At 44.4% G+C, this 57,671-nt stretch carries 55 protein-coding genes (1 of these 55 running past the window's edge); 39 read left to right on the top strand and 16 right to left on the bottom strand.

Annotated features, from left to right (window positions below; all coding sequences use genetic code 11):
- The first annotated feature begins 343 nt into the window (after positions 1–343).
- From RTR76_RS09910 to RTR76_RS09955, 10 genes are all read left to right on the top strand, one after another.
- The gene (locus tag RTR76_RS09910) at positions 344–1,036 is read left to right on the top strand and encodes a hypothetical protein (protein ID WP_312519985.1); all 693 of its coding nucleotides are present in this window, start codon (positions 344–346) and stop codon (positions 1,034–1,036) included.
- 3 nt (positions 1,037–1,039) lie between these two features.
- Entirely contained in the window at positions 1,040–1,240 is a 201-nt protein-coding gene (locus RTR76_RS09915) for a 4Fe-4S dicluster domain-containing protein (RefSeq protein ID WP_312519987.1), read from the top strand.
- A 98-nt stretch (positions 1,241–1,338) separates the two neighbouring features.
- Complete coding sequence (locus RTR76_RS09920) at positions 1,339–2,529, top strand: HAMP domain-containing sensor histidine kinase (protein WP_312519990.1); 1,191 nt, start codon at positions 1,339–1,341, stop codon at positions 2,527–2,529.
- A complete protein-coding gene (locus RTR76_RS09925; RefSeq protein WP_312519993.1) occupies positions 2,507–3,196 on the top strand; it encodes a response regulator transcription factor in 690 nt (229 codons plus the stop codon). The genes RTR76_RS09920 and RTR76_RS09925 overlap by 23 nt, the downstream gene beginning before the upstream one ends.
- 175 nt (positions 3,197–3,371) lie before the next feature.
- Positions 3,372–3,605 (top strand): KTSC domain-containing protein, encoded by a 234-nt coding sequence (locus tag RTR76_RS09930; protein WP_312519998.1) that lies wholly within the window; start codon positions 3,372–3,374, stop codon positions 3,603–3,605.
- A 90-nt stretch (positions 3,606–3,695) separates the two neighbouring features.
- A complete protein-coding gene (locus RTR76_RS09935) occupies positions 3,696–5,201 on the top strand; it encodes a sensor domain-containing diguanylate cyclase (protein WP_312520000.1) in 1,506 nt (501 codons plus the stop codon).
- 85 nt (positions 5,202–5,286) lie between these two features.
- A complete protein-coding gene (locus tag RTR76_RS09940; protein WP_312520332.1) occupies positions 5,287–6,435 on the top strand; it encodes an aldo/keto reductase in 1,149 nt (382 codons plus the stop codon).
- Between the two features lie 87 nt (positions 6,436–6,522).
- Positions 6,523–6,993, top strand: coding sequence for a methylated-DNA--[protein]-cysteine S-methyltransferase (locus RTR76_RS09945; protein ID WP_312520002.1), 471 nt, complete (start codon positions 6,523–6,525; stop codon positions 6,991–6,993).
- Positions 6,994–7,014: 21 nt separating this feature from the next.
- Positions 7,015–7,617 carry a DNA-3-methyladenine glycosylase 2 family protein gene (locus RTR76_RS09950; protein WP_312520005.1) on the top strand — a complete coding sequence of 201 codons (603 nt, stop codon included), beginning with the start codon at positions 7,015–7,017 and terminating at the stop codon, positions 7,615–7,617.
- A gap of 159 nt (positions 7,618–7,776) precedes the next feature.
- On the top strand, positions 7,777–8,775 hold the full coding sequence (locus tag RTR76_RS09955; RefSeq protein WP_312520008.1) for an aldo/keto reductase: 999 nt from the start codon (positions 7,777–7,779) through the stop codon (positions 8,773–8,775).
- Between the two features lie 51 nt (positions 8,776–8,826).
- On the opposite strand, the gene clpB is transcribed toward RTR76_RS09955, so the two are convergent.
- The 4 genes from clpB to RTR76_RS09975 form a co-directional block, all read right to left on the bottom strand.
- Positions 8,827–11,424 carry an ATP-dependent chaperone ClpB gene (gene clpB, locus RTR76_RS09960; protein ID WP_312520011.1) on the bottom strand — a complete coding sequence of 866 codons (2,598 nt, stop codon included), beginning with the start codon at positions 11,422–11,424 and terminating at the stop codon, positions 8,827–8,829.
- A gap of 11 nt (positions 11,425–11,435) precedes the next feature.
- A complete protein-coding gene (locus RTR76_RS09965) occupies positions 11,436–12,449 on the bottom strand; it encodes a DnaJ C-terminal domain-containing protein (protein ID WP_312520014.1) in 1,014 nt (337 codons plus the stop codon).
- A 38-nt stretch (positions 12,450–12,487) separates the two neighbouring features.
- A complete protein-coding gene (gene dnaK, locus RTR76_RS09970; protein WP_312520017.1) occupies positions 12,488–14,356 on the bottom strand; it encodes a molecular chaperone DnaK in 1,869 nt (622 codons plus the stop codon).
- Between the two features lie 336 nt (positions 14,357–14,692).
- On the bottom strand, positions 14,693–15,589 hold the full coding sequence (locus RTR76_RS09975; protein ID WP_312520018.1) for a LysR family transcriptional regulator: 897 nt from the start codon (positions 15,587–15,589) through the stop codon (positions 14,693–14,695).
- 214 nt (positions 15,590–15,803) lie between these two features.
- On the opposite strand from RTR76_RS09975, the gene RTR76_RS09980 reads away from it, so the two are divergent.
- The 12 genes from RTR76_RS09980 (at position 15,804) to megL (ending at position 28,976) form a co-directional block, all read left to right on the top strand.
- The gene (locus RTR76_RS09980) at positions 15,804–16,736 is read left to right on the top strand and encodes a phosphate acyltransferase (protein WP_312520021.1); all 933 of its coding nucleotides are present in this window, start codon (positions 15,804–15,806) and stop codon (positions 16,734–16,736) included.
- Positions 16,729–16,932, top strand: a complete 204-nt coding sequence (locus tag RTR76_RS09985; RefSeq protein ID WP_312520024.1) for a 4Fe-4S dicluster domain-containing protein — start codon at positions 16,729–16,731, stop codon at positions 16,930–16,932. The genes RTR76_RS09980 and RTR76_RS09985 overlap by 8 nt, the downstream gene beginning before the upstream one ends.
- Before the next feature lie 22 nt (positions 16,933–16,954).
- On the top strand, positions 16,955–18,016 hold the full coding sequence (gene vorB, locus RTR76_RS09990) for a 3-methyl-2-oxobutanoate dehydrogenase subunit VorB (RefSeq protein WP_312520027.1): 1,062 nt from the start codon (positions 16,955–16,957) through the stop codon (positions 18,014–18,016).
- On the top strand, positions 18,016–18,768 hold the full coding sequence (locus tag RTR76_RS09995) for a thiamine pyrophosphate-dependent enzyme (RefSeq protein WP_312520032.1): 753 nt from the start codon (positions 18,016–18,018) through the stop codon (positions 18,766–18,768). The genes vorB and RTR76_RS09995 overlap by 1 nt, the downstream gene beginning before the upstream one ends.
- A complete protein-coding gene (locus tag RTR76_RS10000; RefSeq protein WP_312520035.1) occupies positions 18,765–19,295 on the top strand; it encodes a 2-oxoacid:acceptor oxidoreductase family protein in 531 nt (176 codons plus the stop codon). Before RTR76_RS09995 ends, RTR76_RS10000 begins: the two co-directional genes overlap by 4 nt.
- Before the next feature lie 240 nt (positions 19,296–19,535).
- On the top strand, positions 19,536–20,447 hold the full coding sequence (rocF, locus tag RTR76_RS10005) for an arginase (protein ID WP_312520037.1): 912 nt from the start codon (positions 19,536–19,538) through the stop codon (positions 20,445–20,447).
- A 20-nt stretch (positions 20,448–20,467) separates the two neighbouring features.
- Complete coding sequence (locus RTR76_RS10010; RefSeq protein ID WP_312520040.1) at positions 20,468–21,262, top strand: hypothetical protein; 795 nt, start codon at positions 20,468–20,470, stop codon at positions 21,260–21,262.
- Positions 21,263–21,945: 683 nt separating this feature from the next.
- Positions 21,946–23,232 carry an aminotransferase class I/II-fold pyridoxal phosphate-dependent enzyme gene (locus RTR76_RS10015; protein ID WP_312520042.1) on the top strand — a complete coding sequence of 429 codons (1,287 nt, stop codon included), beginning with the start codon at positions 21,946–21,948 and terminating at the stop codon, positions 23,230–23,232.
- A 131-nt stretch (positions 23,233–23,363) separates the two neighbouring features.
- Positions 23,364–23,768, top strand: coding sequence for a c-type cytochrome (locus RTR76_RS10020; RefSeq protein ID WP_312520044.1), 405 nt, complete (start codon positions 23,364–23,366; stop codon positions 23,766–23,768).
- A gap of 35 nt (positions 23,769–23,803) precedes the next feature.
- Complete coding sequence (locus tag RTR76_RS10025) at positions 23,804–25,300, top strand: cbb3-type cytochrome c oxidase subunit I (RefSeq protein ID WP_312520046.1); 1,497 nt, start codon at positions 23,804–23,806, stop codon at positions 25,298–25,300.
- 249 nt (positions 25,301–25,549) lie between these two features.
- A complete protein-coding gene (locus tag RTR76_RS10030) occupies positions 25,550–27,580 on the top strand; it encodes a methyl-accepting chemotaxis protein (RefSeq protein ID WP_312520050.1) in 2,031 nt (676 codons plus the stop codon).
- A gap of 199 nt (positions 27,581–27,779) precedes the next feature.
- Positions 27,780–28,976, top strand: coding sequence for a methionine gamma-lyase (megL, locus tag RTR76_RS10035; RefSeq protein ID WP_312520052.1), 1,197 nt, complete (start codon positions 27,780–27,782; stop codon positions 28,974–28,976).
- 9 nt (positions 28,977–28,985) lie between these two features.
- Here the strand turns inward: megL and RTR76_RS10040 are convergent, their stop codons facing one another.
- The 3 genes from RTR76_RS10040 to rpsD all read right to left on the bottom strand — a co-directional run bounded on the left by RTR76_RS10040 (position 28,986) and on the right by rpsD (position 31,965).
- Entirely contained in the window at positions 28,986–30,566 is a 1,581-nt protein-coding gene (locus RTR76_RS10040) for a sigma 54-interacting transcriptional regulator (RefSeq protein ID WP_312520053.1), read from the bottom strand.
- A 130-nt stretch (positions 30,567–30,696) separates the two neighbouring features.
- Positions 30,697–31,347 carry a hypothetical protein gene (locus RTR76_RS10045; RefSeq protein ID WP_312520055.1) on the bottom strand — a complete coding sequence of 217 codons (651 nt, stop codon included), beginning with the start codon at positions 31,345–31,347 and terminating at the stop codon, positions 30,697–30,699.
- A gap of 24 nt (positions 31,348–31,371) precedes the next feature.
- On the bottom strand, positions 31,372–31,965 hold the full coding sequence (gene rpsD, locus RTR76_RS10050; RefSeq protein WP_312520057.1) for a 30S ribosomal protein S4: 594 nt from the start codon (positions 31,963–31,965) through the stop codon (positions 31,372–31,374).
- Positions 31,966–32,166: 201 nt separating this feature from the next.
- On the opposite strand from rpsD, the gene RTR76_RS10055 reads away from it, so the two are divergent.
- Together RTR76_RS10055 and RTR76_RS10060 are read left to right on the top strand one after the other, a co-directional pair.
- Complete coding sequence (locus RTR76_RS10055; RefSeq protein ID WP_312520059.1) at positions 32,167–32,877, top strand: cytochrome c biogenesis protein CcdA; 711 nt, start codon at positions 32,167–32,169, stop codon at positions 32,875–32,877.
- Between the two features lie 99 nt (positions 32,878–32,976).
- A complete protein-coding gene (locus RTR76_RS10060; RefSeq protein WP_312520062.1) occupies positions 32,977–34,050 on the top strand; it encodes an aromatic acid exporter family protein in 1,074 nt (357 codons plus the stop codon).
- A 34-nt stretch (positions 34,051–34,084) separates the two neighbouring features.
- Here the strand turns inward: RTR76_RS10060 and RTR76_RS10065 are convergent, their stop codons facing one another.
- The 3 genes from RTR76_RS10065 to RTR76_RS10075 all read right to left on the bottom strand — a co-directional run bounded on the left by RTR76_RS10065 (position 34,085) and on the right by RTR76_RS10075 (position 37,592).
- Entirely contained in the window at positions 34,085–34,828 is a 744-nt protein-coding gene (locus tag RTR76_RS10065) for an FCD domain-containing protein (protein WP_312520064.1), read from the bottom strand.
- 62 nt (positions 34,829–34,890) lie between these two features.
- Positions 34,891–36,273 carry a hypothetical protein gene (locus RTR76_RS10070; RefSeq protein ID WP_312520067.1) on the bottom strand — a complete coding sequence of 461 codons (1,383 nt, stop codon included), beginning with the start codon at positions 36,271–36,273 and terminating at the stop codon, positions 34,891–34,893.
- The gene (locus tag RTR76_RS10075; RefSeq protein ID WP_312520069.1) at positions 36,270–37,592 is read right to left on the bottom strand and encodes an FAD-dependent oxidoreductase; all 1,323 of its coding nucleotides are present in this window, start codon (positions 37,590–37,592) and stop codon (positions 36,270–36,272) included. The genes RTR76_RS10070 and RTR76_RS10075 overlap by 4 nt, the downstream gene beginning before the upstream one ends.
- A gap of 438 nt (positions 37,593–38,030) precedes the next feature.
- On the opposite strand from RTR76_RS10075, the gene RTR76_RS10080 reads away from it, so the two are divergent.
- The 4 genes from RTR76_RS10080 to yfbR all read left to right on the top strand — a co-directional run bounded on the left by RTR76_RS10080 (position 38,031) and on the right by yfbR (position 41,904).
- Positions 38,031–39,221 (top strand): pyridoxal phosphate-dependent aminotransferase, encoded by a 1,191-nt coding sequence (locus RTR76_RS10080; protein WP_312520072.1) that lies wholly within the window; start codon positions 38,031–38,033, stop codon positions 39,219–39,221.
- A 44-nt stretch (positions 39,222–39,265) separates the two neighbouring features.
- Positions 39,266–40,252 carry a 2-hydroxyacid dehydrogenase gene (locus RTR76_RS10085; protein WP_312520074.1) on the top strand — a complete coding sequence of 329 codons (987 nt, stop codon included), beginning with the start codon at positions 39,266–39,268 and terminating at the stop codon, positions 40,250–40,252.
- A 27-nt stretch (positions 40,253–40,279) separates the two neighbouring features.
- Entirely contained in the window at positions 40,280–41,239 is a 960-nt protein-coding gene (locus RTR76_RS10090) for a phosphoglycerate dehydrogenase (RefSeq protein ID WP_312520077.1), read from the top strand.
- An 80-nt stretch (positions 41,240–41,319) separates the two neighbouring features.
- Positions 41,320–41,904 (top strand): 5'-deoxynucleotidase, encoded by a 585-nt coding sequence (gene yfbR, locus RTR76_RS10095; protein WP_312520080.1) that lies wholly within the window; start codon positions 41,320–41,322, stop codon positions 41,902–41,904.
- A 53-nt stretch (positions 41,905–41,957) separates the two neighbouring features.
- On the opposite strand, the gene RTR76_RS10100 is transcribed toward yfbR, so the two are convergent.
- Positions 41,958–42,707, bottom strand: a complete 750-nt coding sequence (locus tag RTR76_RS10100) for an AraC family transcriptional regulator (RefSeq protein ID WP_312520083.1) — start codon at positions 42,705–42,707, stop codon at positions 41,958–41,960.
- A 229-nt stretch (positions 42,708–42,936) separates the two neighbouring features.
- On the opposite strand from RTR76_RS10100, the gene RTR76_RS10105 reads away from it, so the two are divergent.
- Genes RTR76_RS10105 through RTR76_RS10125 form a run of 5 tightly spaced genes read left to right on the top strand, consistent with a single transcriptional unit; the run spans position 42,937 to position 47,464 of the window.
- Positions 42,937–43,878 carry an ABC transporter substrate-binding protein gene (locus RTR76_RS10105; protein ID WP_312520085.1) on the top strand — a complete coding sequence of 314 codons (942 nt, stop codon included), beginning with the start codon at positions 42,937–42,939 and terminating at the stop codon, positions 43,876–43,878.
- A 14-nt stretch (positions 43,879–43,892) separates the two neighbouring features.
- Positions 43,893–44,879, top strand: coding sequence for an iron ABC transporter permease (locus RTR76_RS10110; protein WP_312520088.1), 987 nt, complete (start codon positions 43,893–43,895; stop codon positions 44,877–44,879).
- Positions 44,872–45,894, top strand: coding sequence for an iron ABC transporter permease (locus RTR76_RS10115; protein WP_312520090.1), 1,023 nt, complete (start codon positions 44,872–44,874; stop codon positions 45,892–45,894). Before RTR76_RS10110 ends, RTR76_RS10115 begins: the two co-directional genes overlap by 8 nt.
- Positions 45,895–45,912: 18 nt before the next feature.
- Positions 45,913–46,698 carry an ABC transporter ATP-binding protein gene (locus RTR76_RS10120; RefSeq protein WP_312520092.1) on the top strand — a complete coding sequence of 262 codons (786 nt, stop codon included), beginning with the start codon at positions 45,913–45,915 and terminating at the stop codon, positions 46,696–46,698.
- 25 nt (positions 46,699–46,723) lie between these two features.
- Positions 46,724–47,464 (top strand): alpha/beta hydrolase-fold protein, encoded by a 741-nt coding sequence (locus RTR76_RS10125; RefSeq protein WP_312520095.1) that lies wholly within the window; start codon positions 46,724–46,726, stop codon positions 47,462–47,464.
- A 344-nt stretch (positions 47,465–47,808) separates the two neighbouring features.
- Here RTR76_RS10125 and RTR76_RS10130 read toward each other — a convergent pair whose 3' ends face one another.
- Both RTR76_RS10130 and RTR76_RS10135 read right to left on the bottom strand, forming a co-directional pair.
- On the bottom strand, positions 47,809–48,525 hold the full coding sequence (locus RTR76_RS10130; RefSeq protein WP_312520098.1) for an HAD family hydrolase: 717 nt from the start codon (positions 48,523–48,525) through the stop codon (positions 47,809–47,811).
- A gap of 145 nt (positions 48,526–48,670) precedes the next feature.
- Entirely contained in the window at positions 48,671–48,961 is a 291-nt protein-coding gene (locus RTR76_RS10135) for a hypothetical protein (protein ID WP_312520101.1), read from the bottom strand.
- A gap of 533 nt (positions 48,962–49,494) precedes the next feature.
- Between RTR76_RS10135 and RTR76_RS10140 the strand changes: the two genes are divergently transcribed.
- Together RTR76_RS10140 and RTR76_RS10145 are read left to right on the top strand one after the other, a co-directional pair.
- Positions 49,495–49,947, top strand: coding sequence for a hypothetical protein (locus RTR76_RS10140; RefSeq protein WP_312520104.1), 453 nt, complete (start codon positions 49,495–49,497; stop codon positions 49,945–49,947).
- Between the two features lie 278 nt (positions 49,948–50,225).
- Positions 50,226–50,900 carry a TerC family protein gene (locus RTR76_RS10145; RefSeq protein WP_312520107.1) on the top strand — a complete coding sequence of 225 codons (675 nt, stop codon included), beginning with the start codon at positions 50,226–50,228 and terminating at the stop codon, positions 50,898–50,900.
- Between the two features lie 14 nt (positions 50,901–50,914).
- Here RTR76_RS10145 and RTR76_RS10150 read toward each other — a convergent pair whose 3' ends face one another.
- The 3 genes from RTR76_RS10150 to RTR76_RS10160 are packed head-to-tail and all read right to left on the bottom strand — an operon-like array spanning position 50,915 to position 53,166.
- Positions 50,915–52,222 carry a hypothetical protein gene (locus tag RTR76_RS10150; protein WP_312520110.1) on the bottom strand — a complete coding sequence of 436 codons (1,308 nt, stop codon included), beginning with the start codon at positions 52,220–52,222 and terminating at the stop codon, positions 50,915–50,917.
- A 52-nt stretch (positions 52,223–52,274) separates the two neighbouring features.
- A complete protein-coding gene (locus RTR76_RS10155) occupies positions 52,275–52,508 on the bottom strand; it encodes a hypothetical protein (RefSeq protein ID WP_312520113.1) in 234 nt (77 codons plus the stop codon).
- 22 nt (positions 52,509–52,530) lie between these two features.
- Positions 52,531–53,166: a hypothetical protein gene (locus tag RTR76_RS10160; protein ID WP_312520115.1), complete on the bottom strand. Its 636-nt coding sequence runs from the start codon at positions 53,164–53,166 to the stop codon at positions 52,531–52,533.
- Positions 53,167–53,356: 190 nt separating this feature from the next.
- Here RTR76_RS10160 and RTR76_RS10165 point away from each other — a divergent pair, with 190 nt between their 5' ends.
- From RTR76_RS10165 to RTR76_RS10180, 4 genes are all read left to right on the top strand, one after another.
- Positions 53,357–53,971 (top strand): hypothetical protein, encoded by a 615-nt coding sequence (locus RTR76_RS10165; RefSeq protein WP_312520117.1) that lies wholly within the window; start codon positions 53,357–53,359, stop codon positions 53,969–53,971.
- A 214-nt stretch (positions 53,972–54,185) separates the two neighbouring features.
- Complete coding sequence (locus RTR76_RS10170; RefSeq protein WP_312520119.1) at positions 54,186–56,396, top strand: cation-translocating P-type ATPase; 2,211 nt, start codon at positions 54,186–54,188, stop codon at positions 56,394–56,396.
- 93 nt (positions 56,397–56,489) lie between these two features.
- On the top strand, positions 56,490–57,215 hold the full coding sequence (locus tag RTR76_RS10175; protein WP_312520121.1) for a methyltransferase domain-containing protein: 726 nt from the start codon (positions 56,490–56,492) through the stop codon (positions 57,213–57,215).
- A 144-nt stretch (positions 57,216–57,359) separates the two neighbouring features.
- Positions 57,360–57,671, top strand: the start of a protein-coding gene (locus RTR76_RS10180) for an aminotransferase class I/II-fold pyridoxal phosphate-dependent enzyme (RefSeq protein WP_312520124.1). Its footprint extends 870 nt past the window's final position; 312 of the gene's 1,182 nt are visible here — the first part of the coding sequence; its start codon is at positions 57,360–57,362; its stop codon lies off the right edge, out of view.

The raw sequence follows: 57,671 nt of genomic DNA on the forward strand, positions 1-57,671 counted from the left end.
GTGGCAGCTTCAGCCCATGATTTGAGACGGTTTAAAACAGCACGGTCAAATAGCTTAACGGCAAGAAGAGCAATAGCGAAAATACACAAAGCAGTCAGATAGCTGTAGACACTGTTTTGAAAAATAATTTTATCCAGTATTGTTTGCAGCATTATCGGGCTCCTCTCATTGTTTAATTACCTTACTAATTCGACAAAATGCGGTCCATAACCTGCTCGCAGCGAGTATAGTCAAACTGGTGATTAAATCTTTAACATAATTTATAAAATTTTTAAGAATGCTTTATTGGCCGTTTATATTCAATGATTATAATAACCTCAAACAGTTTAGGAGGTTATCAATCATGAACAAAATTAAAGTATTGTACGATGTGGTAAAAGCAATCAGAAACCAAGAGGAAATCAGCGGACTTATTACCGCTGACATTCAAAAAGACGAAATTAGTATTTTCACTATGAAAAATCAGTTTGAGAAAAATTTCTTGACTGGGCAGACTAAAGCCAAAATTAATACTCAAGTTGATTATGAAGGAAAAACGGTAAGGCATGATAGTGATACTGAATTCTCTATGCCTTCCGGCAGAGGCCTTCATCATGGGCATCATGGGATGGCTCACCGGCATCATTTTGGTGCCATGGCCGCTATGCAGCATCATGACGGCAGATGCGGTCATATGGGGGGGCGTTTTGCCAAGCTGGCGTTTGTTTTAGGGTTGCTAAACGCTCTAGAGATTAAAGAAACAGAAGATAACACGCTTGTTATTACTCTTAACTCAGCAGACTTGCCGGACGATGCAAAAGACCTGATGCGCGAAAGAATGAGTCATGGTAGTACTCACCACTCCCGGCATGGGTTTATGAAAGAATTCAGCAATTTAAAACAGTTGGATTTTACTGTTACGGTTTGGCTTGATGCTAATTGTAATGTAAAAAAGGCTGCTGGTATTTTCGCCGGTATCCAGCAAGACGAGCAATTGAAGGATCATGCGATTAAGGCTAATGGGGAAGTAGTTTTCCAGGATAAGGAGAATAAGTAAGCAATGCTGCTTAAGCGCTATGTAGTTCTTGCTGAACGCTGCACTGCCTGTCAGAGGTGCCTAGCTGTTTGCCCGGTAGGCGCGATAGAACTATCTGAAGCAGGTATACCCGAAATACAAATTGCCAAGTGCCGGCGCTGCGGAGCCTGCAAAAAAATCTGCAGTCAGCAGGCAATCATCAACCGTGTCAAACTCCGGTTTTGATTAGACTAAAAAAGGGCGCAAAAGAAAATTTTGCGCTCTTTTACGTATACACTATAATAGTGGTAGATGTAAAGCTTAGGGGAAATAGGTGATAATGCATGATCAGACATCCGAAGCGTCATGAAAAAAGTTGTCAAACCGATAGAGAAAGGCTGCATAGACTTCATAGCAGATGGCGCCACCGCCATGAAATGCATCATGGCCGTTTTCTACACCACTATAGATATTTTCGCTTCTTTCGCCCGGCCGGTATACTATTCACTTTGTTAATCCTCTATCTGTTGTTTAGCTGGGTTGGAATAAAAGAAACAGGTATTATTGTAGTAGCATTATTAGTTGTAAAAGAAATAGCGCACTTTATTTTTCTATTTCGCTTGGAAAAGCGGATATTTAAGCCGATGGAACAGCTTAAGCAAGGGTTAGATGAAGTTGCCAAAGGCAATTACAATATAAAAGTGGAGTATAGCCGGCCTAATGATCTGGAATTATTAATTGATGCCTTCAATGAAATGACGAAAGAACTGTACGAAGCCGAAAAACTGCAAGCTGCCTATGAAGATAACCGCAAGGCTCTGATCGCTAATATCTCTCATGATCTCAAAACTCCGATAACCGCTATTAAAGGCTATATTGAGGCGCTGCTGGAGGGGAATGTTGCTGGTGAGAGTAAGGAAAAATACTTAAAAACGATCTGGACCAATGCAACTTATGTAAATAATTTAATTGATGACCTCTTTTTATTTACAAAATTAGATATGCAAAAATTGGTCCTTCAATATGAAAGCCTGCCAATCAGGAAATTTATGCGCGACCTCATGGAAGAGTATCAATTCAATTTTGCCGAACAAAATATTCAGTTCTGCTATGAAGATATGCTGGAAGAGGAGTGGCAGGTTAATTTAGATGGTAAAAGACTGCAGCAGGCGTTTACCAACATTATGACAAATGCTGTTCATCATGGACCTGCTGCAGGACTGGAGCTTAAGGTAATGCTTTATCAGCAAGGGCAATTTGTCGGTATCGACATTCAGGATAATGGGCCGGGCATCCCGGAGGATAAACTTCTCTTTATATTTGACCGTTTTTATCGCATTGACACAGAAAGGCCTAAAGAATTGGCCGGTACAGGTTTGGGATTGGCCATTGCTAAGGAACTGGTGGAAGCTCATGGAGGGACTATCAGCGTCGTAAGTCCCGGGCGTAGAGGGACGCGCTTTACCGTTCTGCTCCCGGTATGTTATGAAGAGACTGAGGAGGAATTCTATAGTGAAACACATTCTGATCATTGAAGACGATCGTGATATTGCTGAATTGGAGCGGGATTACCTGCAGCTAAACGGATACAAAGCGGAGATTGAGCAGGATGGGCTGGAGGGCATGAAAAAGGCGGTAACCGGCAGCTATGATGTTGTTGTCGTTGACTTAATGCTACCTAAAAAGGATGGATATGAAATTATCAAGGAAATTCGTAAGACACAAGAAATTCCTATCATCGTTGTGTCGGCAAAGAACGAGGATATAGATAAAATCAGAGGGCTTGATTTTGGCGCAGATGATTATCTTACCAAGCCTTTCAGTCCTGCTGAACTAACGGCCCGTATTAAAGCACATATTAAGCGCTACGAACGGCTTAGAGGACATATGAAAGCTTACGAAGTGCTCCAATACAAGGGGCTCGAAATTGATACGGCTTCTCATAAGATCTTTGTAAATACCAAAGAAGTACAGCTCACTACCAAAGAGTATGAACTTTTGCTGTTTCTGGCTTCCAATCCGAATATTGTTTTCAGCAAAGAGCGTATTTTTGATACGATCTGGAGTGATGAGTATTGTGGCGATACAGCAACGGTCGCCGTGCATATTCAAAAGATCCGTAAAAAGATTGAAAGAGATCCGGCAAATCCGGAATATATTGAAACACTGTGGGGGGCAGGATACCGGTTTAATCCGATGTAATAGTAAGAATCTGATTCGATAAATACACTACAAATAGGTAAAGGGCTATACTTTATTATGAGTATAGCTCTTTACTTTGAGAAACTTAACTGTTTTGTAATGCCACGGCTGTTTCTGAAGTAAAAAGGAAATAGTAAGAGAGATACTAGCATGTAAGAAAGGTGGAAAAAGAGTTATGACCTGGGTGTATGCTGACTCATCGGCAGTAGAGCGGTTTCGCTATGATAAAGCAACGGAGACTCTGGTGATCCAATTTAAAAAAGGGACAGTGTATCAGTATTTTTTCGTACCATACCCTGTTTTTGCTGCTTTTGTCAGTCATGTGAAATCAGGCGGATCAGCAGGACAGTACTTTAATGAAGCAATTAAAGACTGCTATCAATATGTACAGGTAGGTGTGAACAAGTAAGGCTGTTGCTAAAGTGTTCACACGTCTGAGCATATTTGTTATAATGGGAAAAATTATAGCTATATAGATTTTGAAAGTTGGGTTGATTTCATGCGTTTTTTGCACAAAATAACGCTGTTACTTAGTGCATTAGTTATCATTAGCAGTTTTATTCAATTTGTTATTTTTGATAGTTTTTTTCTATCCACTACGAATTCTCTTTTATTAACGACAAATGAAAAAGCTGCCGTCAATCTGGCAGAGCAGCTTTGGCTGTATTTCCAAAACACGGGAGTCTCATTAAAGACGATAGCAGCAAATGTCCGTATTCGACAAGACCAGGAATTGCTTGATGAAGCTAGAAAGCTTACTCCTGAAGTTGATATGATTTTGATACTCGACAAACAGGGAACGATCTCCCAGGTCAGCGGCAATACAACTGATATTTCGGTAGAAAATTTATCTGAGCGTGACTACTTTCAGCAAGCGATAAAAGGAAAAACATACATTAGCGGCGTGTTTACAAGCCGCAGAGATCGTAAAGTTATTGCAATTGCTACGCCTATTGTGGAGAATGGTACCATTTCCGGCGTAGTGGTCGGGATATGCCGTCTGCACGGAAATATCCTGTCATCAATGTTTGATAATAAATCATTTGGCCGCGGCGGTTTTATTACCATCTTAGATAATGAAGGCATCGTAGTTTTCCATGCTGATAAAGAACGTATTGGAAAGCGCGGTGTAATAGCCGACAGCTTTCAAGGTGTATCAGGAGCTAAGATTATGAAAAATTACTCAGGTGCTGATCAGTATATTGGCTATAGCAAGGTTCCTGAACTGAACTGGACTGTAAGTGTGATTACACCTACTGTCGAAATTGCACAAACCCGTAAAATTATGATTTATGAGATGCTGGCAGTAACGATGCTCGCTATTTTAGTCATTATTATTATTGGCAGCTACACGGTCCGGCGGTATACCAAGCCACTAGATAAGTTAATAGAAGGCTTTAGTTCTATTGGAAAAGGGGGGTACAAGCAAATAACAGCTGATGGTTATGCAGCGGAGTTTAACATGATGATTCAAGTTTATAACGATACTATTAGAAAACTGGAAGAGGTTCACACAACATTAGAAGGTGCTGCAGATTTAGATGAGTTAACAAAGGTCTATAACCGCAGATCTTTTGAAAAAATGCTGGACATTATACATTCTGAAATAGAAGCCCATTCTCTTAGTCATGTGGGAATGATGGTCCTGGATGTCGATTACTTCAAGCAAATTAATGACTCGCAAGGCCATGTAGGAGGTGATGAGATTTTAAAAAATCTTGCCGCTGTAATTGAATCTGTTGTGGGAGCCCAATCCGTATTCCGGTTTGGTGGAGATGAATTTGCAGTTGTTTTGCGAAATAGTACGGATGAATTAATTGCTGCGATGGCAGAGGATATCCGCTCCCGAAGTGAACAAGTATTAAACGGCTATACAGTAAGCATAGGGACTGCTGTCTATCCTAAAAATGCCGCTTCAGTCAGTGACCTATTGGTTTTAGCAGATAAAGCGCTGTATACCAGCAAAAAAAGCAGAAATAAAGTAACTGCATACGAAAATAACTAGCAAAGGGCCGTTCTTGATGCAGGAGTAAGTGCCATATGGGATATAATCAAACAGTGAGTCACCGAATAAGGGAGGAATTATCTTGTTGTACAGGAAGTTTGGCAAAACAAAGGAAATGGTTTCCGTTTTAGGTTTTGGCTGTATGCGTCTACCGGTTATCGGCAGCGACCCGACCAACATTGATGAAGACAAAGCAATAAAGATGATCCGTTATGCTATTGATGCCGGTGTAAACTATGTGGATACTGCATACCCTTATCATGGCACAGGTTTTATGCAAGGGGGAGCCAGCGAGCCGTTTGTGGGAAAAGTTTTGCAAGACGGCTACCGGGAAAAGGTTAAGCTGGCTACTAAACTTCCCAGCTGGCTGATTAAAACTAGAGCCGATATGGATAAATATTTAAATGAGCAATTAGAACGTCTCCAGACGGATTATATTGACTTCTATTTGGTTCACTCTTTGAATGCTAATGTCTGGCCGGTACTAAAGGAAGCCGGTATCAGCGAATTCTTAAACCAGGCACTCAGCGATGGCAGGATCAAATATGCCGGCTTTTCTTATCATGATGAAAAAGAACTGTTTAAACAGATTGTCGATTATTATGACTGGTCTTTTTGTCAAATTCAGTATAATTATTTAGATGAAGGTTACCAGGCTGGCAAAGAAGGCTTAGCATATGCTGCAAAGCGGGATTTGGGAATTGTAATTATGGAGCCTTTGCGAGGCGGGAATATTGTTAATTTGCCTCAGGAAGCAAAGGCTGTCATTGAACAGGCTGACCATAAAAGGACCCCGGCAGAATGGGGATTGCGCTGGGTCTGGAATCATCCGGAAGTATCTGTTGTACTGAGCGGTATGTCGACAATGGAGCAGGTTACGGAAAACATTCAAGTTGCTCAGGCTGCTCAGCCCAGCTCTTTGACAGCAAAAGAGCTAGCCCTAATTGATGACGTGAAGAGAATCTTTACAGAGAGAATTAGAGTGAATTGTACGGCATGTTCCTACTGCATGCCTTGCCCGGCGGGCATAAATATCCCTGGATGCTTTGCAACCTATAATGACCACTGGGTTTTTGATGCTACTCCGGCTGCGAAGCAAAGATACGGCATGTTATCCAGAACGACATCACCCGCATCTAAATGCGTAGAATGCGGTAAATGCGAAAGCCATTGTCCTCAGGGAATTGCCATTCGCGATGAACTGAAGAATGTAAGAGAGTTGTTTGAACAATAAAATTACAAAGTGATATTTCATAAGACAAACTGCCTGTTATGGCCATAAAATAAAATATAAGTGGTCAGCACAGGGAGGATTATTGTTATGAAAAAGGTGTTTTCTTATCAAACCGCTATTGGCAAGCTTACTGTTGCCGAAAATGGGGAAGCGATTACAAATTTGTATTTTCAAGAGGAAGCTGTCCCACAGGATGTGATATATGAGGAAACAGAACTGCTTCGTGAGGCTGGTCTGCAGTTAACTGCTTACTTTGCCGGGGACCGTAAGGATTTTGATCTTCCTTTTGCACCGCAAGGTACGGTGTTTATGAAGCAGGTGTGGGAAGCCTTGCTAACTATTCCTTATGGCGAAACACGAACCTACCGGGAAATCGCTGAAGCGATCGGCAGCCCAACTGCCGTCAGAGCAGTAGGGAATGCCAATAGCAAGAATCCGCTGTCCATATTTATACCCTGCCACCGGGTGATAGGAAGTAAAGGTGAACTTACTGGTTATCTGGGCGGATTGAAAGCCAAACAATTCCTGCTGGAATTGGAAAAACGAAGGAAATGCTAACCGGAAGTAGGTAGATTGGTATTGACGAACTTTCACTATGGACAAATGGAGCTGGATTATTTAAGAAAGAAAGATAAAAAACTGGGTGAAGCAATTGACCGGATCGGTTTCATTGAACGTGAGGTTATTCCTGACTTATTTACTGCATTGGTTAATAGTATTGTAGCGCAACAGATATCCATAAAAGCTGTGGATACGATTTGGGGGCGCATGGAGGAACGCTTTGGCGAAATTACGGCCCCAAATATAGCAAAGCAAGCGGTTGAAGACGTACAGCAATGTGGCATGACAATGAAGAAAGCTGTCTGGATTAAAAGTATTGCCGAGTCGGTATGTACTGGTGACCTTGATCTCAATGAACTAGCACAGCTGCCGGATGAGGAAGTGTGCAGGCGGCTTTGTTTACTTGATGGCATCGGTTTATGGACTGCTGAGATGCTAATGACCTTCTCTTTGCAGCGTAAAGACGTGGTAAGCTGGGGCGACCTTGCCATCAGGCGGGGAATGATGCGGCTGTATCATCATAAAAAGCTGGATAAAGCGAAATTTGAAAGATATAAAAAGCGTTATTCTCCTTATGGTACTATTGCTTCTTTATATCTTTGGAGAATCTCAGTGGAGTAAGCAAGGTAAAGAGGCCTGCAAGCAGCTCCTGTTTATAGCAGAAATACCCATAACCTTTCGCGAGAGACAGGTTATGGGTATTTCTATATAGGAGGAGGAATTTTCCTTTTATTACGGAATGGAAATTACTATAGATCGCAGTAAAGAGGGGGCTGTCAAGTGAAATACAAGGTTTTAGGAAAAACGGGTGTTATGGTTTCCGAATTGTGCTATGGTACGATGTCTTTTGGCAGTGAAGCAGACGAACCAGAAGCGGCGCACTTGTTTAAACGCTGCAGGGAGGCGGGAATTAATTTCTTCGACTGCTCAAACAATTACAGCGGAGGAAAGGCTGAAGAACTGCTGGGAAAGTTTATTTCAGGTTGTCGTGATGAGGTCGTCATAACGACAAAAGTCTCTCAGCGTGTAGGCAGTGATATTAATGCAATGGGCTCTTCGCGTCGTCACATTATGCTTGCAGTGGAACAGAGCCTCTCCCGTTTGAAAACAGACAGGATCGACCTTTATTTCATCCATTACTTCGATCCCTTTACTGCTATGGAGGAAACGCTGCGGGCACTTGATGATCTGGTCCGTCAGGGAAAAGTACTTTATCTTGGGGTAAGCAATTGGGCTGCATGGCAAATTGCCAAGGCGTTGGGGATTTCCGAAAGGCAGGGCCTAGCACGGTTTGCCTGTATTGAGCCTATGTACAACTTAGTGAAAAGACAGGCAGAAGTGGAAATTTTGCCGTTAGCTGAAGCCGAGCAATTAGGGGTAATTGCGTATAATGCTCTGGGTGCAGGCCTGCTTAGCGGGAAATATGGTAAAGACAGCCTGCCCCAAGTGGGCCGGATTGTGGAAAAGGATTTGTATAATAAACGCTACAGCAATCCTGCCTACTACGAAATAGCCGAACGGTTTGTCGATATGGCTAAGGAACTGGGGGTAAATCCGGTGACTCTGGCTGTCAGCTGGGTTCAGTCCCATCCAGCCATTACAGCGCCAATCATTGGTGCCAGAAATGTAAATCAGTTGGAAGCTTCACTGGCCGCAGCAGAGTTTAACATGACTCCCGGGCTTAGGGCGGAAATCAGCAGGCTTTCTATTAGTCCGGGAACAGCTACTGACCGGCTGGAAGAAGAACTTGATCAGAAGTACAGATTCAGAAATAATTAAAACAACAAACGCTATTTGCCTATACAGCAAATAGCGTTTGTTTTACTCAAATTATACTGTCTCCGGTTTAAGCAGGACACCTACAACGATTTTATCGCCGCTGGTGCTTAATTCTACATGACTTCCTTCAGGCACTTCTCCTTTAATAATCTTTTTGCTAAGCTCGGTTTCAACAAGACGGCTGATTAGACGTTTAAGCGGGCGTGCACCGAAGTTGGGATCGTAGCCTTCCTTGGCAAGCAGGGATAATGTAGCTCCATCCCACGAGAGACTGATGTTCAATTGTTTTTTGAGCCGTTTATCCAGCCCTTTCAGCAGCATGGCGGCAATTTCAGCAACCTGTTCGCCCGTAAGGGCGTTGAAGACAATAATATCATCGATACGATTGAGAAATTCAGGGCGGAAGTGATGCTTCATAATATCCAAAACACGTTCTTTGGCTGCTGTGAAATCATTGTTTAAGATTTCATGAGAACCAATATTAGAAGTCATGATGATGACGGTATTCTTAAAATCGACAGTGCGGCCTTTGCCGTCCGTCAACCGTCCATCATCCAGGATCTGAAGCAGAACATTAAATACGTCATTATGGGCTTTTTCCACTTCATCAAGCAGAATGACACTATAGGGGCGGCGGCGAACTGCTTCGGTAAGCTGACCACCCTCGTCGTAGCCGACATAGCCGGGCGGGGCCCCAATAAGACGGGATACCGTATGCTTCTCCATGTATTCGCTCATGTCGATACGGATCATGCTGCGTTCATCGTCAAAGAGAACCTCTGCCAGTGTTTTGGCAAGCTCAGTTTTGCCTACACCGGTAGGACCTAGAAAGATGAAGGAGCCGATAGGACGGTTAGGGTCTTTAACGCCTGCGCGGGCGCGAATGACAGCTTCGCTGATGGCGGTTACAGCAGCATCCTGGCCGACAACCCGCTCATGCAGCGTGTCTTCCAAATGGGATAACTTTTCCCGTTCGCCTGAAAGCAGTCTCGTAACGGGAACTCCTGTCCAGCGGCTGACAATTTTGGCAATGTCATCTTCATTGACTTCTTCTTTGAGCATCACTTTATGGGAGCGTTTCTCTGTCAGCAGTGCTTCCTCATTTTTTAAACGCTGCTCCAACTCTGGCAAGCGACCATATTTGAGTTCGGCAAGGCGATTGAGATCGTAGCTGCGTTCGGCTGATTCCATCTCCATGCGAACTCCTTCGATATCCTTTTTGAGGTTGCGCAGGCGAAGGATGCCTTGTTTTTCCATTTGCCACTGAGCCTTCAGCGAATCAGCTGCTTGCTTTAAGTTAGCCAGTTCTTCACGAATGCGGTGCAGCTTTTCCTCAGAGGCAGGATCAGCTTCTTTTTTTAGAGCCTGTTCTTCGATTTCAAGCTGCATAACGCGGCGCAGCGAGTCATCTAATTCACTAGGCATAGAGTCAATCTCCGTACGTAGTTTGGCAGCTGCTTCATCGACAAGGTCAATCGCTTTGTCCGGCAGGAAGCGGTCGGTAATATAACGGTCAGACAATACGGCGGCAGCAACAAGGGCAGCGTCTTTGATGCGTACACCATGATGTACCTCGTAACGTTCACGTAAACCCCTTAAGATGGAAATGGTATCTTCCACATCGGGCTGATCAACCATAACAGGCTGAAACCGGCGTTCCAGGGCGGTATCTTTTTCAATGTGTTTGCGGTATTCATTGAGGGTAGTGGCACCGATGCAGCGAAGTTCGCCTCTGGCAAGCATGGGTTTTAGGATATTGCCGGCATCCATGGCCCCTTCAGCAGCTCCTGCACCAACTACTGTATGCAGTTCATCAATAAAGAGAATGATTTTACCTTCTGATTTGGTTATTTCAGCAAGCACGTTTTTTAACCGCTCTTCGAACTCACCACGGTATTTAGCGCCAGCCACCATTGAGCTAAGGTCAAGCGAATAGACGGCCTTGTTTTTTAAGCCTTCCGGAACGTCACCGGCAATGATCCGGCGAGCCAGGCCTTCCACAATAGCTGTTTTGCCGACGCCAGGTTCACCAATAAGGACCGGGTTGTTTTTTGTGCGGCGGGAGAGGATTTCGATCACCCGGCGGATTTCCTCATCCCGGCCGATTACCGGGTCAAGCTTACCTTCGCTGGCCAGGTCAGTCAGATTACGCCCATATTTGCTAAGCGCCTGCATGCTTTCTTCAGGATTATCGGAATTGACTGTTCTGCCTCCGCGAAACTCGGTTATAATCTGAAGCAGGCGGCTGCGGGACAGGCCCAATTCACGGCAGGCGGCGACAACATCGGCATCCCCGTCTTCCACAATAGCTAAAAGCAGGTGCTCTATGCTGACATATTCATCTTTCATGGAAGACGCCTGAGTTTCCGCTACTGCCATTACCCGGACCATAGCCGTATTCATACGAAGTACTGCGTCCTGGCCCCTGACAGACGGGATGTTTTTAACAAGCTGCTCTGCTTTCGCCTGCAGTACATAAGGCTGGATATTGAGCTGAGATAAAATATAGGCAATGATTCCTTCACCATCTTTAGCAAGAGCCAGTAAGAGGTGGCGGGTAGTCAATTCCTGGTGATAATTCAAAGCGGCAAGCTGCTGTGCTTCTTGCATGGCAGCAGCTGCTTTTTGGGTAAATTTTTCCTGAGCCATATGATTTCCTCCTATTTGTGTGTTTGCTGACGAAGCTCCTGGATCCGACCGTATAAGGCTTTTTCTTCTTCTGATTGCTCCTTGGGTATATCAATTCGTATTTTAAAATAAAGATCGCCGGAGGAGCCGTCATTTTTCGGGAGTCCCTTATTTTTCAACCTAAGCCGCTGCCCGTTATGAACTCCTGGCTGAAGCTTGAGCTGCACCTGGCCATGGGGAGTAGGAACCTGCATTTTATCGCCAAGTACGGCTTGGTCAGGATAAATTAACAATTCTGTTTCTAAATCACTGCCCGTAATTTGCCAGTCCGAAGCAGGAGCAGCATTGATGTGGAGATAGAGATCGCCCGCAGGTCCTTCTCCGTAGCCTTTGCCACCTAGGCCTTTTAAGCGAAGCGTAGCTCCCGGATGCAAGCCAGAGGGGATCGTTACTTTGACGGTTTTAGTATCTTCCGTTGTTCCCGTACCCCCGCAGGCGCGGCAGATACCCCGCTGGGTAAAACGCTCGCCGCGGCAGGATGCGCAGATATTTGGTACAGACAGGTACAGTTCTTTTTCCACACCGTTGATAAGTTCGTTTACGGACAGGCTGATTTGGGCATCAATATCTTCGCCCTTGGAAGCAGGCTGGTGTTTCTGCGCACCACCCTGGCGTGCGCGGGCAAAGTCCTGCCCAAAGAACTGGGAGAAGAAATCACTGAACCCAAAGCCATTAAGGTCAAAATCGTCAGGCTGCTGATAGCTGTAGCTATAAGTGCCACCCCGGCCTGACGGGTCAAAATTTACTTCATCGCCAGCTTTCCAGTTCATGCCCAGTTTGTCATATTTAGAGCGTTTATCAGCATCGCCTAATACTTCATAGGCTTCATTAATTAATTTGAACTGTTCTTCTGCTTTGGCTTTGGCATCACCCTGATGGAGGTCAGGGTGATGCTTACGGGCCAGCTTGCGATACGCTTGCTTAATCTCTTTTTCTGTGGCGCTTTTGGGAATTCCCAGTATTTCATAATAATCGATATATTGCATAAGCATCACCCGCCTGCTTCTATTTGGAAGAAATGGAATTATTCGTACTCAGCATCAATTACATCGTCATCCTGCTTAGGACCAGTGGTAGGATTATTGACCTGCTGCTGCGGTTTTTCCGGTTTGCACTGGCAAGCCTGGCTGTAGGCTTGTTCCAGCTCATCCGTAAGCTGGCGCAGTCTGCCCACTTCATTATCATCTTGCAGAGCTTGCTTGACTGCATTTAGTGCAGCCTCCAAACGGCCTTTAACGTGTGCAGGAAGTGTATTGCCCTTTTCCGTGATCAGGCTTCGAGCTTGATAGGAGAGGGAATCAGCCTCATTCTTGAGTTCAATGTGCTGACGGCGAACTTTGTCTTCCTCACCATATTGTTTGGCATCGGACACCATGCGGTCAATTTCTGATTTATCAAGGTTGCTGGAACCGCTGATGGTAATAGACTGTTCCTTACCGGAGGCTTTATCTTTGGCATTTACCGTCAAGATGCCATTGGCATCAATGTCAAAAGTGACTTCAATTTGGGGAGTGCCACGGGGCGCTAGCGGAATACCGCCAAGCTTGAATGTACCAAGAGTACGGTTGGCAGCTGCCATTTCACGTTCACCCTGAAGAACGTGAATTTCTACTTCTGTCTGATTGTCGTCGGCAGTGCTGAAAACCTGGCTGCGGCGAGTGGGGATGGTAGTATTGCGCTCAATGAGCTTTGTCATGACACCACCCAATGTCTCAAGGCCAAGTGAAAGGGGGGTGACATCAAGCAGGACTACATCTTTTAAATCACCGCTTAAAACAGCTCCCTGAATGGCAGCACCTACGGCTACGACTTCATCGGGATTGACACTTTGATTGGGCTCCTTGCCTGTCATGGCTTTTACCAGGCGGTGGACGGAGGGAATACGGGTAGAGCCTCCCACCAGGATGACTTCATCAATATCTTTGGCTGAAAGTTTGGCATCGGCTAGTGCTTTTTCTACCGGAATCCGGCAGCGTTCCAACAGTTCGCGGGTTAATTCATCGAATTTTGTTCTGGTGAGTTTGTTTTCCAGGTGTTTTGGCCCCGCAGCATCAGCTGTGATGAAGGGTAGACTCACACTGGTTTCCATAACAGCAGATAGTTCTATTTTTGCCTTTTCTGCAGCTTCGGTCATCCGCTGCAGAGCTTGCTTGTCTTGCAGCAAATCGATTCCGTTATCCTTTTTAAATTCGGCAGCCAGCCAATCAACAATTGCCTTATCAAAATCGTCGCCGCCCAGATGGGTGTCGCCGTTAGTTGATTTTACTTCAAAAACGCCATCGCCGACTTCGAGGATCGATACGTCGAATGTTCCTCCTCCCAAATCAAAGACCAGAATCGTTTCATTTTTCTTTTTATCCAGTCCGTAGGCCAAAGCAGCGGCGGTAGGTTCATTGATAATTCTTAGTACATTAAGACCGGCGATGCGCCCGGCATCTTTCGTAGCCTGACGCTGTGCATCATTGAAATAGGCAGGGATAGTAATGACTGCATCAGTTATTTTTTCCCCGAGGTACTTGCTCGCATCATCAACCAGCTTGCGAAGTACTTGCGCGGATATTTCCTCAGGAGCGTATTGTTTGCCGTCAACCGTAAATTTAACTGTATTATCCGGACCCTGGTTGACTTTATAGGGAACCAGTTTCATTTCATCGGTTACTTCAGTGAAGCGGCGTCCCATAAAGCGTTTTACGGAGTAGAACGTTTTTGTAGGATTTAAGACAGACTGCCTTTTTGCCAACTGACCGACAAGGCGTTCATTATCCCGGAATGCGACAACTGACGGAGTAGTTCTGCCGCCTTCCACATTTGTGATGACCGCCGGGCGTTCTCCTTCCAGAACGGCAATGACCGAATTGGTAGTACCTAAATCAATACCCACTACTTTTCCCATAATTTGTGCCTCCCTTAGCTAATTAGTACCTTGTTTTGGAAGAGGTTTAATTCCTAATTCAATACTAACAGATAATAAATATCAATGGAAAGTCGTACAGATATTGGAAATTGTTAAATTTGGGCAAATATAACTGTTTTAGCAGGTAAATGTCTTAATATCACACGCAAGCTATTTATTTTGACCTTTTGACCTTATTGGTATATTATCTGTTGATTGTTTGACAATTATTCTATTTATGAACGCTGCCTTGGTGCTTACCTAGGCACTAAATAGCAAGGTCTATAAAAAGCGAAAAGCTGTTTTGTTCTAGTCCAAAACAGCTTTTCGCTTTATTTAATATGCTTTAATTGCTTCAAGAAATATGGCCACTAAAGGGTTGGGATTTGTCTCCTTCCAAGCAATAACACGGTCAACGCGGTAGTCGTAATTTGCGATTTCAACAAAGCGTACGTTAGGGCCGGCAAAGGCTTCCGTATGTTGTGCCAATATGGTAATCCCAATGCCTGTTTCCACAAGCAGAAGCAGTGTTTCCAGCACTGGTGTTTCACAGACAATATTCGGATAAAAACCGTGAGAGGCGCAGAGGCGTTCCATATGTTCATAGTTGGGTGCCTCGCTGCGCGAAATAATGACAAATGGCTCATGGGCTACTTCACAAAGCTCGATTTTATCCTTAGCGGCGAGAGGATGTTCGATAGGCAATACAATGCACATCGGACGGGATTGTGGATAAAAGGGGCAGATTTGCCAGCTAAGCCCTGCGGTTTCATGTAACCCATAGGAGAAGGTAAAAGCGATATCCACATCACCCCGGTCCAGGGCCTGACTAAGAGGCGTCATGTTATAGCGGAGCAGAGACAGCTTAATCCCGCTATGATTGGAATGGAATTGCTTGATGAAAGACGGAAGTTTATCTTTTTCCTGCTCCATTGAGCCAGTAAAACCAATACGCAGTATGCCGATACCACCAGTAGCGGCAAGATGGGCCTGGCTGATGGCTTCCTCTGATTTTGCTACAATTTCATTAGCATATTTTAATAACTCCGTTCCGGCTGCTGTCAACTGAACAGAGCGGGTATTGCGAACAAAGAGCTTAAGACCGATCCGTGCTTCTAAATCAGCGATTTGCTTGCTGATTGCCGATTGGTCCAGATGAGCCTCTTTAGCGGCAGCCGTGAAGTTTAAATGTTTAGCGACTAAGCTAAAGTAGCGTAACTGTCGGATATCCATGGCTCCTCCTCAAGTGCTCTGTTAATTAACAAAATTATACAACAATTAGCGTAAATAAGCCATATGAGCAAAGCTCTATTCAGAAAAATGCAAAGGCGATTAATGCCAGAACTTACTGACTGTAAGTGAATTATCGCCTTTCTCAATGCGCTTCAGGACAACTACAATGGAAGTAGAGAGAATAGTTCAACTATAGTTTAAGGAGGAAACAGATGTGCTCCATAGCTTTTCAGATGTGCTAGCTCAGGCGAAGCAGACAGCCGGAACCGAGGTTACGATCGCAGTAGCTGCTGCACAGGACCGGGATGTGCTGCAGGCTATTAAAACTGCTCAGGATATTGGGTTGGCTAGGGCAATTCTCGTAGGAGATGAATCTGCCATACGCTCCTTGATGGCAGAGATCGGCTTGTCGCCGGATACCCCTGTTGTTAATGAGCCGGATATGAACAAAGTTGGTTTGGCAGCGGTAGCATTAGTGAGACAGGGAAAAGCGCAGGTGCTAATGAAGGGACTGCTCAATAGCAATGACTTTTTGCGAGCCGTACTGCACGGGCAAGAGGGTCTTCGAACCGGGCGATTGCTTAGTCACTTAGCTTGTTTGGAGATTCCTGGAGAAGACAAATTGCTGTTTTTTAGTGATGGAGGAATGAATATTGCTCCTACATTGACAGAAAAAAGAGATATATTGATTAACTCTGTGCTGGCATTGCATAATATCGGAATTGCTTGCCCTAAGGTAGCTCTCCTTACGGCAAATGAATTGGTCAATCCCAAGATGCCGGCAACAATAGATGCTCAGGCGCTCGCTGCAATGAATGACGGAACAAACCTGCCCTGCTGTACGGTAGAGGGGCCGATTGCTATGGACGTAGCGATGAGCCCTGAAGCAGCAAAACACAAAGGGATTACCAGCAAGATAGCTGGGCAGGTGGATTTGTTTCTTGTTCCCAGTATTGAAACAGGAAATGCCGTAACAAAAGCTTTAATTCATTTTGCTAAAGCAAAGATGGCAGGTATCATACTGGGGGCAACTAACCCGATTGTTCTGACATCACGGGCTGAGACTCCTGAAGGTAAATTATATTCGATGGCATTGGCCTGCATTGCGGTCGGCAGAGCACAAAAGGATGGTGAACAGCATGCCTAAGGTAGAGGTGGAAAGCGAGCGCTGTAAAAGCTGTGGCATCTGTCTAACGGTTTGTCCCAAAAAAGTGCTGAGAATTGGGAGCAGGGCAAATTCAAAAGGCTATTATTTTGTTGAAGCAGCACAGCCAGACCAGTGTATCGGCTGCACTTTATGCGGGATGGTATGTCCTGATATTGCTCTAAAGATATATAAATAGCAGGTAAGAAAGGGGGAGCCTTATGAATAAGCATTTGCTGAAGGGAAATGAGGCAATTGCCGAGGCAGCTATCCGCGCAGGCTGTAAGCTGTTTTTCGGATATCCCATTACTCCTTCTACTGAAATTATTGAGTATTTATCGAAACATATGCCGAAAGCGGGCGGAATGGTATTGCAGGGCGAAGATGAAATCGCCTCGGTTAATATGTGTTATGGCGCAGCCTGTACCGGAGCGAGAGTGATGACTGCCTCATCCAGTCCCGGGTTTAGTCTGAAGCAGGAAGGCATGTCTTACCTTGCAGCAGCTGAGCTGCCAGTTGTCGTTGTTAACATCAACCGCAACGGTCCCGGGCTTGGTGGGTTGGGACCGAACCAAGGCGATTATTTCCAGTGTACGAAAGGCGGAGGTCATGGCGATTATAATGTCATCGTGCTGGCACCCTCCAGAGGACAGGAAATGTATGACTATACAATGGATGCCTTTGAATTGGCAGACAAGTATCGAACGCCGGTCATTATACTGGCTGATGGAATGCTGGGTCAGACGATGGAGCCGATCATCTATAAGGAACGTTCATTGACGGATTTCCCGGTTAAAGAATGGGCGACTACCGGTTGTCAGGGCCGGGCGAAACGCAAAATAGCAATGTACAATCTTACCAATGAAGCCGGCGAAATTACAGCAAAGCACTTACAGGAAAAGTTTTGCTCCATGAGAGAAGCGGAGCAACGGTGGGAAGAGGTTAACACTGAGGATGCAGAATATCTGGTGGTTGCCTACGGTACTTGCGGGCGGGTTGCTAAAAGTGCTGTTCAGCTGGCTCGCCAGCAAGGCATCCGGCTGGGTCTTATCCGTCCCATAACCTTATGGCCCTTTCCGGAGAAGGCCTTTGCCCGGCTTACCGGTATAAAGGGGATTCTGACTGTAGAGTTAAACGCGGGACAGATGATTGAAGATGTTAAGCTTGCTGTTAATTGCTCCGTACCGGTATATCTGCATAATCGCTTAGGCGGCATGCTATTGAGTGAAAACTCAATTCTCAGGCGTTTTGGAGAGGTTTTTCAACAGGAGGTGCAGGTATAATGGAAAAAGTGTTTGACAGACCAAAAGGGCTGACAGACGTTCCGTTTCATTATTGTCCGGGCTGCACGCATGGTATTATTCACCGGCTGCTGGGTGAAGTGCTGGAGGAACTGAATATCATTGAAACTACGATAGGCGTAGCACCAGTTGGCTGCTCCGGGTTCATGCTCGATATGGTAAGCTGCGATATGGTAGGCGGGGCACATGGACGCGCTCAGGCCGTGGCAACCGGTATAAAGCGAGCCATGCCTGACCGCATTGTGTTCACTTATCAGGGCGATGGCGATATTGCTGCAATCGGGATGTCTCATGCTATTCACGTTGCTGCCAGAGGAGAAAAAATAACAACTATCATGGTGAATAATGCCGTATTTGGTATGACCGGCGGGCAGATGGCACCTACAACCTTGGGCGGCCAGATTACGACTACCAGCCCCTATGGAAGGGATAACATATTCTCCGGTCCTCCCATCGACCTGCCTAAGACGATCGCCACTCTTGACGGTGCCGTTTATGTGGCGGCAGGCTCTGTGGACTCACCCAAAAATATTATCGCCACAAAAAAAATGCTGAAAAAAGCGTTTCAGGTTCAACAGAAGGGCTTAGGATTTTCTTTTGTCAGTATTTTATCGACTTGTCCTTCCAACTGGGGATTGACGCCTGTAGACAGTCTGCAATGGCTGAGGGAGCATATGATACCCGTTTATCAGTTAGGAGAGCTTAAGGTGACAGAGGAGGTCAGCGCCTTATGATCGATAAAATTCTGCTAGCCGGTTTTGGCGGTCAGGGAGTTCTTTTTATCGGCAAGATTCTTGCCTATGCCGGGATGCTTGATGAACGGCAAGTTTGCTGGATTCCTTCTTACGGACCGGAAATGCGTGGCGGAACAGCGAATTGTTCGGTTATTATTTCTGATGACGAAATCAATTCTACCGTGCTTGAATATGCGGATGCCGGTATTGTATTAAATCAGCCTGCTTACGATAAATTTTTGCCATTTATAAGGTCTGGTGGAACACTAATCATTAATGGATCAATTGTTGACACCACAAAAAGGCGTGAGGATATTTCGATTATTTCTGTCCCTGCCGGAGAGGCTGCAACTGAACTAGGTAATCACAACCTGGCTAATATGGTTTGCCTGGGGGCACTCATTAACCGTCTTACGACCACTAATCTGTTAAGTATCGAAAAGTCAATTGATGAGGTAGTGGGGAAGAAGAAACCGCAGCTGATGGAGAGCAATCTTGCTGCCGTCAAATTTGGATTGAAATATTAAGATAATAGTTAAAAAAACGGAAAGCAAATAATGCTTTTCGTTTTTTATTGGTAGGATATGTTCCTGACTATAGAGAAACGTATCAAAAATGAAGAACTAGTATTTCGTTAGCCACCTTTTAGCAAGCTGTTAGGCAGTTTTAGCGGATAGATTTCGCGAAAAACGATAAACATACAGGGGAGAAGCTGTTGCTGCTTATTGCGGCAGCTTTCGAATCTGCAGCACCGAAAGGGGCTTTACATGAATCAGACAGTTAACCGGCATATTTCAATTATAGGAGTTCCGCTCGATCTGGGAGCAGACCGCCGGGGAGTGGATATGGGGCCAAGTGCAATACGTTATGCAGGACTTAGGGAACGGCTCCAGCGCATTGGCTATGAGATTGATGACAAGGGCGATATTTTGCCACATAGGCCAGACAGTTGGCAAGTGGGGGAAACAGCGTTAAAATATCTTGATGAAATTGAACGAGTAAATAGCGAGCTTTGCAAAATAGTTAGCGAAGAATTACAAAATAGCAGGTTTCCTCTGGTTTTAGGAGGTGACCATAGTATTGCAATTGGTACCATTTCCGGTGTATTGCAGCACAAAAAGAAGCTGGGCGTTATTTGGTTTGATGCGCATGGTGACAGTAATACAGTGGAGACTTCGCCTACAGGCAATATTCATGGGATGCCGGCGGCGGTAAGCTTGGGGATTGGACATGAAAGATTGACGGCAGTTGGCGGTAAGGATGTTAAGCTATGTCCGGAGAATTTCGTCATGATCGGTATTCGGGATCTGGATCAGGGTGAAAAACTGCTGCTTAAAGAACTGGGAATTGCTGTGTACACTATGCATGAAATTGATATGCTGGGTATGGCGAAAGTTATGGAGGAAGCCTTAGCGATTGTAACAAAGGGAACTGACGGGGTACATGTCAGCTTTGATATGGATGTTATGGACCCGCTGCATGCTCCGGGAGTGGGGACGCCGGTAGTCGGTGGCTTAACTTACCGGGAGAGTCATTTGGCTATGGAGCTTCTATCGGAAGCTAATATTGTCACTAGCGCCGAATTTGTTGAAGTGAATACTGTGCTTGATCATCAGAATGCAACTGCGAAGGTCGCAGTTGCATTAATGGGATCATTACTGGGTGAACGGTTGAAGTAGAATACAAAGGGGGAAGAGGGATGAGAGGAGTACATGCGCTACTTAAGGGGGCAGCAGCAGGGCTGGTATGCGTATTTTTGACAATGACGGCGGTTTCGGCTGAAACCAGGTTACTGGACAAAGATACTAAGCTGCATCCGCAAGGCTGTAGTGTTGGCGAGTTTATTGAATTTAAAAGCAATACCTCGGTCACCTTGAATGAATGGGGAGAGGTTGTAACAGGGACATTGGATAAAGACGCATTCCTTACACCGCGCGGCTGGAACAGGATCATCAATGACTACTACTTTGTCACTGCTTTCAGCGATATGAGGCCCTGGTTTTACCGGTATAACCTGCCGGTGATTGACAAAAAGTATGATATTGCCATACCGGTTTACGGACATGTGTTATACAAAGGCGGAACGATTGTCACCTTTGACGGACAAGGAAATGTACTCAGCGGAACGCTCAAAGAGAAGGCGACAATTCGCCTGATTGAGGGCAGCTACGGTTTCATTACGGCAAAAGGAGGTACAGTCCTTACCTTTTATCCCTCAGGTGCCGTTTTATCAGCAGTATTAGAGGAAGATACACATTTACGGCCAATGGGCTGGAAGCATCATTTTACTGGAAGTGATACAGCCGGATTTATTAAGTTTAGTAAAGGGAAAACAGTTACCTTTGCTGAGTCAGGTGAAGTATTGTCAGGAACAGTAAAGGAGCAGACCGTATTACCTGTTGAAAGCGGAGCAAGTACTGCTTTTGCCGGAGGATCGGCAGTGTATTTTGATTCAGCAGGCAATGCCTCAGCAGAGCAGCCTAAAACAGAATAAATTAATTGGGGACTTGTCGCACTAACGCTTGCACCAGCCCCACTTTTGCCTCTTTAGTTTTAGTAAGAGGCAAAGATACGGTTATGTACTTTTGTCTTGATACAAAAGTACCAAAAAATCAAGACCTGTACAGAAATAGCCTTGAAAACAGACCTTCCTTGCTAAAATTCCGAAACTCGCTGCGCTCAAACAGTCGAAATTTCTTCACGCAAGAAAGGTCTGTTTCCACCCTGCGGGGCGGCAATTTCAGTAACGGTCGGGGGACCAAAACAAGGAACGGAGAGGATACGGAATTTACGCTCCTCGTAACATCTCGTTCTTTTGGCCCTTCTGGAAATAGCCGGTCCGAAGGATGGAAAATTGCCGGCTTACGTTAAGAAATTCGTACTGTTTGAGCGGTAGCGAGTTTACGAATTTTAGTAAGCTGGTAATTTTCCAAGGCTATTGGAAGATTAGGCCTAGACTTTTTGGTCCTTTTGTGGCGATGACAAAAGGACGGAATCGGACTTTCCCTTCCTGCTACGAGCGGTCTGTCTCAATTAGGTTTTTAAATCTATTTGAGTCAGACCTTTCTTTTTTTGTATTAGCGTATTCAGTATACATATGTGCAGGAAATGGAAAAAGTATTGATTAATTCCGACAAATACCCATATAATGAGAGAGAATGTGAAGGAGCGATGGATATGAGTCATTTTAAAAAGTTAAGTGTTGAGGAATTACAACAACAACAGGCCATTTTAGCGGGACAGTATGAGAAATTTCAGGCCCAAAAGCTCAAGCTGGATATGTCCAGAGGCAAGCCCTGCAGCGAGCAATTGGACCTTTCAAATGATTTATTCAATTGTCTTAGCCAAACTGATTACAAAACGGCTAATGGTACTGATTGCCGCAATTATGGCGGATTGGATGGAATCGCTGAAGCGAAAGAGTTATTTGCCTCGTTTTTGGAAGCGAAACCTCAGGAAATCATTATTGGCGGAAGTTCCAGTTTAACGATGATGCATGATTTGCTATGCCGTGCTATGCTTCATGGTCTGCCAGAGAGCGAAGCTCCCTGGAGCAAGCTGCCAACAGTCAAATTCCTCTGCCCGAGCCCAGGCTATGACCGGCATTTTGCTGTCACTGAACATCTGGGGATGGAACTGATTACTATTAATTACTTGGATGATGGCCCTGATATGGATCAAGTTGAGAAGCTAGTGGCTGCAGATCCTGCGATTAAGGGAATTTGGTGTGTTCCTAAATACAGTAATCCTACCGGGCTTACTTATTCGGATAAAGTTGTGCAGAGACTGGCTGCTATGCCTACTGCTGCAGCGGATTTCCGGATCATTTGGGATAATGCCTATGTTGTGCATCATTTAACTGATACGCCTGATCAATTGCTCGATATTCGCAAAGCTTGCGAAGCAGCCGGGCATGCTGACAGAGTATTTGTGTTTGCTTCCACGTCAAAGTTGAATTTCCCCAGTGCCGGTATTGCTATGGTAGCCAGCAGCGATCGCAATATCAACTGGCTTAAAAAGCATATTAACATTCAAACAATTGGACCAGATAAAATTAATCAGCTTCGCCATGTGCGTTTTCTAAAGGATCAGACAGGAATAGAAGAACACATGCGCAAGCATGCGGCTATTATTAAGCCTAAATTCGATTTGGTCCGGAGCATGTTAGAAACTGCGCTGGGAAGTCTAGGGATTGCTTCCTGGAGCAATCCGCAAGGTGGTTATTTTATCAGTCTTGATACTTTGCCGGGATGTGCGCAAAAGATTGTAGAAAAAGCAGCTGCAGCTGGTGTGCTATTGACTCCGGCAGGAGCTACCTTCCCTTATGGCAAAGATCCTGAAGATAAAAATATTCGTCTATCGCCTACTTTCCCTCCGTTATCAGAGTTAAAGCAAGCGATGGAACTGCTTGTGCTTTGCGTTCAGTTAGTTAGTGTAGAGCAGGAACTTGCAAGCAGAGCTTAGTCAGCAAAATAAAGACGCTATTCATGAAGATTATCATGGATAGTGTCTTTTGTATTTATGGCTTAGGTATAGAAGTCTTGCGGCATAAACCATAATAAAGAGGGAATGATTACTAAGGGGAAATAGGTATAATGAAATTAGGGGTAAAAGGATTTCTGCTAACGCTGCTTTCTTCTCTGGCAGCATTCTCGTTATTAGTATATATTTCAACAACCAGTGAAAAAGTACAGGCATTGCCATTGGAAGCAGCGCAAGGAAAAAGTGTTTATCAAAAAAAGGCGTGTGTTGAATGTCATACCTTGTTTGGTAATGGCGGGTATTGGGGAGGAGACCTGACAAAGGCTTATGCAAATTTCGGCAGTGAGGGGTTAAAAACTTATTTAACGCAGCCTCCTCTACTGAGGGGCGCCAAGAAAAAACGCCATGAACAATTGACAGCAGAGGAAGCCGATCAGATTATTGCTTATTTACATTTTGTTAATTCGATTGATACTATGAATTGGCCGCCCAATCCTGTGGGTAGCAACCAAAGATAAATGCTTTAATTTTGGTCAGGAAATGGGGTAGCAGTTTGTTGCGATCACAGCATTTAAGTTATAAATATGCTTTGCTGGCCTATGTGCTATTTGGCTTACAAGGATTAGTGGCTACTGGCGGAGCATTGGAGCTTATTTTCCCCGATATCCCTTCGCCCATTTCCTATGCAAGCGGCAGAGCCTTTCATCTGAATATTAGTATTTATTGGCCGCTAATCGGTATAATTGGTGCTGTTTATTTTTTCTTTAGTCAGGAAGCGGAACGGGAGCTGGCTAGTCTTAAGCTGGTTACCATTAATTTTTGGCTGCTGGCCGGTACAACTGCTTTAGTTTTGGGGTCATTGCTATTAGGATTTACCACAGGAAGGGAGTATCTTGAAGCAATGCTGCCGCTGAAAGTGGCAACGGCAGCTTCTACCTTGATGCTATGTTACAATTTAATATGCACTTATCGGGCGCCTGGGGTGCCAAGAAACCGTGCTACGCTTATCAGTATGGTGGCAGGGAGTGTCACATTAATTGTTTTTTATTTGCCTAATCTTGTTTCCTATGCGCATCCAACAACAGATGAAATGGCCAAATTCCTGGTCGTTCATGTCTGGGAAGAAATGTCGCTGGAGCTTATTGGAACAGGCGTGCTGGCTGCATTGCTGCTAAAGGTGGCTAAAGCAGAACGGAAAGCTGTGGAGATGGCAATTTATCTGGATATTACCTTGGTAGCCTTAGCTGGCATATTAGCTACGGGTCATCATTATTATTGGATTGGCGTACCGGCATTTTGGCTTTGGATTGGTGGCATTTTTAGTGCCATGCAGGCTTTGCCGGCTATTATATTAGTATATTCTACGATTAAAACGGCTCAATTTACTACCTATTCCAGCTTGTCTGCCCGCGATAAGATTACGATAACTCTTATTGGCTGCAGTACGTTTTACCACATCTTTGGTGCTAGTATTTTAGGCTTTTTTATGGCTTATCCACCAATAAACCGGTTTATCCACGGTACGTATATCACCTCCGCCCACTCTCATTTCGCGCTGTTTGGGGTGTTCGGTTTTTTAATTCTGGCAGTATGCTTTTACATTTTGTTTACAGAAGTTGTATTGGGTCAAAAAATGTACCGGTTTTGCCAGATGGCAATCCTTGCTTTAAATGCGGGTTTGCTTACAATGGGAATAGGTCTATTGTTGGCTGGCGGGCTGCAATGCTATTTTTGGCGGGTAATCGGGCTGAGCATAAGTGAAACCAATGAGTTAATAAGACCCTATCTTTTTATCAGGGCATTTGGGGGTGGCATTTATGCCACAGGCAGTATGCTCTTGACCTTTGTTGTCTTAAAAAGTATATGGCCCAAAATAAGAGAAATATTCCGAACTTCAGGGAAAATAGGCAGCATCAAATATGATGATATACGTCATCTGCAGCAATTGCTGCAAGAACTGATCAAAAAAGAAAAAGAAGCAGAAAGGCTGCTCATCAAAATAAGGAAGCTGTCGCAGATGGCAGAAACCCAAAATAAACTGAAACAATAATTACCTAAAACACGCGTGAATGGCGTGTTTTTTTATTTTGCACTGTATGCATATGATCGACAAAAATAAACAATTCAATAAATATTTTGTAGAAGTTTGGCATAATATGTATTTTTGTGGTAAAATTTTAACGGAAATGATTAGTTGCTATTTTTCGCGCTTAGCACGAAAGGAGGACAGAAATACTGCTGAACTTATTAGTTGAGGAAAAAAGCTAATGAGTAGAATTGATATTGAGGAGTTGTGGTAATGAAATTTAAAAATATTCAAACTCGTTTACTCCTTGCTTTGCTGCCTCTTATTTTTATTGTATTGGGAATTTTGTCAGGAGTCAGCTATTATATAGCTGAACGTGCTCTGGGAAAGAGCGTGAATGAAACTGCAATGGCAGTCGGATCTGATTATAGCAATCGTATCAAGAGTGAAATGCAAGATGTAATGGTCCGGTTAGATGATTTGGCCAGGGTAACGGCAATACGGACGGTTGGCGATCGGGCTCAGGCCGTGGCAGCTATGGCTGAAACTCAGCAAATCGTCGGATTTGAAACAGTCTTGTTTATTGCGCCCGATGGTTCTGCCGTTCGCGGCGATGGTACTACCGGACAATATGGTGACCGCGAGTACTTCAAAAAAGTAATGGATACGAAAAAATCTTATGTTTCTGAAATGTTGATTTCTAAAGCTACCGGAAAAATCTCGGTTGTTTTGGCTACTCCTGTTATGAATAACGGACAGCTTATGGGAGTTATTGGCGGTACTTATTCACTTGAGAAAATGACAGAGCTGATTAAGGATATGAAGTTCTTAGATAGCGGCTACGGTAATATTGTAGATAATAATGGTGTGCTGCTAGCTCACCCTAAGCGCCCTGACACGATTGGCAAGCTCAATATTTCTCAAAAGAAGGTTAATCCGGAACTTAAGCTGCAGCAGGCGGAGCTTGATGATAAATTGATTAATTTATTCGCAGCAGCTGTTCAATCAGGAAAGCAGACTTTCGGGACCTATACTTTTGTTGATGGTGTGACCCGGGTTGCAGTCTATACACCGATAGATCTGCCTGGAGGACAGCGCTGGTTTATGTCGGTGGCGGCACCGGAAGCGGAAGCGACGCAGGCAACTGATTCTCTCTCCCGCACGATGCTGATTCTGTCAATTATCTGTTTGCTGATTGTTGCCGGGCTTACAATTGTAATAGCCAGACAGCTGGTCAAACCAATCCTGATCATACGCGATGAGTGCATGCTTTTGGCTGATGGAGACTTACGGGACCGGAAGGCCAACGTTACGACAGAAGATGAAATTGGCCAATTGGCAAAAGGCTTCCGGGATATGAGAGCTAATTTACATAGTCTTGTTACAACGGTACACTCCCAAGCGGAGCAGTTGGCTGCTTCCAGTCAGCAGCTGACTGCCGGTGCGGATCAGTCAGCACAAGCGGCCAACCAGGTAGCATCCTCGATTACGGATGTGGCAACAAGTGCTCAGGAACAATTGATAGTGGCCGGTGAGTCGGCGGCGGTAGTGCAGCAGATGTCTGCCAGTATCCAGCAGGTTGCTGCCAATGCTAATGAGGTAGCCTATCAATCGTCACAGGCGGCAATGAAAGCAGCTGAAGGCAATAAGTCAGTCGGCCAGGCAGTGACGCAGATGGCCAACATTGAGCAGACAGTCACTGCTTCTGCTCAGGTCGTTGCTAAATTAGGCGAACGATCCAAAGAAATCGGTCAGATTGTTGATGCCATATCCGGCATAGCGGGGCAAACAAACCTGCTGGCGCTAAATGCCGCTATTGAAGCGGCTCGTGCCGGTGAGCAGGGACGTGGTTTTGCTGTTGTAGCAGAAGAGGTACGTAAACTTGCAGAGCAATCACAAGATGCAGCGAAGAAAATTGCGACATTAATTGGCGAAATTCAAGGGGATACCGATAAAGCGGTAGTAGCTATGAATGAAGGTACCCATGAAGTCAAACGGGGAGCAGAAGTAGTCAATGCATCAGGACAAGCTTTCCAGGAAATTGTGGAGTTAGTTACACAAGTATCTGATCAAGTTAAGGAAATTTCTGCCGCTATTGAACAAATGGCTACAGGCAGCCAACAAATAGTAGGATCAGTAAACCGCATTGATACGTTAAGCAAACAAACTGCTGAAGAATCGGAAGTTGTTTCGGCGGCTACTGAGGAACAATCAGCAACTATGGAAGAAATTGCTTCTTCCAGCCGTAGTCTCGCTCATTTGGCAACAGATTTGCGTGAAGCGGTTGGTAAGTTCCGCGTATAAACTTTATTCGCCGATAAGCGAAGAATGAATATGTAAAGAAAAATTACAGAATGGCAACATTGTTTCCGCATTTGGAAATAATGTTGCCATTCTTATTTGACGGAGTACTACGCAATATCCATTTCACTGGGGCAGGTATGGCTGGCATAAAAATTGCTTATGGTAATAGCAAATAGGTTAAGAGCTGGGAGGTATAATTATGAACAATCAATACAATTCAGGCTATGATACGGTGATTATTCATGCCGGTCAGTCACCTGATCCTGCTACGGGGGCACTTGCAACTCCCATTCATCAAACATCGACCTTTGTGTTTGCTAGTGCCGAACAGGGAGCGGCGCGGTTTGCATTAGAAGAAGAGGGATATATATATACCCGTCTGGGCAATCCTACACAGCAGGCTTTGGAAGTAAAGATGGCCGCCCTGGAAAATGCAGAGGCTGCTTTGGCTGTTGCTTCGGGTATGACAGCAATTGCAGCCTCGTTATGGACTCTTTGCAAAAAAGGGGACCACATCGTCGCTGCTGAGACCTTATATGGCTGTACACATGCCTTGTTAGCACACAGCATGCCTAAATTTGGGATTGATGTCACTTTTGTAGATGCTACTAATTTAGAAGATATCAGCAGTGCCATGCAGCCTAATACAAAAGTAATTTATCTTGAAACACCCGCAAATCCTACACTGGCTATTATTGATATTGCCGCAGTGTCCAGACTGGCGCATCGACACAATTGTAAGCTTATGGTGGACAATACGTTTATGTCTCCTTATTGTCAACGGCCGCTTGCACTAGGGGCAGATATTGTCGTTCATAGTGCGACGAAATATCTGAATGGTCATGGTGATGTTATTGCCGGAATCGTTCTGGGCAAGCAGGAATTTATTAATGAAGTACGTTTTATTGGCGTAAAAGATATTACCGGCGGCTGCATCAGTCCTTTTAATGCCTGGTTAACTTTACGCGGCTTAAAGACGCTTGGCGTCCGTATGGAGCGGCATTGTCAAAATGCCCTGCTAGTTGCTAGGTTTCTTGCAGAACATCCCCATGTGGAAAACGTAAATTATCCCGGACTGCCCGGACACCCCCAGCATGAATTGGCCAAAACACAAATGTCTAATTATGGTGCGATGATTAGTTTCGAGATAAAGGGAGGAATTGAAGCAGGACGCAAAGCAATGAATAGTGTACAACTCTGCCTGCTGGCAGTCAGTCTTGGCGATACAGAAACGCTAATACAACACCCGGCCTCGATGACTCATTCACCAATACCTTATGCAGAACGAATAAAAGCGGGTATTACGGATGGGCTTATCCGGCTATCGGTAGGTCTGGAAGATCCGAAGGACATTATCCTTGATCTTGATCAAGCAATAAGAAAAGGAGCAGAGTAAGCGTTTTCGTTAATGATCTTTAAGGAGATGTTCCAGGCCATAACGGCGCATTTTAGTTAAAACTGCTGTATGGGAAAGTCCAATTTCGCGAGCAGCTCCTCTGGCACTTCCATGCTTTTTTAGAGCCTTCTCCAAATGAAATCTTTCTGTATGGTCAATAACCTGCTTCAGATTCGTTTGCGATGCATTAGCATGAAGCGGACTATTGTCAGTTTCATGACTGATTAAAAGGTCTTCAACATGAATCTCTTTGTTTGAAGTTAGATGAATGGCCCGAAGGACTGCATGCTGCAATTCCCGCACATTACCAGGCCAGCTATAATGTAAGAGGGAATCTACAGCGGCCGGGGAAAAATCCAAATGCCTGTTTAACTCCGTGCAGTATTTAACATGAAAATGCCTGAGCAGCAGGGGAATATCCTCAGGGCGCTGTCTAAGTGGAGGAATTTGCAGGGGAATGACATTCATGCGGTAATAGAGGTCCTGACGAAATTGCTTTGCTAGCACCATCTGTTCCAAGTTCCGGTTAGTTGCAGCAACAATTCGTACGTCAACACCTATGTCATGATGTGAGCCTAGCCGGCGAAAGACTCCTTCCTGGAGGACTCGGAGTAATTTCCCTTGCAAAAGCAGCGGCAGCTCGCCAATTTCATCTAAGAATAACGTGCCGGTATGAGCTGCTTCAAATAATCCGGGTTTGCCGCCTTTTCTTGCTCCGCTGAAGGCACCGTCTTCATAGCCAAATAATTCACTTTCCAGTAAGGCTTCCGGCAGAGCTGCGCAATTGATTGGAACAAAGGGATGGAGCCGCCGGGGGCTGGCGCAATGGATAGCCTGAGCAAACATCTCTTTGCCTGTGCCACTTTCACCGCCAATGAGAATACTGTAACTGCTTGCGGCAACTCGGTGGGCAATTTTGATCAGCTCTTCCATGGAAGAACTGATGTAGATAATATCTTTGAATTCGAATTTGGTATTCTTCATCATGGAGTTAACAAGCTGTTTTGCTGATTTCATACTCTTTAGAGTAGCTACCGCCCCGACAAATTGTTCATTCTCATCTTGAATAGGACGGCCTGAGCATAGGTAATGGAGAGTGCCGCGGGGTGTTTGAATCAACATCTGCTGATGATCAAAAGACTTACCAGACAGGAGTTCGTCAAAAAGTGTATTTTCGCCAATAAAGGAAGTTATATTTTTCCCTATGATAGTATTCTTATCAACTCGTAAGAGTTGTGCTGCAGCAGAGTTGATATAGCGAATAGCACCTTCCGTGCTTAACCCGATTATGCCATCGTTCGCAAACTCCAATACCGTTTGCAGCTCTTTTTCGCGTTGTTCCTGCGGCTGTAAAGCAATGCTGCTAATGCTTTTAATATCTTTATGCTTCAGTAGTTCTTTTCTTAAGAGCTCTTCCAGATTATTTTTAGTGTGAAGAGGGTCATCCTCTAAGAAAAATTTAATAAAAATTTGTCCGGTTGAGACTTCCATCGATATAATACTGACCGCTTCATGTGAAAAAATCTGACTAACTTCCTTAATCATGCCAATGCGGTCAGCTGTTTTCAACAGCCAGCGAGTTACAGTCATTAGAAGCACCCCTAACATGGTAATCACGTTGTGTCGTATAACTTTAGCCTATTCGTGAGCTGGCAGAGGAATCCTGCCGAAATAAGAAAAGGCACCTTACATCTCACTGTAAGGTGCCTTTTCCGCTGCATTATACAACGCAGCCAATTTTATGATTGAGGATGTTGACGAAATTCTTTTGGAGAAATTGATCATGATAAAAATTCTTACACATCTCGAATAACTGTACTGCTGTCAAACCGATATCCTCTTCCATAACTTCGGGAAATTCACTTTTATCCAGCAAACAATGTGCAATTTCATACGTGTTCTCAAACACGTCGATGTGCAAGACAGAAGTATCTCGATCCCAAAAGGCGTTAAAGCGCTGACAAAAGTCTTTTAGTTTTTCCAGGCAGGTTACACTGTCCAAATCCCAATACGTACTCAGCTCCAGAACTGCCGATTCCATGGCTGGCGTATGAATGGAACCTGACTCTTGGAGATACTCAATGAATTCCTGACTGGAGCATACCGGAAAAGCTAAAGCTTCTTCAGAAGCATTTAACGTGTAAAAGAAGGCCAGTGGAAGCTGTACATATTGAATAAAACCCAATACCGATTTTGCATCAGGATAACAGGCCCAGTTATTATCAAGTGTATTTCGCTGGTAATCAATAATAGCGGTATTGATGAAAAGTGTTTCACGGGCTGTTGTGATAGGGGCAAAGCTGCTTTTCCACAGATCTTTTTTATTTGCTAAAAGATCCTCCCAGTAGTGATACTGATTGTATTTGCACATGCAATTCTACCTCTTCATGCTAACCTATTTGGAATACAATTCAATTGCCAGAATTTCGTTTACTTCGACAGGGATTTCATCCCGGTTTGGCAAGCGAAGCAATTTGCCGCTGAATTGGTCGAAATCTTTTTCAATATAGGGGAGATCAAAAGACTTTAATTCCAGAAAATTAGAGGCAAACATAGTGTTTTCTCTGGAAGAATTCCTTAATGTAAGAATTGAACCGGGTTTTATAGCGCAAGAAGGAATATCAACTTTCCTGCCATTTACCAGTATATGTCCGTGACGAACGATTTGTCTGGCCTGACGTATGGAATTAGCAAATCCGATACGGTAGACAAGGTTGTCCAGCCGGCATTCGAGTGCTTTTAACAAAGCGACGCCGGTAATTTCTTTGCTCTTTTTGGCATTTACAAGGTAGCGGACAAATTGTTTCTCCAGAATACCGTAATAGGCTTTAATTTTTTGTTTTTCCAGCAGCTGAAGGCCATATTCGGATAACTTCCGGCCCGAGCGGCTATTATCTTTAGTTGCCCGTTCCATTGCTTTAGGATGACCAAAAATATTTACACCCAGCCGCCGGCATAATTTAAAGCGTGGATCTCTTCGCGTAGCCATATTGATGATTCCTTCCTTTTGTAAAATGTAATGGTGATCAAAGTCACTTCTATATCCTAACATAAATGAGAATGATATTCAATATCATTGAAAGAGATAAAGAAATAAATTGACTTTTTCTGAGGGTAAGACTAGTGTAAAACTATCCGAAGTCGTATTGAGCACGTCTATAAGGGCGAGCGGTAAGGAGGGGCGAATGGAGTGAGCAGTGTTGAATTACTTTTTGGAACTTTAGCAGGTGGCGTCTTATCGTTTTTTTCTCCCTGCATATTTCCTTTGCTTCCCGTGTATTTGGGGTATTTATCAGGCGAAGATGAATTACTCTCCATGCAGGATGTGGATAGAACTGCAAATAAACAGGCACAGCGTAAGCTGCAAATAAATGTACTGGTATTCGTTGCTGGAATTAGTACCGTATTTATTATACTTGGTGTTATTGCTGGTACGATGGGTGCGTGGCTGATTGAGTCTGCGCCTGTACTTGTAAAAGCTGCAGGAGCGGCAGTAATAATTCTCGGTTTATTCCAGTTAAATTTGATTAACTTACCGATTCTTCAACAGGGCAGAAGATTTGCATTTGACAGGGCTCAAGGCGGATATGCCAGGTCCTATGTGCTGGGACTGGCTTTTAGTTTTGGTTGGACACCTTGTGTCGGTCCGGTGCTCAGCTCTATTTTACTGCTGTCGACAACTCAGGGGGGGGCGCTGAACGCTGCTTTGCTGCTCCTGGTGTATGCAATAGGCTTTGGCTTGCCTTTTCTGATGATCTCGTTTTTTTTAGGCGTTTTTTTTCAACAATATAAGAAGGTGTATCCTTACCTAGAAGGCATCCGAATGGTTGGAGGCATCTTGCTGATTGTCATGGGCATTTTGCTATTCACAGATCAATTAAATATTCTTCAAGGGTTGTAAAGGCAGTTTAGTGGTAAGCGAACAAAGTGTTAATACAAAGGATTTTTTTATCATACCAGAGAAGGATATATACCAGATTCCGTAAGGCAGGTGGCTGAAATGAAAATAGGTGCACGCATTATTAAGACAGGAATTGCTGTTACAATAACGATGTTTATCTGCAAAATTCTAAATTTGGAACCAGCCTTCTTTGGTGCTGTTTCGGCTGTTATTAATATGCAGCCATCTATCTTTTTAACAGTGAAGACGGCGCGGGACCAGATTTTAGTGCATATTCTGGGTGTCAGCGCAGGCTTGCTGTTTGGTTATTTGCTTGGCGGTAATCCCTTAGTTATGGGGATTGTTACTATTCTAATGATTTCCGTGTATTTAAAATTGAATTTGCAAAGCGGGATTTCGATGGGGATTGTTGCAGCCGTTTTTGTTCTTGGTTCTAGTCAGGAGCAGTTCTTGCCTCATGCACTAAACCGGTCTGCTGTTATCTTTGCCGGATTAACTACTGCGATGCTAGTGAATATACTGCTGTGGCCACCTCGCTACAGTGAACAATTTAAGCTTAAGCTGCAGGAGAGCAGTGAAGAAGTTGCCCTTTATTTCTGCCAGGCTATTCAAGATTATGTTCAAATTGAAAATGCCAGGCCAGTCTTGGAGCAAAAATACAGGGAGAAAGTACATAAATTAAATCAGGAAGTGCGTCATTTGTCGGTGCTGCTGAAGCGAGAAGGAGAAGTTCTATCCTTTGCCTCATTGAAGCAGCGGGAATGGTTTGTCAGAGCGGAAAAGCTGCTTGACTATAATGAAACATTAACGGAAAAAGCCGATAGAATATATGAACTTGTTCCACAGCGGTTTGAGCGCAGGCTGGCGGCAGGCGCACTGCCGGTCAGCGATGAATTTAAGGTGATTCTTGAAATTCTGCAAAGTGGCTGTATATCAGTCAACCGGCTGACAGGCAAGCTGCAGAGGGCGATTATTGAGGAACAGCAAATCGAAGCGGAAGAAATTAGTGAAGACTATTGGGAAAAGCTTACTAAAGCAATTGAAGAATGGCAGCCGAAATTGACAGGGAGTTACTATATTCATCCATTAATTGAAGCTGCAGTGATGGCCAGCGAGATTAAGTGGGCATCCCGGCAGGCTAAAAAGCTGCTGCAGGAAGTGAATGCAAAATAAAAAGGAAAAAGGGGACTGTCCCCTTTTTCCTTTTTTATACTTGGTTATTCTGATGATCAGTAAACTGCCAGTATGTTTCAACATCATTGATGAGATTATTAATATGCTCGATCATAGCAGTACGGGCACGGGCTCCGTCGCCGCTTTCAATGCCCTCGATGATTCGCTGATGATCTACATTAGCAGCACTATGGACCTGAAACCGGATATGTTCTAATATGGGCGATAACTGAGTATCTTGCCGGATGAGCGCAATAGCAGCAGCAAGCACGCGATTTTGTGCCATTTTTACAATAATAGTATGGAACTCAACGTCTTCGGCGGACGCACCTTCGCTGAATTCGCGGATAGAGCGCTGGCGGGCTAATACCGACTTTAAGGCTTCAATTTCACCCGGCTTAGCTTGAAGTGCAGCAAGGTAAGCCAACTCGCCTTCAATTGCCCGGCGGGCAATCAGCACCTCCAGCAACTGTTCCCGGGTATGTCCCTGAACGGCAGCCATTAATTCCTGGCCTTGTTTTAATCTGTGGGCTCTGCCAACGAGTTCATTAAGCCGTTCGCTGCCCAGATCAGAGAGCTTTCGACCCTGGAAGCCTGCTTTTTCAGTAAAACCTGCAATATCCAGGTCGCGCAAGATTCTGCCGACTGTGGCTTCACTGCACGCATGACCCATGGACTGAAGCTTGATGGCAATTGAGCCGCAGCCCATTGGCCGGCCGCTGGCTTCACCAATTATTAAAAGTATGTCATACTCTAAATTTTCCTTACTGCTAAGCAACTGTCTTCCCCCTAAGAACTAATTCGCTTCAACATAATTCTAGATAGGAAGCAGCAATTCCTTTACAGCAAGAATAAAGCTACGATGGTTGTTGCTGTAAAGCCAAGGACAACAGGAATAAAATTTTTGCGGGCTAAATCGATGGGATTTACTCCTGTTATTGCGGCAACGGGGATGAGACCCCAGGGAATGATTGTTCCACCTCCGGTCCAAACACCGGCAATTTGACCAAGAGCAGCCAATGTAGCCTTATCAATTGTAATGGCTTTGTCAAACGTAGCAGCCACAGCGCCTACAAGCGGCAAAGGGGAGAAGCCTGAGCCGTCAAGACCAACTACTATGCCTGTAAATAGTGTAACAACAGCAACAAACGCTTTGTTCAAAGGGATCGTTTGTGATAAGGCTATGCCAAAATCCTCAAGAAAGCCGGTAGCCGCTTTGGCTTCCAAAATTGTTTTGGCAAGCTCTCCTTTACCGAGGAAGAAGAAGCCGCCGATGATGATAACAGGTGCAAATATCTTGATGCCAAACATGAACCCACCGCGAATATAATCAGTAACCTTTTCAAGACCCTGCCAGCGATACTTCAAGACGGTACCCAAGGTCAAAATGAGTACTGCTGTTGCACCTAATAGCGCAGTTGCATCACCACCTCGCAATTGTAACTGCCACATGGCTGCAACATCCAAGGCGAAGGCCAGCGGTGTGAGAATTGCTAAGAAATAGGACAGCCAGTTTACCTCCCGCTGCACTTGACTCGCAGTTAAGGCGAGTTGCTCTGCTACGATTCTTTGGGGGTCCTTCGCCATATCACGCTTCAAAATAATATAAGCTGTAACGGTAGTAACAAGGCCCATTGTAATCGACAAGGGAATACTGGCTGCAATGATTGGTGAAGGATCGGAAAAGCCTGCTGCCTTGGCGGTAATTGTCGGTGCCCCTTGAATTACGTAATCGGTAGATAAAGCAATTCCGTGACCAAATAAGTTCATTGCCATAGCAACTCCCATGGCAGGTAGTCCGGCGCGGACTGCTGCCGGGAACAAGATGGCACCAATGAGTGCTGTTGCCGGGGAAGGCCAAAAAAACCAGGAAGCGAGCATCATTGACAGACCGACTGTCCAGAAGGCAATGCCCGGGTTAACCATTATGCGGGCAGCGGGACTCATTATTAAATAGTCGGCACCGGTATCACTCAGCAATTTGGACAGGGCTACAATTAGGGAAATTACCACAATAATTCCCCAGAACTCATTACCGGCGACGATCAAGGCATTAAATATAGTCGAAACACCGCTGATGAAGCTATGTTTATACAGCCAGCCGACAGTGAGCAAGCCCAAAATACAGGGAATAATGGGATCTTTTCTTAGACCCATCACTACAATTACTACACCAACCCAGAAGAGAAACAACCAGTGGGCGGCAGTTAACTCTATTGTCATGAGGCATCCCCCTCTTTAACAGGCGGCGGGTTTTTTAATATACCGGTCATACCTGCAGTTTCTACACGGTCTTTAATAGCGGCGATATCGGTAGAATATAAGTTGTTATCCAGCATCCGTTTGAAATAGTTAGCGCCAGAGAAGGTGTATTTTTTGGTAAGTCCTTCTTTGGTCTGCATCATTTCTTTTACGTGAGAGATAGCATCTCCGCAGGCCAGGGCAGCGGGAAGCTCAAGTAAATCAGCACCAAGGGAAAAACGGCCTGCGTTATGTCCGGCAAGTGTGCCTGTGACAATGGCTTCCGTATGGCCTACCAGTAAACCAGCTTTTTCCCCTCCGCAGAATACATTAACCAGTCCTGTTACCTTTAATGCATTATTCCGGGGCAGCATACCAAAATAACGCATGGAATTGCCGATGCCGCCGGCATAAGGATCTTCAAACCGCGCATTGGTACAGCCGGGAATTTGCCGTAATATATCCAGCGGGTAATACGCACTCATGAGTTTCGCGTGGCCTGTATCCAGTAAAATAATGTTTTCGGCAAATTCTTTCAGAGCATATTGCTGGCAAGCTTTTTGAGAAAGGGTGTCCATGCTTTTTTGCAGTGAAGGGGGAATTGCAATGACACAGACACCGGTGAGTTCCAGTTCTTCCTGTATTTCCGTAGAGAGAGAGTCTTTATGCAATTTGCAGGAGCCGCTCATTGCACCTAAGGTACCATCAGGCTTTTCACCAATCACTTCTTTTATCCCGGCTTTTCCAGCAATGCTAAGACGTGGTCCGAAAGTTGGGCAGCGGTAGATACACATAACACAGCCATTACCATACTTCATACAATTGCCTTGAGGGCCTGCCGTGCCGGTAGTATCTACGAAAGCATCCCCACTGATTTCCAGTACTTGATTACTATGGAGCGTATCGGCAATTACTTTCGTGATTCGACCATTGTCAACAACGATATCTCTTACCCGGGATTTTAGGTGAAGCTTTACTCCTGCTGCAAGCAGCGCTTTCTTGACAGCGGGCTCAATTGTCGAAACATCATATAAGGTAACATGTTTGTGTCCCGGAAATTGAACATTTTTGTGACGGGCGTTGGCATCACATATTTCAAAAAGATCACCACCACCCATGGCAATCATTTCTTCTGTTGCCGTAAAGCGGCCGTTATTGCGCATAATGCCGCCGACCAAACCTGTTCCTAACAGCATATCTGCCCTTTCTAACAGAACAACCTCACAACCGGTTTTGCGTGCTGCCAGTGCAGCGGCTGTACCTGCCCATCCGCCACCAACGATTACTACTGTCTTTGCCATTGTACATTACCTCCTAATATGTTTTCGATAAAATTGCTGCTACTAATCCTTTCTAAGAAATAAGAGTAGATAGAAAGAGAGCTCTTCCTATCTACTCAGCAGTGAGTAAAGGTAGTTAGTTACTTGGAATGAGAGTGGCATTCATGCGATGAATGCACATCAATGATGAGGGGCGACGAAACACAATGAATTTTATCTATTAATTTGCGTAATTCGTGTGTTTTTTACAAAGTCCTGCACAAAAGTCAAAAAAAACAAGAGTAATAAAAATAATATTTTTTCATAGTAGACAAATGTAGTTTATTTATAATATACTAAAGTTAATAAACGTCGCTCATCATGTATGAGTAGATAAAATAGTGTATTTCCGATGTAGTGTAAAATTGATGGTTTATTTGCTCATCTGTGATGAGTTAAATAAAAAGAGGAGGTAACTCTATGCTGCCTGATATTGCAAATCGATTAGACAATATTCCCTTTGCTGGAATACGAAAGGTATTTCAGCGAGCGAATGAGTTAGAAGCACAAGGGAAGAAAGTAATTCATTTTGAAATTGGCCGCCCTGATTTTGATACACCTGGTCATATTAAAGCTGCAGTGAAGACCGCATTAGACAATGGCCACGTTCATTATGCGCCTAATGACGGCATACCAGCACTCAGGGAAGCACTTGCCATGAGGCTGAAGCTTGATAAAAAGCTGAACTACAATTCACAAAAAGAAATTATGGTAACAGCTGGGGGCCAAGAAGCGCTATACTTAACATTTTTGAGCTTGCTTAATGAGGGTGATGAAGTAATCATTCCTAATCCGTGTTTCGGACCGTTTGGCTTAGCGATACAGCTGGCTGGTGGTGTTGCAGTAAAAACACCACTGCTGCCTGGACAGAATTTCTTTTATGATCTAGAAGCTGCTAAGCTTCTACTTTCTCCCCGGACAAAAGCAATTATTGTTAATTCACCACATAATCCCACCGGAGGTGTGTTAACCGCAGCACAAATGAAGGAGGTTGTGAATTTTGCCTGTCGGCACGATTTAATGCTCATTTCTGATGAAGCATATGACAAAATGCTGTATGATGATAGCTTTGTGTCTCCGGCAACCTTTCCGGGGATGAAAGAGCGGACGGTGATATGCGGAACCTTGTCCAAAACATATGCAATGACTGGCTGGCGTATTGGCTACATTGCCGCTCCGGAGCATATTATTGGCGCAGCAGTACGGCTGCAGCAAAATATTATGTTGTCTTTATGTACTTTTGCCCAGCATGGGGCTGTAGCGGCTTTGACCGGACCACAGGAATGTGTTGAAGCTATGATGAGCGAATTTGCCCGTCGCCGGAAGCTCGTTCTGGAAATGATCGGACAGATTCCGGGACTTGCTTTAACCGGTAGTCCGGGAGGCGCTTTTTATGCTTTTCCGAAAATTACATTGCCTGGCATATCTTCAGGTCAAGTTACCGACTATTTGCTGAATCATGCAGGAGTAGCAGTAGTTGATGGCTCAGCTTTTGGAGATGGAGGTAACGATCATTTCCGCTTATCTTATGCAGTATCGTATGAAGATTGCCGCATTGGACTGGAGCGTATTGCTAAAGTTATGCAGATGTTTGCGCAAAGAAGCCTGTAAAAGGGGATTCGCATGATTTAAGGATGAAGGATAGGTGATAAGATATGCCGGTTGTTGTAAGTACAGTGCCCAAATGGCGGTTTGACACCTCTGAGGTGGTCGTGCCGTCTGAATGGAAGGTCATTTTTTGTAATCCGGCAAATGAAAAGGAGTTAGCGGAGGCTTGTAGAGAGGCGGATTGTCTGTTAGTGCTGGCCAGCTTTCCCGAAGTTACGGCTTCGGTACTGCAGCAGCTCAAGTCCGTTAAGCTTATTCAGGCAGTTGGCGCTGGTTATGACCGCATTGACGGTAAGGCAGCCGCAAAACTTGGGATACCGGTTGCAAACGTACCGGGAGCAAATGCGCAAACCGTCGCAGAATTTACGGTAGGTTCAATCATTGCCTTGCAAAGGCAGCTTGTGGTAGCTGATCGTGAAACCAAGGCCGGAAGATATAGTGACATTCGTAAGAGCTTATTAACAACCGGTTTACAGGAAATTGCAGGTAGCACAGTAGGCTTGATAGGTCTGGGGGCAATTGGCCGTCAAACAGCCAAAATATTGAAGTTTCTCGGTGCATCCATATATTATTACGGCCGGTCCCGCCAGTCTGCAGCTCTGGAAGCGGAGCTTGGAATACAGTACCAGTCATTGTCAAAATTGCTGACACAGAGCGATATAGTAAGTGTCCACGTTCCCTTAAATGATCAAACCAGGGGGCTAATCGGTCATGCGCAATTGAGCCTGATGAAGCAGGGGAGCTTGCTAATTAATACGGCACGGGGAGAAGTTATTGATGAATTGGCCTTGGCTGAAATGTTGGAAGCAGGCCGCCTGGCGGGAGCGGCAGTAGATGTTACTTATCCGGAGCCGCCGCCAGCCGATCATCCGTTGCTGACGCTTTCTCCTGGAGCTCGGGAACGGTTGTTGATTACACCTCATATTGCGGGTGTTACGGTAGGGTCTTTCCGGTGCATGCTGAAGCAGGCTTTGCAGAATATTGACAGGGTGCTGCATCAGGAAGTCCCGCACAATGTAGTAAATGGTTTGTAGGTGTCAAAAGAAAGGGGGGCTGACAAAATGAAAAAGGTATTAATCACTTCGAAGGCTTTTGGGAGCCAATTGGATGGCGGACATCGCAAGGAGCTTATTACGTTTTTTCAGGAAAACGGATGGCATCTAATTTGGAATCCGGCTGACCGCGCTATGAGTGCAAGCGATATTATCAATACAGATACTGAGCATCCATTGGATGCAATTGTGGTTTACTCCAGTTCTGATGAAATTAATAAAGAGGTTTTTGCTCACTGCCGAAACCTGAAAGTTGTGGCGAGACATGGTGTAGGCATTGAGAACATTGATACTGCAGCAGCACAAAAGGCAGGTGTTCAGGTAAAAACAACAGCAGAAATGCCTGGACACGAAACAGTAGCTGATTTGACGTTTGCTCTCATGCTTTCTGTGGCAAGAAAAGTAACGATTATTGATTCACAGCTGCGCGCAAATAACTGGTACCGCCCGATCAGCAGTGATGTTTGGGGCAAGACGCTTTCCGTTATTGGCCTGGGGCGCATCGGCAAGGCGGTCATTAAACGGGCTCAGGGCTTTGGGATGAAAATCCTTGTTCATACTAGTCACCCTGACCTGGACTATTTTGCAGAAAACAACATTACGTTATGTTCAAAGGATGAATGTATTGCTAAAGCTGATTTTCTTACTCTCCACTGCTCTCTAAATGAAGAGACAAGAGGCTTGATCGGTGTGCGGGAGTTATCGTTAATGAAACCTACAGCATATTTAATTAATACAGCCAGAGCCGGTCTCGTGAATCAGGATGCATTGCTTGCAGCAATAAAAAACAAACAAATTGCCGGTGTGGCAACGGATGTATTTGATATTGAGCCTGTTGTGGATGATCCTTTAATCAAGGAAAACCTTGATTCGGTTGTTGCGACAGCGCATGTAGGATCCTATACTTTTGATTCTATTAAGCGAATGGATTTTTTGGTTGCCGAAAACATTGTCAGGGCTGTTTCTTAGGGTTCTTTGCTCTTAAACAGGTGTTTTAGCATGAGTGTCAAACTACTTCTTAAAAGAAAAGCTACAGTGAGGAGTAAACAATGAGTCATTTTTTTGCCTTTTTGTCTCGCATGAAATTAATCCAAAGATGGGGCCTTATGCGCAATGTGGCAAAGGAAAACATCCAGGAACATAGTCTACAGGTGAGTATGATTGCGCATGGTCTAGCGGTTATCCGCAATACCTATTTTGAGGGTAATGTCGATTGTGCGAAAGTTGCGCTCCTTGGTATGTATCACGAAGTATCAGAAGTCTTTACCGGTGATATGCCGACGCCTGTAAAATATTTTAATCCTGAGATCCGGGATGTTTATAAGGGAATTGAGGCTTTAGCGCAAAAAAAACTGCATAACATGCTGCCCCAAGAGCTAAAAGCCAGCTACCAGTATCTCTTGATCAAAGAGGAGAGAGATGCTGAATTATGGAGCATTGTTAAAGCAGCAGATAAACTTAGTGCATATCTAAAATGTTTGGAAGAGCTGAAGGCCGGAAATCAAGAGTTTTCTGTAGCTGAAAAAATGATTAAGCAGGAATTGAACGAGTGTCCCCTGCCGGAAGTGAAATACTTCATGGAAGTATTTATGCCAAGCTTTTTATTGTCTTTGGATGAACTAAATGAGGAATGAAACAAGCATAAAACAGCTGCTCGTACCGGATGGTATGGGCAGCTGTTTTATGCTTACATTGCATTTCTAAATTCCAATGGAGTTTTCTTCGTAAATTTCTTGAAAAGAACCGTGTAATAATTCTGGTTGTTAAACCCTACAGAAAGAGCAACATCCAGGATAGAACCATGATCTTTTCGCAGCAGCTCTTTACTTTTCTCAATACGAACTTCATTTAAATAGTGAGAAAAAGTTTTTCCTGTTTCTTTTTTAAAAAGACTGCAGAAATAACATTTACTGATAGAGAGTGACTTAGCCACCTCACTTAGTGTAATAGGCTCATGATAGCGTGCATCAAGACAATCAAGTGCCTTTTTTACATATAAGCTATATGGCATTTTATAAAATTTTTTCACTTTTTGTTTTACATATAAACTATCTGCTGCAATATTGCGGACTAATGTAATGATATGAGGAATGCAGCAGTCGGGCTTATACAAGATGCCGGGAACAACGGTTTTCGGAGTGGTTGTATAAGGACCGAGAATATGCAGTCCTCTATTACTGTTTTTGGTGCAGATTAGAAATGCCGTATAAGAGAGCGGGCCGGTACAGATCATAGTTGCTGCCTGTTCGCCGCTAGACCCCAGGAGCTGCTGCTTGGCCTGTTCAAAAATATTTTGCTGGTCGAATAAGCTTTCCAGTTGCCTGGTATAGCCTGCTGAGCAAATGAGCGTGCCATCAAATTCAAAAGAACAGATAGGGATATGAGTACATAAAAACGTTTTATGAATGGTTTCCTGAATATGTTCTTTTACTTGCAATGCGATCCCCCCGTAAAAGTCTTTTGCAAAATAGCTAAATATCGCAATAAAAGTAGTAATATTTTGATAAGAGAATAGATAAAAAAATGATACGTTAATTGAGAAGGATAATCGGTATCAATTTATCTATAGTTAAAATAGTACTTAAGTAATGGCAAAGAAGCAAGACTTTTTTGTAAAGGCGGTCAAACAACAGCCTGTTGCCGTTATAAGGTAAAGGGAGCAGACGATGAAAAGAAAAACTTTAATTTTACTAGCAGGCATTATGCTGGTCATACTGAGTGGTTGCAGCCAGGAGAAAGAAACAAAGGCTGTAGTAAAAAATACCGGTCAAGTCAGGACAGTACAATATCTGGGTAAGGAATATACCGTTCCTGCCGGGATCGAGCGAATTGTTATTACTGGTGCACTTGAATCTTTGGAGGATGCAGTATTATTGAATGTGCAGCCTGTAGGCGCTATGACAGTTGGCGGTTCCTTCCCGGCTATATTGGCGAGCATTACGCAAAAGACCGTACCGATAGGTGAACAGAAACAACCTAATTTTGAAGCTATTTTAAAGCTGGCACCAGATATTATCTTAGGTAGTGATAAATTTCCCGCAGGCACTGCTGCACAACTGCAGAAAATTGCCCCTACTATCCCTGTCTCGCACATTGCCACCGCTGGTGAAGCAAACTTGCTGCTATTGGCAGATTTGACCGGTAAGCAGAGCGTGGCTGAAGAAATTCTGCAAAAGTACCATGAGCAAGTTAAGCAAATACAAGCACAGCTTCAGGAAAATGTGAAAGGGAAGAAGGTTATTGCTGTAAGATTTCGGGCAGGCAATATTAATATTTATCCGGAAGATGTTTTCTTTAATGAAATTCTTTATAAAGAATTAGGGCTGGTGGTGCCTGCAGAAATAAAGGCTGCTAAGGCTCAGGAAATTCTTTCGCTGGAAAAGCTGAGTGAGATGAATCCGGATGTCATTTTCCTGCAGTATGCAGCTGGAGAAAACCTTGCACAGCCTAAGGGCTTGCAGGATTTGCAGCAGAATGCTATTTGGAATAACTTACAGGCAGTTAAAAATAAACAAGTCTTTGTTAATGTAGTTGATCCTTTAATTCAAGGTGTGGCTATCGGTGGAAAACAGCAATTTTTGCAGGCCATTGCCGCAACATTGCAATGAAAAAAGGTAATAAAGTGAGCCTAATACTTACAGTTTCGCCAGTCTTACTGCTTGGTGTGACTATGTTATCGATTTTTTGTGGTGCGAAGACGATCGGCCTGGAAACGATCTTTGCTGCATTTTTGCATTTCAATCCGGCCGACGTTGATCACCAGATTATTATGAGCTCCCGTGTGCCCCGGGCTTTGGGAGCCTTGCTCATCGGCGGTGCTTTGGCCGTCTCAGGAGCGTTGATGCAGGGGATTACCCGTAACTATTTAGCTTCTCCGGGGTTAATGGGGATTAGCGACGGATCAGCACTAGCGGTTACGGTAAGTATGCTGGTGCTGCCAGATGCTACTGTTACTGAGCAGATGATCTACTCTTTCTGTGGATCAGGAATTGGTGCAGGCTTGGTTTTTGGTCTTGGCGCGGTGCTGCACAGGGGACTTTCTCCCGTCAGACTAGCCATTTTAGGAGCGGTCATTGGAAGTTTTTTAAGCAGTATAGCAGCGATATTGGCGTTGTATTTCCAAATTTCCCAGGATATCAGCTTTTGGTACAATGCACGTCTGCATCAAATCAATCCGGATAGTATTCGCCTTGCTGGCGGGATTATTGTGACTGGAATAATGGCAGCCTGGTGGTTGTCCCGTTCCGTTACAGTTCTTTCTCTAGGTGAAGAAGTAGCGGTGAGTCTTGGTCAAAGAATAATAGCAGTGAAAATAGCTGTTGCTGTTATTGTTATGCTTTTAACCGGTGCAGCAGTGGCGCTGGCGGGGAAAGTTGTTTTTGTCGGTTTAATTATTCCTCATATAGCCCGCTTTTTCGTTGGAGTAGATTATCAATGGGTTATTCCTTGTTCTGGGGTATTAGGAGCAGTATTTTTGGCTTTGGCCGATGTGGGAAGCCGCTTTTTAAACTATCCCTTTGAGACGCCGGTAGGCGTAATTACATCTCTGATTGGCGTGCCATTTTTTCTCTATCTGGCACGAACAAAAGGAGGAAATAAGGTTGTTTAACAGCAAAGAGCGTCAATTCAGGGCAGTAATCGCAACTGCAGCATGTCTTTTAGGGATAGTCCTGTACTTTAGTTTGACTTATGGCATATTTACTATAACGTTTCGCGAGGTGATCAATACTCTCTTAAGGATTGAGCCTGCTAAGGAATATGACTTGTTACTGTTTCAGTTTCGCATGCCCCGTATTGTGATTGCCGCTCTAGTGGGTGCTGGTTTAGGCCTGGCGGGAGTTGTTCTTCAGGGAGTATCCCGCAATGGCCTTGCAGATCCCGGTATTTTAGGCATTAATGCCGGAGCGGGCCTGGGGATTGTTTTGTTTTTGTTTTTTGTTCAAGGGAATTTTACAGCACTTGGCTGGCTGGCTGTGCTGGCTATGCCGCTCTTTGGCTTGGCCGGCGGATTAGGGGCCATGCTCTTGGTGTGGTTGTTTTCCTGGGAGAATGGAAGGCTTAATTCAGAACGCTTTCTGCTGACGGGAATTGCTATTAGTGCAGGACTTAGTGCCGCATCCTTATACCTGACTTTGAAGATGAATCCTGCTGATTTTCACATGGTGGCTGTGTGGCATACGGGCAGCATTTGGAATGCTAACTGGGAGTTTATTACTGCTACCCTGCCGTGGTTTGTTCTATTAGTGCCAATTCTCGTGTGTAAGGCATCCGTGCTGGATATTTTTCAACTGGAAATAAGCAGTGTGCGCAGTCTGGGCGTTTCAGTGGAGAAAGAACAGATCATTTTGTTGCTTGCCAGTACCGGTTTGGTTGGTGCCTGTGTCGCAGTAGCAGGAAATATTAGTTTTGTAGGACTGATCATTCCTCATATTGCTAAAAGGCTGGTAGGTATTCAACATAATCGCGTGATACCTGCAGCCATATTTTTGGGAATGCTGCTGGTAGTGACGGCCGATTTTGCTGCGAAGAATTTGTTTGCCCCGGCGGAAATATCAGTGGGAATTGTGATATCCCTACTGGGCATACCGTATTTTATTTATTTGCTGTATAAGGCAAAAGCATAAAGAAGGAGTACGAACCCTATGGGTATATTACATGCAAAAAAATTGCAGGCAGGCTATGAAAGCCATCTTGTTTTCCAGGAGCTTGATCTAACCATCGCGGCAGGAAAAATAACAACAATTATCGGCCCTAATGGTTGTGGAAAATCAACGCTGCTTAAGACAATGGGGAGAATACTCAAACCCCGGCAGGGTACAGTTTACCTGCAAGGACAGGAATTGAGCCGGATGGACACAATGATGATTGCCCGGAAGCTTGCGTTGCTGCCGCAAAATCCAGCGGCGCCGGGCGAATTAAAAGTAGAGGAATTGGTTGCCTATGGCCGCTTTCCTCATTGCCGCAAGCTGCATCAGCCTACAGCTGATGATCGGGCTATTATCGAGTGGGCGATGGAAGTTACTCAGGTTGCTCCTTTTCGCCAACGGGAAATTGGCAACTTATCCGGCGGCGAACGGCAGAAAGTCTGGCTGGCCATGGCTTTGGCGCAGGAGACGCAAATACTGCTGCTGGACGAGCCAACAACTTATCTTGATATGTCTCACCAGTTGGAAGTGCTGAAAATTGTGGAGCAGTTGAACCAGCGCCATCAATGTACAATTGTTATGGTGCTTCACGATATTAATCATGCTGCCCGGTTTTCCCATGAAATAGTTGCTATGAGAAAGGGAGCGATCCTCGCGGCAGGCACTCCACTTGAAGTCATTACACCGGAAGTGCTGCGGCAGGTATTTGAGATTGAAGCAAGAGTGCTAGTAGAGGAAATAAGCGGCGCGCCTGTATGCTTTAGTTATGATACTATTCAATAACAGCAGCGTTTCCTGCGGAGGAAGTATGACCGCAATAATAGAGAAAATAATGCTTGGCACAAGAGAAATTACGATATTGCTGCCGCCTGACTATGTAAAAGGAAGGGAGAATTTTGCAGTTGCCTATATCCATGATGGCGGGGACTTGCTGTATAAGCAATTAGCAGCTGTAACGGAATTAATGGCCGGAGGCAAATTAGCGCAGATTATCTTTGTCGGTATAGCTGCAGAGCAGCGTCTGGACGACTATACTCCCTGGCCGGCAGCGGCACTTGCAGCAGGATACCGTGATTTTGGTGGAAAAGGAGATCAATACCTTGCTTTTGTGGTAAACGAAGTAAAGCCGTACATCGATAGGAAATATCGTACCAGTACCAGTCCTGAGCATACCGGGATTATCGGGGCATCGCTGGGGGGGCTGATTTCTCTCTATGCGCTATACCGATATCCTGACATTTTTGGCAGATTTGGCTCTATTTCAGGGTCTTTCTGGTATGAGGGTTTTATTGAGTTTGTGAAAGAGAACCGGTTACAAAACATGAAAAGCCGGATTTATATGGATGTGGGCAGCCGGGAAGGTGCTGGGAAAAATAATATTCAACGGGAAATGCTTATACGGACCGGTGAAGTATATAATCAGTTCCTGGAGCAGGGCTTGCCTGCTGCTAATTGCAGGTATTGGATCAGTGAGGGAGATACGCATGGGCAGCTTTATTTTATGCAGCGATTTCCCGCTGCACTGAACTGGTTATATCCCCTGAAATAAGGGCTGTGGCATTAAGAAATTAGTGCGATGGCCCGCTCGTATACAGGAGGAAAAATCCCGATTACGTACTTTTGGCAATTACCCCAAAAGTACCAAAAATGCTAGGCCTATCTTCCAATAGCCTTGGAAAACTGCCAGCTTACTAAAATTCGTAAACTCGCTATCGCTCAAACAGTACGAATTTCTTAACGTAAGCCGGCAGTTTTCCATCCTTCGGACCGGCTATTTCCAGAAGGGCCAAAAAGACGGGAAGAGATACGAAGGAACCGTAATCTCGTGAAAAGCCAAAAGAGGAGGTGCCTCAAGCGTTAGTGAGACAGCTCCTCTTTTGCGTGTAATGATGGCTATATTCTCTGGGGAATAGGTGGCAGCTTAGCAGCAAAATCAAAGAAATCAGTATAGGAGCCCCGGTAATCTGTGACAATTTCGCCGCCTCTGTGAATGATGTGATCATCAATCAAATATGTTTTAATTCCTACTTTGCGAGCAGCAAGATCCTCCTGAACATCATTGCCAACCATTAGACAGTTTTCCGGTGATTCGTTGATACTAGTTAAAACCTCACGAAAATAGGCCGGATTAGGCTTACAGTAACAATTATTCTCGAAAGAGGAAATGTAGCTGAAGTCAGCTGCATTAAGTCCAGCCCAATTAAGGCGGTGTATATTGGCTTTTATCGGGAAAATAGGGTTTGTTGCAACAACAAGCTGATAGTTTTTTTCTTTCAGTATCTTGATAGTAGCAGCAATTTGAGGATGTGGCGGCAGAATTTCCTGTAAGTTGAGGAATGCTGAATCGTAAAAGGAAGAAAAACGCTCAATATAAACCTGGATATCTCCTGGTATGAGCGTTGCAAGATGCTTAATAAATACTTCTTCATTTCTACGGTTTTCCTGATTATGCAGCATTGCATTAGTTGCAGAAAGTACATGCGTAATCAATTGTTTTCCGTCTATTAAATCAGCAAAAAAAATACTTAATTGTTTGCAGTAGTTTTTAGTGAATTGTTCGAGGCTCATAGGCAGCAAGGTGCCGTCTAAATCAAATAAAATAGTTTTCATTATTGTACTCCTTGTAACGTGCAAGCTATTAACAATATTAGAAAATTGTATCAGGTACTTTATCAATGTGCAACTGCATAAAGGGAAGAAAGAAGCAAAAGGCTGGCAGACCGCAAGGGTCTGTCAGCTTTTTTATCAGTTTAGCTTATTTAGCTTTTTTAGCAAAAGTACCGGCACACTCAGAATAATCGCCTTGTCTGATCCGGGCTACTTGAGACGCAGCGAATTGCTGAGCGTGTTCCAGTGTGTCGAAAGTCAGCTTACCACTTTTGATCCAGTAAGAATAGTACTCTAAGTCCAGCTCTTTATGGGTAATGGCTACCGTAAAGCGGTCTTCTTCGTGTTTTTCCAGTAGGATGGTACAGTCAGGCTGTTCGCTAATCCATTCACGCTTAATTATGCCCCAGTCAACGGTTTCTTTATAGTGAAATTCCATCGTCACATTACCTCCTTATTAGCTTAAATTTGAGTGACAGTTCTTTTAGCAAAGCCTGGTAGGAACTTCTATCAAGGCACTAATTTTTCTTAATTTGGATATTCCATATTATACTAATACTTCCTGCTAGGTTTTGATATTAATAAATAATTATTTTAATTATTAAAAAATGAAAAAGATAAATAAATAATGTTAAATAATTATTATTATCTATTGAAATTTCTCCATTAATGATTTACAATAGTTTCAATAAATAAAATAAAAATTAGTTAATAATAATTATCGTTAAGAGGTGTACATAATGGAGAATAAAAAAGAGGATATTATTCAATTATCAGAAGAAGAAATTGCTGAAGTTTTTCGTGAGGCTAATAGGATTTTAAGCGAATTATTCCAATCAGAAGAACTCGTCTGAGTTTTCTTTACCATAAGTTGCGTAACAGGGTCTCTTGCAGGAGCCTGTTTTCTTTTTTTGCACATGAAACGTATAAGGCATGGGCAAAATTAATATAAGCTTTAAGGAGGTGCCTGTTATGAATTATTTTCATTGGGGAGCGAGGATGATCTGTAAGAGTTCGCCGGCGCTGCTGCTGCTTGGCGGAGCGGCACTGGCATGCTGCTCACAGCCTGTGCGCCGGGGATTACATCGTATGGCGGTTCAAGCTACAAAGGGAATTTTAATTGTTAATGATGAAGTAAAGAATTTAGCGTCTAAAACATCTGCTACCCATACTTGTACAAAATGTCATGGCCGCCGTTTGGCTGTGGCGGCTGTCGGCGGCGTTTTAACGGTAAAAGAAAAAGCCGGTGCAGTCTGTAATCAATTCAGTACTATCGTTGAAGAGGCCAGAGTAAATCACGAGCTGAGCAGGCATATAGCACAAGATACGTCCAGCAATGATCAGTTCTATGATGAAGTGAATGATCTTGACAGGCCAAATCAAGTAGTAAAAAAACGAATAGTCGCTCAAAAAATTGTAGAGTGAGCAAACACATTTGACTTATTTAAAGGAATCTGTTACATTAATAATAATTACAGATTGCCCTAAAGGGGAGTAGCTATCAAGATAGAATCAACATACGGCTTGCGCCTGGTTCTATCGTTGGTTAATTGCCAATCAGCGAGACCTTTAGTATAGTTTTCTATACTAGATGTCTCCTTTTTATTTAGTTGCCCCTATGGAGACGTTAACCCTTCGGTATAGAAAACTATACCGAAGGGTTTTTTAATCTTATTAGTCTATTTTAAAAGGAGTGAAGGTATATGGAATTTCTGTCAACTGAGTTTTTATGGGCCCTTCTGTCAATTATTTTTATCGATCTGGTACTTGCTGGTGATAATGCCATTGTTATTGGTATGGCTGCGCGCAAACTTCCGCTAGAGCAGCAAAAAAAAGCAGTTATCTGGGGGACTGCAGGAGCTATTGGCATTCGCTTACTTTCGACACTTGTTGTAGTGTGGCTGCTTAAAATTCCTGCTCTTATGATCATAGGTGGTATATTGCTCATATGGATAGCATGTAAACTGTTAATCGAAAAAAAGGAACATGATCTTGGCGCGCCTGATAGTCTTGCAAGTGCTGTAAAGACGATAGTAATTGCCGACGGTGTTATGGGAATTGATAATGTAATCGGTGTTGCAGGCCTGGCACACGGGAATATGACCTTAATAATCATAGGAATATTAATTACTATTCCTATCGTTATCTGGGGCAGTACAGCGTTTATCAAACTGATAGAACGCTATCCGGCTATTGTCTACATTGGTGGCGGTATTTTGGCCTGGACCGCTGGTGGAATGATAGCCGGTGACGTTATCTTTGAAAAATACTTTTCAGGCGTTCCCTATATCCGTTCAATAGTTAGCTTTACTACCTTACTTGGTGTTATGCTTATTTCCTGGATGCATAATCGCAAAAAAGCTATCCGACCTGCCTAAGGGCAGGTCGGATTTTACTTAATTGAATGATTATCGGCTCTGGACTTTAGCTCTAAGGTGCAGTTAGTAGGTGATAAGCGCCGTGAGTTGAGAATAACGGTTACGGTGCAGGCATTAAGCAAGAGTCCTGCCCCAACAGGCGACAAGAGACGCAAGGTGGCTAACAACATACCTGTGCCATTAAACCAGGTAGTCAAAATTGCATTCTGACGAATGATTTCATTTGTCTGCTGGCTAAGACGGATAAGCTCATCTAGCTTTCGGGGATCATTGTCACAAATGACAACATGGGCTGCATACCCGGCTTTTTTTACTGAGTCCTGGCCGAGGGCAATAACAAGTTCATCAGCTAATGGTGACGGGACCGCAAAACTCTGGGGGGATAGTTGTTCAGCAAATTTTATTGCCTGTGCTTCTTTGATAAAAATACGTTGTTTGGCGGCAGCTAACATTGCTGCGTCGAGTGCGCTGCTCCGTGATAGTGCGGCGGTAACAGGACAGCCGGCTACTAATACGGCAAGACTGCGCATCGCATCGCGCGTTGTCAGATAAAGAATACCGGCAATACTCACAGCTAACAGCAGCCTTGCTTTATAGTGAATGGGGGAAGGTCTTCCTGTTAGAGGCCGGGATTGTGCTGCGGCGGAGACGGGGAAAGCGGTTTTGCACGGGAGCAACCTATTTAGATGCTGCTTAGTCTGCTGTTGCAGAGTATGCCCCGATAAATTAGTCATATATACCAGCCATAAAACAGACAGACCGGCAATACTTTCGCGCATCGTAAGCAAAATAAGAGTCAGGCTAAACAAGAGAAGCTCAGCATTGAGCTTTTTTTTCTCAGCTATTTTGTGAAAGCCGGACTGCAACACCGGATATCCGCCGATAATTGTTGCCAAGGCAGCTAGGCTGATAAGATAAGGAGAGGAGGAAAGCGGTGATTTCCCCAGCAGAAGACGTTTTATAATCAATGCGGAGATAACAGCTCCTGCAGCCAGAGGATACAGGAGCTGCAGCATATTCGCTGAAGCATTTTGTTCGTGAATTGGGTGCCACAAAGAGGTAGAGTCCGAGGTAAGCCGGAGCTGAATTGCACGATCAATCAGTTGTTCAATCTGTGGCAGGTTTAGCAGTCGAGGATTGAAATAGATCAGTGCTCTGCCTGTCAAAGGGTTGGCGGTAATGCTGCGTATCCCTTTCTCCTCTGATAAGCGGATGATTAACTGACAAGCAAGGGAGCGGTTGTTTCTAAGACCTCTAATTGCGATACGTAACCGGCCGGGAATTAAGGTATAATCTTTGTTTGTTATAACAGATGCGGCCAAGGCAATTGCTCCTTCCCGGTGCAGCTCCCTGCTGTTAAATGAAATTCCCTAGCTAAAAAAGATTTAAGCGTGCCCAGGAAACTCCGGCAAGCAAATTATCTTTAGAGGCTTTACTTTTTTGTTTAATGTAACCAAAGAATTGTCCCAAAAATGATTCCCAGATTTTTACGACTTCACTTTTTATTTGCGGTGATTGGCGTCTCAGTTCGATACTGATATCAATTGCCTCAATCAATTCCTGGTTAGCATTGTGAATTTTTTGCCTCAATAATTCAATAGTAGCCACTTATATCCTCCTAGCTTAGGCTTTATGCCAGATCGGGCCTAATGCTGTTTTCATTTGCTTCACAGGATGGAGGAAGTTCATCGTCCAGCTCGTCTTCAATAGAGTCTTTAAAACGTTCAAACTGGGCTTCACTTACCAAATCTTCAATATCCTCGCGGACGCCGCTGAATAAGCCCTGTGTGTGTTCCGTCAGGCCAATTACACCCTGCACCGCTTTCACTGCTAGAGGACGCAGTTTTTCCCTGACGCTTGGCAGTAATACGGCGCCAACAACGGCTAGTCCTAACCAAAACGTTAAGTCGTGGCCGGTACGCGCCTTTACCTCATGACGGAGCCGCCGCCGGGAGCGGGCAAAGGAGGTGGTTTCCGGGCTTTGTTCAACCATGTCGGTCAGTTCAGCCAAGTGCAGCAGTTCTTTCCGTTCTTTATGTATAAGCTGCTGCAATGCCTTGCGGGCATAAGGGTCAGTTACTGTAGTCAAACGCTGCTCGTATGTACGTATTGCTGCCAGCTTAGCTTCAAAAACCTGTTCTAAGCCGAGCAGGGTACCATCACTGCCTGTATCTATGGCTCGCTCGCGCATGCGCTGCCCGCGATTGATTCTGGGGCCGGCAGGGATAGTAGTGTTAATTTCAAGCGGCTCTTCTATAGTGGGCATAGTATCTCTCCTTTAGTGCTGCATACCGTTTTGCACAGAGATATTATTGCCAGGTTTATCCATGGTATGCATTTATTAGCACTTTAGGGGCAGTTTTATTTGAGAAAATTGACCAGGTATTGACTAAAGATAAGCTCATATATTATAATTAATGATAATAATTATCGGTATCATCAGGAGGTTGCTCCCTATGTTGGGATATAATAAATGTATTGATTTAGCAGTAATAGAGTGTACTACGGATGTACGCTGGGAGTTTAATCAACTGCGTTCACGAATTAGGACAGAGGATATTGGACGGCTCGCTGATAGCTTATTGCAAAAGTCTCCTTTAGAATGGCCTATGGCATTAGTAGAATTGCAGAATGGGTGTATGTCCGGACGGCTGCTTACTCATTTGAATTTCCGTGTTCAGCAGTATGGTCTGTCATCAGTGGTTGAATTAAAACTTCAGGGACCTTTTCCGACTTTATCATTAAAGCCGCTGCGCGAAATAGTAAAAGAACACCGTATTGCATTGCGAACAGCCCGTTGTATAGAATACGTCGGAAACAAAGCCTGGAACTGTGCGTTAAAGAAAGTCACTGCCTTACCTATTCATATTCATGCAGCTACATTAGTATTGGATGCATTCGACTGTTCTCCTAAACAGGAGCTGGCAATTGCCAGGCAGGATATTATCCAGCGTATTAAAGGTATCATTATTAACTTTTTACAGGATTGGGAGAATTTGCTGCTTAATTCAGTAAAAGAGCAGTTTGCGGCTATTGGCAGCAGTATGTCTATTGAGGCAAAAGCGGTATAATCGAAATATACTTTTCGCATAATACATTCTAATAGGCAATGGCATACCAGAATGATTTTAAGAATCCCAAGCTTGGGATTTTTTTTTATCTTATCAGAAAGGTTAACTTTCTGATTGGCGTGCATAAGAACAACATCGGCTTTCACCTGCGTCCTAAAGAACTTGGTGCAAGCTAAGTCTTTTCTAATGCCATGCTTTAAAGGAGGCTGCTCATTTGTCCCCAGAAGTTATACGCATTGTTCACCGTCTGCCGGGCCGGATCAGACTTTATCTGGAAGGTATTCGGTTTAAGTCTGGCCGGGCTGCGCAGCTAGCGGATTTTTTTAATGCACAACAAGGGATAAAAGCGTGTACGGCAAATTCAAAATCTGGTAAGGTATTATTGCATTATGAACAGGCTGCTCTTTCGGAAAACAAGGTAATAGAGCTTGTGCGGCAGATTTCACTTGAGTTTCAGGCAGAAGCAGCTCCTGTAAGGCAAGTCAAGCGCTATAAACCGTTTGAACTAGAAAACTTGTCTATTTCCACACAAGTTATTCTGGTAGCTGCAGGTGGCTTGCTGTTATTGGTCCAGTTATTTTACTATTTGCTTAAGCGTAATGTACTTCCAATTCGCCTGGCTGGATGGACGAATATAATTACGCTGTTAACGGCAGTGCCAATCCTGCGCAGTGGGCTGGAAGCATTGCTTTTGCAACGGAGATTAAACAATGAATTTTTGATTGCTTCGGCTACGTTACTTTCGCTGCTGTTGAAAGAAGGGCTTACCGGTCTGGTTGTTGTATGGCTGGTTAATTTGAGTACACTGGCGGAGACCTTGACAATAGACCGGTCGCGCAAGGCCATTCGTGCCATGCTGGAGGGAAATGAGAAACATGCTTGGATCGTTGAAGGCGGTCAAGAAAGGCGAATACCGATTAAGCAGTTACAGCCAAATGATATTGTATCAGTGAAGATCGGTGCCAAAATTCCGGTAGATGGTTTGATAACTGAGGGAGAAGCAGTTGTGAATCAGGCCGCTCTAACCGGTGAGCCTATTGCTGTTTACAAAAGACGGGGCGATCAGGTGCTGGCAGGATCTACGATTGAACAAGGCACACTATATATATGTGCGGAAAAAGTGGGCGATCAAACTTCAGTTGCCCGCATTATCCATTTGGTGGAGCAGGCAAGTCACGCCAAAGCGCCCATTCAGAAGACGGCTGACCGCTATTCGTCCAAAATCATCCCAGCATCTTTTTTGTTGGCTTTTATTGTATTTCTACTAACAAGAGATATACGCCGGACTATGACGATTTTAATTGTTGCCTGTCCATGTGCCGCAGGGTTAGCCACACCGACAGCTCTCAGCGCCGCAATCGGCAATGCAGCCAGCCGCGGAATTCTGGTGAAAGGCGGACGGTACTTAGAAGACGCTGGGCGGGTGAATTGCCTGTTGTTTGATAAAACAGGCACATTGACAGAAGGTAAGCCTGCTGTCAGCAAAGTCATTTCACTCCATCCAAGTTACAATCGCAACGCGATTCTTACCCTGGCTGCGGCAGCAGAGGCCAATGCCAATCATCCGCTGGCTGCTGCGATTAAGGAAGCTGCAGCACAGGAGGGGATTGTACTTCCTTGTCTTCCTAACAGTGAAATGGCAATAGGACGCGGTGTAAAGGCAATTATTGGCGGTGTTCCTATCTATGTTGGCAACTCCCGTTATTTGAGAGAATTGACAATTCCCGTTCCACCGCTGGGAATGGATGATTTGGAGCAGACTGCAACCTTAGTATATGTAGCAAGTGGTAGGCAAGTTATCGGAGCAATTGCGATTGAGGATGCGCTTCGTCCAAATGCACTAACAGCAATTCGCCGTATTAGAGCAGAGGGAATTACCGATATTGGCCTTGTCACCGGAGACAGCGGCGCAGTTGCACAGGAAACGGCCAGACGGCTGGGGATTGAGCGAGTGTGGTCTGGTATGCTGCCTGAAGATAAGTTCTCCTTAGTTCAGACTTTGCAGCAGCAAGGCAGTATAATTGGTATGGTTGGCGATGGTGTAAATGATTCCCCTTCGCTGGCACTTGCAAATGTGGGAGTTGCTATGGGCGTGGGCGGAGCTGATGCCGCGATTGATACGGCCGGTATTGTCCTGCGGGAGGATAACCCCGAAAAAATTGTAGAAGTTGTCCGTCTGGGCAAGCGCTCTTTGACGGTAATCAGGCAAAACTTTTTATTCGCTATCGGTGCAAATATAATCGGTCTGGGTCTGGGAACAGCCAAACTGATTTCACCGTTTTGGGCAGCTGTTTTACATAACGCCAGTACGCTGGCCGTCGTCATGAATTCAACCAGATTGTTGTCTTATTCGCCGGAGCAAAAAACAGAGGTAACTCTAGAATGCGTTCGGCACAGGGACAGTTTGCCTTATCGTCCCAAATAGAAATAGGCGGCCTTTGTTTTTAGTTCCAAAGGCTGCTTGTTTCGTTACTTTATTCGGCTCAACGCTTAGCTAGTGGAAGGGGGATAGCAAGCAATGACAATAAATATCCATAAAAGCTCAGTTTCTTTTGATGCCTATGAAAAAATGGCTCCCTACTACTTTGAGTCTGTTGATACAAAGCCTTTTAATGCTTACTTTGAAAGACCAGCTACGTTATCATTGCTGCCGGACGTACAAGGGAAATCCGTTCTCGATGCCGGCTGTGCCGCAGGATGGTATAGTAAGTGGTTGTTAGAGCATGGTGCCAATGTTACTGCCGTAGATTTTAGCCCTAGCATGATTGCCATGACCAGGAAAAGAGTGGGTAATAAAGCTGTTGTGCGGCAAGCTGATTTACATGAACCGTTGTCATTTTTAGCTGATAATTCAATGGATCTGGTTCTTTCATCTTTAGCATTGCACTATTTGAAGACCTGGGAGGTTGTGCTTACGGAATGTAAGCGGATTTTAAAACCGCAGGGACAGCTGATTTTTTCTGTGCATCATCCAGTGAGGGATATGGAAGCTTTTCCAGCTGGCAATTATTTTAGAACGGAAATAGTGGAAGAGGAATGGGAGACGAACGGGGAAACCGTAAAAGTCCGATTCTATCGCAGGTCACTATCCACTATTATTACTGCCTTACTGGATGCCGGGCTGATGATTGAAAAGCTCCTTGAACCAACTCCAACCAGACAGTTTGCTGAATTACATCCTGCAGAATATAAACAATTGACGACAAAACCACATTTTCTTATGATTCGAGCGAGAAAAAGTTAAATAGAATTGTAATTGTGCAGTATTTCTTAACTTTAATTATGTATAAAATCTAGATAGCGATGTTTACCAGATGTTACAATAATTGACAATGAGCAGCAGGCGTTATATATTCATTGTAAATCAAACAGTAAAGCTGGGATGAAAATGAGTGAAAAAACGTCAATCGCTTTCCAGACAAAGTGTGTGCATGCAGGTAATGGAATTGATAAAGAAACGGGAGCCATTAGACGGCCGCTGATTATGGCTAACAGTTACCGCTTGCCTGAAGATGCGTCTACTCTTAACTGGAGCGATGCCGATCAGCTTTTGTACACGAGAAATACTTCGGCTAATCAGCGCTACCTGCAGGAGAAGCTGGCGGCTCTTGAGGGCGGCGAAGATTGCGTAGTGCTTGCCACTGGCGTAGCTGCTCTTGCTGGTGTATTTTTTACTTTTCTGGATAAGTCTGCTCATGTT

This window comes from Anaerospora sp. (assembly GCF_032013335.1).
Classification (GTDB): domain Bacteria; phylum Bacillota; class Negativicutes; order Sporomusales; family DSM-15969; genus Anaerospora.

What these genes read in the sequence shown, in the direction of transcription:
- RTR76_RS09910 (WP_312519985.1), top strand. Translation starts at nt 344, where the DNA reads ATGAACAAAATTAAAGTATTGTACGATGTGGTAAAAGCAATCAGAAAC.
- RTR76_RS09915 (WP_312519987.1), top strand. Translation starts at nt 1,040, where the DNA reads ATGCTGCTTAAGCGCTATGTAGTTCTTGCTGAACGCTGCACTGCCTGT.
- RTR76_RS09920 (WP_312519990.1), top strand. Translation starts at nt 1,339, where the DNA reads ATGATCAGACATCCGAAGCGTCATGAAAAAAGTTGTCAAACCGATAGA.
- RTR76_RS09930 (WP_312519998.1), top strand. Translation starts at nt 3,372, where the DNA reads ATGACCTGGGTGTATGCTGACTCATCGGCAGTAGAGCGGTTTCGCTAT.
- RTR76_RS09935 (WP_312520000.1), top strand. Translation starts at nt 3,696, where the DNA reads ATGCGTTTTTTGCACAAAATAACGCTGTTACTTAGTGCATTAGTTATC.
- RTR76_RS09945 (WP_312520002.1), top strand. Translation starts at nt 6,523, where the DNA reads ATGAAAAAGGTGTTTTCTTATCAAACCGCTATTGGCAAGCTTACTGTT.
- clpB (WP_312520011.1), bottom strand. Translation starts at nt 11,424, where the DNA reads ATGGCTCAGGAAAAATTTACCCAAAAAGCAGCTGCTGCCATGCAAGAA.
- RTR76_RS09965 (WP_312520014.1), bottom strand. Translation starts at nt 12,449, where the DNA reads ATGCAATATATCGATTATTATGAAATACTGGGAATTCCCAAAAGCGCC.
- dnaK (WP_312520017.1), bottom strand. Translation starts at nt 14,356, where the DNA reads ATGGGAAAAGTAGTGGGTATTGATTTAGGTACTACCAATTCGGTCATT.
- RTR76_RS09975 (WP_312520018.1), bottom strand. Translation starts at nt 15,589, where the DNA reads ATGGATATCCGACAGTTACGCTACTTTAGCTTAGTCGCTAAACATTTA.
- RTR76_RS09985 (WP_312520024.1), top strand. Translation starts at nt 16,729, where the DNA reads ATGCCTAAGGTAGAGGTGGAAAGCGAGCGCTGTAAAAGCTGTGGCATC.
- vorB (WP_312520027.1), top strand. Translation starts at nt 16,955, where the DNA reads ATGAATAAGCATTTGCTGAAGGGAAATGAGGCAATTGCCGAGGCAGCT.
- RTR76_RS09995 (WP_312520032.1), top strand. Translation starts at nt 18,016, where the DNA reads ATGGAAAAAGTGTTTGACAGACCAAAAGGGCTGACAGACGTTCCGTTT.
- RTR76_RS10000 (WP_312520035.1), top strand. Translation starts at nt 18,765, where the DNA reads ATGATCGATAAAATTCTGCTAGCCGGTTTTGGCGGTCAGGGAGTTCTT.
- rocF (WP_312520037.1), top strand. Translation starts at nt 19,536, where the DNA reads ATGAATCAGACAGTTAACCGGCATATTTCAATTATAGGAGTTCCGCTC.
- RTR76_RS10010 (WP_312520040.1), top strand. Translation starts at nt 20,468, where the DNA reads ATGAGAGGAGTACATGCGCTACTTAAGGGGGCAGCAGCAGGGCTGGTA.
- RTR76_RS10015 (WP_312520042.1), top strand. Translation starts at nt 21,946, where the DNA reads ATGAGTCATTTTAAAAAGTTAAGTGTTGAGGAATTACAACAACAACAG.
- RTR76_RS10020 (WP_312520044.1), top strand. Translation starts at nt 23,364, where the DNA reads ATGAAATTAGGGGTAAAAGGATTTCTGCTAACGCTGCTTTCTTCTCTG.
- RTR76_RS10030 (WP_312520050.1), top strand. Translation starts at nt 25,550, where the DNA reads ATGAAATTTAAAAATATTCAAACTCGTTTACTCCTTGCTTTGCTGCCT.
- megL (WP_312520052.1), top strand. Translation starts at nt 27,780, where the DNA reads ATGAACAATCAATACAATTCAGGCTATGATACGGTGATTATTCATGCC.
- RTR76_RS10040 (WP_312520053.1), bottom strand. Translation starts at nt 30,566, where the DNA reads ATGACTGTAACTCGCTGGCTGTTGAAAACAGCTGACCGCATTGGCATG.
- RTR76_RS10045 (WP_312520055.1), bottom strand. Translation starts at nt 31,347, where the DNA reads ATGTGCAAATACAATCAGTATCACTACTGGGAGGATCTTTTAGCAAAT.
- rpsD (WP_312520057.1), bottom strand. Translation starts at nt 31,965, where the DNA reads ATGGCTACGCGAAGAGATCCACGCTTTAAATTATGCCGGCGGCTGGGT.
- RTR76_RS10060 (WP_312520062.1), top strand. Translation starts at nt 32,977, where the DNA reads ATGAAAATAGGTGCACGCATTATTAAGACAGGAATTGCTGTTACAATA.
- RTR76_RS10070 (WP_312520067.1), bottom strand. Translation starts at nt 36,273, where the DNA reads ATGACAATAGAGTTAACTGCCGCCCACTGGTTGTTTCTCTTCTGGGTT.
- RTR76_RS10075 (WP_312520069.1), bottom strand. Translation starts at nt 37,592, where the DNA reads ATGGCAAAGACAGTAGTAATCGTTGGTGGCGGATGGGCAGGTACAGCC.
- RTR76_RS10080 (WP_312520072.1), top strand. Translation starts at nt 38,031, where the DNA reads ATGCTGCCTGATATTGCAAATCGATTAGACAATATTCCCTTTGCTGGA.
- RTR76_RS10085 (WP_312520074.1), top strand. Translation starts at nt 39,266, where the DNA reads ATGCCGGTTGTTGTAAGTACAGTGCCCAAATGGCGGTTTGACACCTCT.
- RTR76_RS10090 (WP_312520077.1), top strand. Translation starts at nt 40,280, where the DNA reads ATGAAAAAGGTATTAATCACTTCGAAGGCTTTTGGGAGCCAATTGGAT.
- yfbR (WP_312520080.1), top strand. Translation starts at nt 41,320, where the DNA reads ATGAGTCATTTTTTTGCCTTTTTGTCTCGCATGAAATTAATCCAAAGA.
- RTR76_RS10105 (WP_312520085.1), top strand. Translation starts at nt 42,937, where the DNA reads ATGAAAAGAAAAACTTTAATTTTACTAGCAGGCATTATGCTGGTCATA.
- RTR76_RS10120 (WP_312520092.1), top strand. Translation starts at nt 45,913, where the DNA reads ATGGGTATATTACATGCAAAAAAATTGCAGGCAGGCTATGAAAGCCAT.
- RTR76_RS10125 (WP_312520095.1), top strand. Translation starts at nt 46,724, where the DNA reads ATGACCGCAATAATAGAGAAAATAATGCTTGGCACAAGAGAAATTACG.
- RTR76_RS10130 (WP_312520098.1), bottom strand. Translation starts at nt 48,525, where the DNA reads ATGAAAACTATTTTATTTGATTTAGACGGCACCTTGCTGCCTATGAGC.
- RTR76_RS10135 (WP_312520101.1), bottom strand. Translation starts at nt 48,961, where the DNA reads ATGGAATTTCACTATAAAGAAACCGTTGACTGGGGCATAATTAAGCGT.
- RTR76_RS10140 (WP_312520104.1), top strand. Translation starts at nt 49,495, where the DNA reads ATGAATTATTTTCATTGGGGAGCGAGGATGATCTGTAAGAGTTCGCCG.
- RTR76_RS10145 (WP_312520107.1), top strand. Translation starts at nt 50,226, where the DNA reads ATGGAATTTCTGTCAACTGAGTTTTTATGGGCCCTTCTGTCAATTATT.
- RTR76_RS10160 (WP_312520115.1), bottom strand. Translation starts at nt 53,166, where the DNA reads ATGCCCACTATAGAAGAGCCGCTTGAAATTAACACTACTATCCCTGCC.
- RTR76_RS10165 (WP_312520117.1), top strand. Translation starts at nt 53,357, where the DNA reads ATGTTGGGATATAATAAATGTATTGATTTAGCAGTAATAGAGTGTACT.
- RTR76_RS10175 (WP_312520121.1), top strand. Translation starts at nt 56,490, where the DNA reads ATGACAATAAATATCCATAAAAGCTCAGTTTCTTTTGATGCCTATGAA.